Consider the following 57,671-nt stretch of genomic DNA (forward strand, 5'->3'; position numbering starts at 1 on the left):
ACTATTCATTTGTTGAAGAATTAGGGGAAGATGGCAGTGTTAAAGCACAATTGGGTGATCTGTACCAACGCAACGAGGGATTGCAGGTGGATGATGAAAACGAATTTCGCACAATGGTGACAAAAAATCTGCCGCCACAACCGAATGAATATGAAAATATCCGGAAAACCAACATGGGTAAAATAGCCCCAGAAGAGGAAAAACAACGCGAAATGGAAATTGGACCTAACCGTTGTGCGGTCCATGGTTAATCATACTGGGATTACATTCTTATAAAAATCACCCGCGTACAAAATAAAAGGAGGAATGGATGATGGAAGTTGCGAAAGTATTGGATGCAAAAGGAACGGCATGTCCTATGCCGGTAGTAAAGACGAAAAAGGCAATTGAAGAGATTGGCTCAGGAGACATTCTAGAAATACACGCAACGGATAAAGGGTCAAAAAGCGACTTGACAGCATGGGCGAAATCCGGCGGTCATGAACTAGTTGATCAAGCAGAGGAAGATGGCGTATTTAAATTTTGGATTAAAAAAGCCTAGTGGAGGCCCCGATTGCTGGGGCCCCTTCTTTTGGAAGGGAAGATTTTTATGGAATTTAGTCTTGTTTTTATTTTAGTTTTATTTTTGATTGGTTTTGCTGGTTCGTTTATTTCCGGCATGGTGGGAATTGGCGGGTCGATTGTTAAATACCCGATGCTCTTATATATTCCGCCGTTATTAGGGTTATCAGCATTTACAGCGCATGAAGTTTCAGGCATTAGTGCTGTTCAAGTCTTGTTTGCAACAATTGGTGGTGTTTGGGCTTACCGAAAAGGAGGCTACCTAAATAAAACGCTAATTATCTACATGGGTATCAGTATCCTAATCGGAAGTTTTATTGGTGGTTACGGGTCACGCTTCATGACCGATGGTGGTGTCAATTTTGTTTATGGAATGCTGGCAACAATAGCCGCAGTAATGATGTTTGTTCCCAAAAAGCAGATAGATGATATTCCACTTGATCAGGTAACATTTAATAAGTGGCTTGCAGCAAGTTTGGCATTTGCGACAGGGATTGGTGCCGGCATCGTTGGGGCGGCTGGCGCATTTATATTGGTCCCGATTATGCTGCTTGTATTGAAAATACCGACACGTATGACAATCGCGTCGTCCTTAGCCATTACATTTATTTCATCGATTGGTTCAACTGCCGGAAAAATCTTGACCGGACAAATCCTTTTTCTTCCCGCGGCCATCATGATTGTTGCAAGCTTAATTGCTTCCCCATTAGGTGCTAATGCAGGCAAACGAGTTAATACGAAAATTTTACAGGGTATATTGGCTGTTCTTATATTAGGAACAGCAATAAAGATTTGGGCGGATTTCTTTTAAAGTCTAACTGGCAAAGTTAAGGAGGTCCGGTTCCGGCGTTTGGAAGGTACAGTGGCGACGTCGGAACAGGATGTACAGGATTTGAAAGTGCGAACACCTTCACCTCTCACGCCATACTCCTTGTTTCACTTATACTCTTATGATGAAAGTCAACATCCCCCTTTTACATGGTTGAAAATAAAAATGCGATATGCTGTCCTGACTAACAACTAAGGGCAGCGTTTTATTATGTTAATAAACTGTATTGCACGTGTATGGATGCATATATTTCTGTCTAGTTAAAGAAAATAAAATAAAGTACATAAGGAGGATGTGAAGCAATGAAGGTTACAATCGCAGCATTTATATGTGCAATAATTTTATTTGTACCTACTAACGCCACTGCTAGTGTAATTCATGTTGTTGAGCAAGGGGAGAATCTGTCGAAAATAGCAGACGTGTACGGCACTACACCAAGCAGACTTGTCAATATCAATGGCTTACCGGATCGTAATAAGCTGATACCGGGGCAGGCATTGTTGGTACCAGGTCAGGAGTATGTTGTGCAGCCTGGTGAAAGTTTATGGGGAATATCGAAACGGCACGCAATGTCGATAGAAAAACTCAAATCCGAAAATGAACTGGATAGCAATATCATTTATCCTGAACAGAAACTAACTATTCCTGAAAGCTCCAAACGGAAGATATTCACTGGGGCATTTTTTGTACCGTCCGGAGATCAAAAGGCTAATCAATCCGTGCTGGACCACTACCGAGAAATGGCGTCAAGTGTCGCTTATTTTGAATATCATCCAGATACAAAGGGGAACCTTAGCACACTTGCTGGTGATGATTCAGTCGATACGGCCTGGAATAAAGGCTATATACCCTATGCAACGGTAACTAACTTAAGTGGCCAAGGATTCGACCCGGATTTGGTCCACCAAATTGTTAGTAGCCAGGAAAATCGAAATCGACTCATCGAGAATATTTATCAAGTTCTTCATACAAAGGAACTAAAAGGTGTTGTTATTGATTTTGAGGGTATTCACAACAAGGATCGACAGTATTTTAATACGTTTATAAAAGAACTGTCCGACCGGCTTCATAAGGCCGATATGAAGGTTTCTTTATCGTTACCGCCAATGCAGGGGGACCGTAATCCAAGTTATTACGCTGGCTATGATTATCAAACACTTGGTGAATATGCCGATGCGCTTTTTTTGATGACTTATGATTGGCACTGGTCAGGTGGTCCGGCGGGTCCGATTGCACCACTCGGAGAAGTTCGGGATACGATTGAATATGCTGTGTCGGTTGTCCCACGTTCCAAGATTACTCTCGGAATCCCTATGTATGCCTATGATTGGAGCATGGACCATCCCGAAGATACACGAGCGTATGCACAGGAACACGCTATCAATACAGCAATTAAGTACGAATCCGTTATTCATTACAATAAGAAAACCAACCAGCCTTGGTTTCGTTACACGGATGAACATGACAAAAGGCACGAAGTTTGGTTCGAAGATGCGCGATCCATTTTGATGAAGTACCGGCTCGTTAAGGAATATAACCTTCGCGGGATGGGGGGCTGGAAAATGGGGCTGTCCTTTCCACAGGCAGAACAACTACTCATGGAAGAATTTGATTTGTAAAGTGGAGAGTATGGTAGTGATGTTGAACGTCTTCCTGTCCCAGGAGGGCGTTTTTTACTCAGGATATGTGATAAATCAACAAAACTTAGCTACGAGTGAAGAAATTAACCATCATCGACCTCACTTATAGTCGGAAACCATCTGTAAGACGATTAAACGAAGAGAATGATAAAGTGTAAATAACATGTTACTATTTCTGCATAGTTTCTGCATCACTTTAGTTTATTATTGTAAATGGGATAGTTGAAAAGGATCAATTAACAGTAAACGAAGGAAAATTTGATCCGGAGAGATTCCCTAAATGGCGACGATTTGAAACATCGTTGTCTCATATCAAAGAAAAAGAGAAATACGCGAGTTAGACGTGGACGAATTCAGGTTAAGCCAAAAAGAAAGGAATGATTACAAATGATGAACGGTTTTCATGGAATGATGAACGGCTATAATGGAATGATGGGAGGCTTTGGAATTTTTGGGTATATCATTAATTTGATTGTAATTGGCGCCGTTGTTTATATCGCTGTTAAGCTCGCCATGAGAAAATAATAAAAATGGACTGATATTAATGAGATACCATTATACAATCTTATTTAATAGGTGAAAGGTGAAAACAATGAAGAAGAATTTCGGCATTTTAATCGCTGGTTTCATAATTGTCTTAGGAGTATTCAGTCTCTTTTTTATTGGGGGAAGGAATATGCCTGGTCAATTGCCGAACTTATCAATGAAACAGCCATTTGATAACACGAACAATCAAACAATCGAAACAGAGGAGACAAACCTTCCCATACCACCATTATTAAAAGATTATAATGACGATCCGAATAAAGCAGAATTTCATTTAACGGCTCAAAACGCAACAAAAGAGTTTGTGCCAGGGAAAACAACAGAAACGATGGGGTATAATGGCGATTACTTAGGTCCTGCGATCCGGGTTCGAAAAGGTGAAGAGGTGTCCGTGAAGGTGGAAAATGAACTGGATGAAATAACAACTATCCACTGGCACGGACTTGAAGTAGATGGTGATGCAGATGGCGGACCGCATTCAGGGATTAAACCTGGAACATCATGGTCTCCGGAATTCAAAATACAACAACCAGCTGCTACTTTATGGTATCACCCCCATCCTGAACAGGAAACTGGGAAGCAAGTTTATAAAGGATTAGCAGGGTTATTCCTGATTGAGGATGAAGTTTCGGACCGTTTAGATATCCCGAAAGAATATGGAGTGAATGATTTTCCACTTGTCATACAAGATAAAAGATTTAATTCAGACGGAAGCTTTGAATATAATCTGGGTATGCATGATGTTATGAATGGACTACAGGGAGCAACGATGCTTGTGAATGGAGCTGTTAATCCCCTTCTAGAAGTTCCAAGCGGTATGGTGCGACTACGTTTATTGAATGGGTCCAATGCAAGTGTATATGATTTAAACTTCAGTAATAACCAGTCATTTTATCAAATTGCTAGCGATGGTGGTTTCCTCGAGAAGCCGGAGAAAATGGACAACCTCGTTCTCGGTCCGGCGGAGAGAGCAGAAATTCTTGTTAACTTTTCTGATTTGAAAAAGGGGGAAATGGTGCGATTACAAAATAAGGGATCGGAATTTATGAAGTTCACTGCAAAGGGAAAAAGTCAAAAAGATTTCACTATCCCAAATAAATTAACGACCATTGAAAAAATAGAACCTAATCAAGCGGTGAAAACGAGGGATTTTGTTTTTGAAGGTATGGGTCCAACGGTAAATATTAATGGAAAACAGTTTGACATGGATAGGATTGACGAAGAGGTACAACTAAATGACACTGAAATCTGGGAAATTTCCAATGAGAGTGGTATGGGAATGATGGGCGGAACAGTACATCCATTTCATGCACACGGTGTACAATTTCAAGTTTTGAAACGTGATGGAAATCCACCACCTGCAAATGAAACAGGGTGGAAAGATACAGTTATCGTTAATCCTGGAGAAAAAGTCAAAGTCATTGCTACATTTAAGTATCCTGGTGATTTCATGTATCATTGTCACATACTTGAACACGAAGATGCAGGTATGATGGGACAGTTCAGGGTCAAGGAATGAAGATTCACTGAAAAATTAGTAAAGAACAATGACCAATGATAATAGGACCAGTGCTGGTACAGGTAGATATAGGGACATCTTTAAGTAAAAATACCAGGCACTATTGTTCCAGCTTGCGTGGTGTGCCAAAGGGTATACCACGTTTTTGTATACCTGAATATAGTAGTGGTTAAATCCCCCTACAGATTAAGAGTTCTCTTCTGTAGGGGGCAGATCTTTCAAATTAAAAATATTAAATATAGTGAGTAAATTTTATCTTTTCTCATGAATGGCAATGTTTTAAATAGATCCATCTAGGGTATTGAAAAACTAAGGAGGGATTATAATGTCTGAAAAGTCATTGTACGAACGACTCGGTGGTATTTATAGTATTGCAGCTGTCACTGATCATTTCGGCGTTCCTGAACGTGAAAAAAATGAAGTACTCGAAGCATTCGTTGCGCATAAAGAAGAGGTCATTAGCGGAACAATCAAATCATAGAATAACATTTTAATAGAGACTGCTCATGGCAGAGCCCCTGAATGTTCGGATCAGAATCAGGGAGCTCTGCCATTTTCATCTCAAAAATCTTTCATTACTTTTTACGTCCCTGCAGATGAAGTACTGTGGGGGCATGCGATAAAACACTTACTGTTTAGACTAAAAACAGGCGCAAATTCAATTGATGCCTCCTCAAAGCCGGGATAAATGTACATTTTTAGTTCGATTTACATACGCTATGTTGAATAGAAAAGGAAAGGAATGAATTTCATGTACTATATACCGGTTGTCCCATATTATGTTCCAGTTTATCCTTGTCAACAACCATATATGCCTCGCCAAAACGCATACGAAGGTTCGTGGTATTTTCCTTATTGTTCTCAACTGACTAATAGTGGAGGAAACTCTTTCGTCCCTCATATCAATCAAAATGCTATGCAAAACATTGATTACCAAACGACTAATTGGAGATCTGAACATCCAACGGAAAAATCATTGTATGAACGTCTCGGCGGGATTTATCGTATTGCAGCTATCACGGATCATTTCGTTGATTCTTTAGCGGATGATCCCATAGTTGGAACGAATACATCCAATGCCTATCTCAGAGATTGGTATGAAAACAAACGTTGGCGCGCATCAGGATTCAAAGTCCTCAACACATTATGGATCGCTGAAAAAGCCGGCGGTCCGTATGAATATGTTAGCACGGTTCCCAACAATCACAGTTTAGATTTAGAGCCAACTCATTACAAAATGATGTTAACCGCCGAAGAATTTAATGCAGCTGCTAATGTCCTAGCCAATTCACTTGATCATTTCAATGTTCCTGAACGTGAAAAAAATGAAGTTCTCGAAGCATTCATGGCACACAAAAAAGAGGTCATCAGCGGAAGTATCAAACAGTAGAATTGCCTTTGCTTTTTATGCATAGGGACCGGTTATAAGCGTTCTTATCGGTCTCTATTTTTGTTTGGGTACAGGATCGGTCAGTAATTGTATGCTAGGATGTTGGAATGATTAGGACAATTACTGTTACTAAAAAACAAAGCCGTCATCCATTGCCGGTTTAAATGGGTAGAAACTAGAAAAGATGCCGCGAAAAAGGAAATCAAACTTCAGAGAGATTACAAGGATGGAATATAAGATTTTCTTCAATCGGGCGCTAACAATAAATGACTTTGAAGTATATTTTTACTTAATCATTTATGCATTGATAATGCTTTATTCTCACTTATTGTCGCACGAACAAAAAAAGAGGCGGCTGTTTTGTGGCACTAACTGTAATTATCCCCCTTTAATTCCCCCCTGGCTTTAACTACATCCCGAAAGTGACAGGAACCACAGCTTCATCTTTGATACTATGATACACTTCTTTATTGATGTACATATTGCAATAAAGGGGTCTGGAAATGATTGAAATCGTAGCAACCGCAGAGTCTGTTGAACAGGCGAAAGCTCTTGTCGCAACAGACGTGGATACACTTTATATTGGAGAAGATGCGTTTGGATTACGTTTGCCAAAATCTTTTTCTCGAAATGAAATTACTGAAATAATCAAAATAGCGCATGAACAGAATAAACAGGTTTCTGTTGCTGTCAATGCCATCATGCACAATGATCGTATTAAAACGGTTGTACCGTATTTACAATTTTTACAGGAAGTTGGTGCTGATTCGGTTACCATTGGCGATCCTGGTGTCATCCATCTCCTGCAAACCCACGGTATTAATTTGCCTTTTATATATGATGCACAAACATTGGTAACGAGTGCGAAACACATTAATTTTTGGGCGAAACGTGGTGCGGTAGGTGCCGTGCTTGCAAGAGAAATTATGTATGAAGAACTAAAGTCGATTGGAACGAATGTGACAGTACCTGTAGAAGTACAAGTATACGGGGCAACTTGTATCCATCACTCCAAGCGACCACTCGTTGAAAATTACTATAACTATACGAAAGAAGACAAACCAAATACGAATGCATTGTATATTTCTGAACCGAAAAGACCAGAAACCCATTATTCCATATATGAGGATATAAATGGAACTCATGTATTTAATACAAATGATATTAATCTTTTTCCATACTTAGACAAATTAGTAGAAATCGGTTTAACCAGATGGAAGCTTGATGGAATCTTTACACGAGGAAAAGATTATGTTGAGATTGCTCGTCTTTTTGTGAAAGCGAAACAAATGTTATTAGACGATAAATGGACACAGGAACAAATGCAACAGTTAAACGAGCAACTCATGCAACATCATCCAAAAGAACGAACATTAGATGAGGGATTTTTCTTAAAAGATCCTAGTGAAGTGCAATAGGGAGAGATATCATATGAAAACAATGACAAAAAAACCGGAAATACTGGCACCGGCTGGAACACTTGAAAAGTTGAAAGTTGCCATTCGCTATGGTGCGGACGCTGTTTATATTGGTGGAAATCGATTTGGGCTGAGAAGTCGAGCAGGAAATTTCTCTTATGACGAAATGAAAGAAGGCGTTGATTTCGCCAAACATCATCACGCCAAAGTGTATGTTGCAGCAAACATGGTCACACATGAAGGGGATGAGGAAGGAGCAGGTGAGTTTTTCCGAACACTTAGGGATATCGGAATTAATGCTGTTATTGTATCAGATCCAGCGTTAATAGAGATATGTGCAATTGAAGCGGAAGGCTTGCCGATTCATTTATCTACGCAAGCATCTGCGACCAACTATGAAACACTGAACTTCTGGCATCAAGAAGGACTAGAGCGTGTCGTATTAGCAAGAGAAGTTAGTATGGAGGAAATTAAAGAAATTCGCCAAAATACAGATGTAGAAATCGAAGCATTCATCCACGGTGCCATGTGTATTTCCTATTCAGGACGTTGTACATTATCAAATCATATGTCTAATCGTGATGCGAACCGTGGCGGGTGCTCACAATCCTGTCGTTGGAAATATGATTTATTCGAAATACCCCGCCCTGGTGAACAGACATCTGTTCTTGCCGGAGACCCAGTAGAAGACTTTTCCATGAGTGCTGTTGATATGTCTATGATACGTCACATACCTGATATGGTAGAAAATGGAGTAGACAGTTTAAAAATTGAGGGGCGCATGAAATCCATACATTATGTATCCACCGTTTCCAATGTATATCGTAAAGCGATTGACACCTATTGCCGTGACCCTGAAAACTATGTCTTTAAACAGGAATGGGAAAATGAGTTATGGAAGGTGGCCCAGCGTGAATTAGCATCAGGTTTCTATTATGGCACTCCAACAGAAAACGAACAATTATTTGGTAAACGTCGTAAAATCCCTGCTTATGCATTTATTGGCCAAGTCTTAGAATACAATGCGGAAACACAAATTGCTACAATTCAGCAGCGGAACAACTTTGGCGTAGGTGATGTAGTAGAGTTCTATGGCCCTGGGTTCACACATGCGTACCAAACCATTGAACAATTATGGGATGAAACAGATGTACCAATAGAACGCGCGCCAAAAGCGATGATGATTGTAAAAATGAAAGTTAATACACCTGTGAAACCATTCGATATAATGCGAAAAAAGAAATGATAGATTGCCTTACTAGAGGATTCCTAATGGTCGTTGGTGGAAATGCGAAACGAATGAAGCACTCAGTCTATATTGTTATGGGAGACACTCGTTATGTATTGATGATAAATACGTTGATGAATACTGTATGTCAAACCTATTATAATGGCGCTGACTAAACGACAATCGGCTCTGGAACAAAGTTGTGCTGGAATTACGCCATTATATGCAGTATACCAGAAATAGTGGAATTGAAGAAAACACACAAAAGGGACTGGGACAAATGGATTGAGTCTATAAGTGGAGTATCATAGACTTTAACTATGTACCAGCCCTTTTTGTTAGTGACATATGTGATGTTTCACATGTTATTAGTGTTTTTCTCTACCGCAAACTGAGTCTGTTAACGCATTTTTATCATGCGTTTATAATACAGTACCGACAGCGTCCCGAAGATAGAATACAATCCAGTATAAATCAGCATGACGATCGCCATCGGGGTAACCATTTCCGTCCCGAAAAAGAACCAGCCGGATTTAACCGCAAAGTAACTGTGTAACAAACCGACGACAAGCGGAATTCCAAAATTGAATAATTGTTTGCGGCGAATGCCTTTTAACAAGTCGCCCTCTGTAAAGCCCAGCTTCCTGAGAATCGTGTAACTTGGTTCTTCATCTTCACTTTCGTCCATTTGTTTAAAGTATAGAATACACCCGGATGTGATGAGAAATGCCAATCCTAAGAAACCCACGATAAACATCATCATTCCCACGTTCAATTTCTGATTAATGATTTCTTCGTGCCTTGATTCATATGCGGCCCACTCGCTAAGACCTGTCTCACTAAAAATCTCATCCGCTTTTTCCACGTTCCTGTTGCTTGAAATATTGACTCCGGTATATCTGTGAATTCCTGCTCGATTTCAGGATCCTTGTCACTAGCCAATACTTCGTAAACCGATTGATCCACTACAGCAACCGGGAATCCACCGGTCAACCATAAAGGGATTGCAGCGATATCCTTTAATCCTTTAAACGTTAAATCAATTGATGTCTGTTCTCCACTTAACGTAATCTCCCCCTGTTCTTTAAAGGGGATAAGCCTCTCCATTGTTTTTATTAGATTAACAAAAATGACGTCTTTTTTATCAACATCCAAATCGGTCACATCATCATCACCAATGACAGTCATTGTCATATCACGTGCGTCAAATGCGGGTTCATCGCCACCCGCTTCATCCGGCAACTCAATAACATTCCACAAGTCAACACCGCTCTCCAATAAATCAACATGTCTTGTTGTATAGTCAATATTCGCTTCATTCAGTGCTTTGGTGAACTGCTCTGGTGCAGGCGCCTTTGAAGTATTCTCAGAATATGGGATGGAAAAATCATCCGGAATATTGTCCTTTGCCGTCTTCTCAGCAGAATAATAAGAAATATAACTAAGCGATAACAGCCCAATTGCCAGTGCTGACAATGTCGTAATCACCGTTAAAAGAAACGAATTTGATCGCATTCTAAACATAATCGATGACAGTGACAGGACGTCACTTACATTTAAATAACCACCCTTTTGCTTTCGGACCATATTGAAAATAAAGCTGACAGATCCTTTATAAAAAAGGTACGTTCCTAGAATCACTGATGCTAAAATCATCAACATGACAATAAATAATTGATTACCAAAAAAGTCACTGCTGAACAAACGTGATGACAAGTAATAGCCAAACACGATTAAACCAATACCAAAAATTCCCAACAGCATCTGGAATGGCGTCATTTTCTTTACACGTTGCTCTGCAGTGGACGACACATGGAATAACGCCAATATGCTCTGCCGTCTAATAAAAATATAGTTCATCAGCATAATCAGCACATAAATGATTGAGAAAACAACCAACGTCTGGACCAGCGCCTCTGTGGAAAAATTAAGTGTTGCCACATCCTCAACACCTGTAACTTTGAACAAAATGAGCATCAATAGCCGCGAAACCGAAAACCCAAGGAAGGTTCCAATCAAGAGCGATCCGATATACAGCATTAAATTTTCCACACTTAATACCCGGAATATCGTACCCTTTGTCATTCCAACCAATTGAAACAGCCCGATTTCCTTACTTCGTCGTTTGATAAACAGGTTGTTGGCATACAGGAGAAAGACTGAAACAATCACGATCAACATGACAGAACCGGCTTTTAACCCGGCTGAACCCTTGACAGAGCCTGTTGCCTCATCCATTGCCGGGTCATATTGCAAAGTCACAAAGGCAAAATACAATGCCACACTAAAGACCAATGCAAATATATACACATAATAGTTCTTCATGTTTTTCTTCAGATTGCGGTAAATGATCTGATTAATGCTCATACTTAATCCCGCCTAAAACACCCTGGGTCTTGATGACATCTTGGAAAAATTCATCACGTGTCTGCTCACCCTTATTAAGCTGTGTATAAATTTGTCCGTCTTTTATAAACACCACACGCTGACTAAAGCTTGCTGCAAGCGGATCATGTGTCACCATAACAATTGATGTGTTTCTTTTGGCGTTTAAGTCACTTAACTTATTCAACAGACCCGAAGCGGCCTTTGAATCAAGCGCACCTGTTGGTTCATCAGCAAAAATGATGCTCGGTTCATGGATAAACGCCCTTGCTGCAGATGTCCGCTGTTTTTGTCCGCCGGAAATTTCATTTGGATATTTATTGGCAATATCCGCAATCCCGAATTCTGCGGCGACCGTGTCAAATGCCTTGTTGGCTTCCTTTTTGGACACTTTTTTAATGGAAAGCGGTAGCAGAATGTTTTCTTTCACCGTTAAGGTATCGAGCAAATTATATTCCTGAAAAATAAACCCGAGGTGATGCTTTCTGAATTCGGCGAGCTGTTTATCTTTCATTTGGTTGAAATTTTGCCCTTCAATCGTAATCGTCCCCTGACTAACACGATCGATGGACGATAGTACATTCAGAAGCGTCGTCTTCCCGGAGCCGGATGCCCCCATAATGCTCACGAATTCCCCTTCCTGCACCTGTAAATCAAGGGCACGAAGCACCTCTTGTTTATTAAACTTGTTTCCGTACGTTTTATAAATTTTTATTGCTTCAAGTATTGCCATGTCATTCCCTCCTTCTGCCTCTATCTTACCCACATCACAGCCGGTTCTCCTTCACTTTTTCTTACAATAACCAAAAAGCATGTGACAGTTTCGTCACATGCCTGCAATCTCGACAAAATCATTCTCTTTCGGAAACGTCAACGTAAACATTGTCCCCTCCCCCAATCTCGATGACACGTCTATCGTGATGTGAAGCGAATGCGCCACTTGCTTGGCCAGATACAGTCCCATGCCTGTTGCGGTCTGATCGAAATGCGCAACCGTATTGGTAAACCCCCGGTCGAAAATACGTGGCAAGTCTTTCGCGTCAATCCCACGCCCATGATCGGCAATCGTTAGAACACACCGCTCCTCTTCCATAAAGCTATCAATTATGATATCTGACGCTTCGCTGTATTTAACAGCGTTTGTTAAAATTTGCCTGGCTATAAAACCAAACCACTTCGTATCTGTCAGCACCTCTGTCACCTGAAGATTGACATCAAAACCGATGCCTTTTTGCATACACCACAGTTTCAATGCTTTAATTTCCTCAAACATTAATGCTTCCAGATCCGTCTTTTCAATAAAAAGATCATTTTGCATGAAGGGTATGCGCCTTTGATGCAGCTTTTGATCCAGCAACAAATGAACCCTTAACCATTCATACATGAGCTGCCCCTTAAGTGCCTGATCATCAACACGCTCAATGATTAGCTGCAGCGTTGTCAGCGGTGTTTTTACCTCATGGATCCAGCTCAGTATATCATCTTTTTCCTGTTCCACACTTGTATGTAGCTCTTCCAGCTGCGTTTTGTATACCTCATTCTGCTTCTGAATCATGTCAGAAGCCATTTTTTCAAACGGACTTCCTGCCTCAGGTATCGTTGTTAAATCAAATGATTGACCCTGATTCCTCAGCGCTCTGTAAAACCGCGTTTCCTTATGATAGCAACAACCAGGAAAACACCAAAGAAAAGTGACGTTATAAACATCAAGTACAATACTGAATTCATTTGAATTCCGGCATCAAGGTAGCCGATTAACAGGACAAGAAGCTGGAAAAAAATAAAAATCAAAATCCAGCTGAGGCGCTCTCTTAAAAATAACCTAATCATCTTGTTGTCTCTTCCTTTGCGACATAGCCTTGTCCGACTTTGGTTTCAATCGCATCACCCAGCCCCAATTCAGTCAATTTTTTCCGCAGACGATTGATGTTCACAGTAAGCGTGTTGTCACTCACAAATCGGTCGTCATCCCAGAGGCTTGTAATCAGTTCCTCCCGTGTCACAATGTCATTTTTCCTTTCAATCAAAACCTTTAATATATACATCTCATTTTTCGTGAGATCAATTACTTTCTGATCACGGGAAACCGTACCCTTCACAAAATCAATCGTTGCCCCGCACCACGTTTTTAACTCCAGCTTGGTATCCGTATTATAATTATATACCCGCCTCAAAGTCGCCTGGATTTTTGCAATCAACACATCAAAGTGAAACGGCTTCTGGACGAAATCATCCGCACCGAGCTGCATGGACATCACCATATCCGTCGGGTGATCCCGCGATGAAAGGAAGATGATTGGCACGTTTGAATGTGACCGGATCAATCGGCACCAGTGAAAACCATCGAACTTCGGCAATTGAATGTCAATAATGACCAAATCCGGTTTACTCACCGTGAATTCCTCAAGCACATTACCAAAATCCACGACCCCAACCACGTTATAAGACCATTGAGACAACCTTTCTTTCACTTCCTGAGATAATGTCTCATCATCTTCAATCAGCATTATTGTAAACAAAATGTTCACCACACTTTAGAAAAACTATTTAAATCTATATTAATATGCACTTAGATGGAAGTAAAATAAGCTCCCAAGAAAGATTGAGTCAAGTACTTGTGGGAGATTTTTTTTCAAGTCCCTTTTTTGTATTGTTTTAGTCAACTTTTGGTAACGGTTTCATGTTTATATCATTTTAATCAGTTGGTGCTTTTTTACTTTTTCAAATTCCCCGTAATCCTTTTAATGCGTCTGTAATTGGTTTCCCGATAGCCTGCTTGAGATAACCCAGATTGTTGCGTGTTGCTTCTGCAGCACTTTCTTTTAGCTTTTCTACAAAGTGTTTAGGCGGCTTTTCTTCTTTGCTTTCCTGTATTAATTCCTGCGTCTGTTCAAGTATCCCCTGCAGCGTTTTTATCTCCAGATTATCTTTGAGGGCAACCATGATATCGATGAATTTATCAAGCCCTTTATCACTCCAACTACGCCCGTTTTTGAGCCTTCTAGCGAACACACTCATCGTTCCCTCTGCACTCCCCATCGGGCGGAATCCTGTTGTATCTATGCCCCTCTCTTTTAGTTTTTCACGGTAATCTCCCAGTGCCTCTGGATATTGGGAAAGCTGGGCAATTAACTCTTCCAGCCGTTCTTCCTTCTTTTCATTTTCAAGCGTACCCACCGCACTGTTTAATTCCACCATGAAACCTTCCCAGTCATAGCTTGCTAGTTTCTTTCGGATGGAGCGGTATCTTGAATGACCCCGAAACAAACGCTGCACATCCCGGGCAACATGAAAACGGTCGATGACAAAGGTCGCATTATGCTGGAAATGATCCCGGCAGGATGTGATCCACTTCGCTCCATCCCCATTAATAACGAGGTGGTGCCTGGTCGGATCATACTCATAAGTAGCCATTAGATACTGCTCAAATTCTTCCCAGAACGGCAGATTTCCTTCATGAATGAAATGTCGCTTCTCTATCAGCTTTGCTCGTTTACCATTCATTTCCCAGCCCTGATGCACACTGGCAATCTTAATTTCCTTGCCTTTTTTCTTTTTCTCTTGGCTTTTCGTATAAAGCCCGTCCACCTCCACGAATACAACATCCTGTTCGAGTGGCACTGACTCTTCCGGCACAACCTCCGTATTCAAAAGCTGCTGGCGTATACCTTCATGACTAATGACAGGGTAGCCCAAAAGCTTCTCCATTGCCTTCCCAGCCTGTCGATAGGAAACGCCTGTTACAGCCAGTTCAATAGCCAAATCTTGCACCACCGGACTCATTCCCTTTGTGCCGTCAAAAGCTAAATACTGATCCAATAAATAGACATACTTTCCCGTCTCTTTATCTTGATAATAATTTCTTTTCAGTTCCACCTGCCCAAAGACGGACTCAAACTTTAATGTTCTTTTATCCTTCAAATAAAATCGTTGCTTATCCCTTTCTGAAGCAATCGCCTCATCTATTTCCTGTAGCGTCTGTGCCATCACCTGAGAAAAACTTTCCTGCAATGCACGGTATGTAATTTGTTCTAATTCTTTCATTGTAAGCGCAGATATGATATCTTTCATTAGAGGACCTCTTTCTATAGTTGTTGTTGTAGCAGACTTAACTATACAAGAAAAGGTCCTCTTTTTCATGTAAAACACCCTTTAAACTACCGCGCTTCGCTTGCTGGCCTCATCTTTGGTGTAGAAGTCTTCCGACTTCAACACCAAAGATGAGGTATATGTTCTCCCATAAACATTTTACTCTAACCCCAAGAAAAGCTTAAAGATGGCACCTTTATGGCTATTCTCTCTTTAATTATCCTAATCGAATGGATAAGTGTGTTTGGCAAGTAAAAAGTACATAAAATGGCAGTAATTTTTACATAACCTTGCCAGCCCATTCACCTCAATGAAGCTTTCGCTTTTTATTATATTTTCAAGGTTCGAATAGTCCGTCGTGATAGCCGATTATTCAAGTGTTTTACTTTTTGACAAAGCATTTGTTAGTCGATAGCTCTCACCTGCGAAGGTGATGATATGAGCGTGATGTACAAGCCGGTCCATAATAGCCGCTGTGAGACGCTTATCGCCAAATATCGTGTTCCATTGCCCAAATTCCAAGTTGGAGGTAACGATCACGCTTATGTTTTCATAACACTCGGCAATCAAGCTGAAAAGCAATTCAGAACCGTCTTTATGAAAGGGCACAAAACCGAGTTCATCCAAGATGATCAATTCGGCTTTCCGGAATCCCTGCATAAATCGATGCAATGTCCCGTTACGGTGCTTTTCCAGTAGCTTGGAAACAAGGTCGTTTACGCGATAAAATCTCACCTCTTTTCCTCTCCGGCACGCTTCAACCCCTAATGCGGTGGACAGATGCGATTTTCCCGTCCCCACAGAACCCACCATCATGACATTTTGTTGGTTTTCCAGGAAGAATAAGTCCTTCAGGGCATCCATGGTAACCGTTGAAGGAAGTTCCGGTGCCCAGGACTCATCATAATCCTCCAACGTCTTCAGCTGGCTGAAGCCAGCCTTTTTGATTAAACGCTGCACTTTATTATGTTCTTGTGCCTGCACCTCTTTTTCCAAACAATGCAGAAGGAACTCTTCATATGTCTCGGCCTCGATTTGATCATAAATGTCGCCGATACGTCCCAGTTTCAGCTTTTTACAGTAAATCTGAATGCGTTCGTTCATCTCCATTATGACCTACCTCCCATGAGCGCGTTATACGCATCCAGAGCCGGTTCGTAATCCCTTAAATTGGAAGGTGTATAGGATTCCTCCAGATAGTCCGGTGCTTCCGGACGTATTGTACGATACAATTCCTGATAGACAATGCCTTCTTCGCCCCAAAGTCCAGTGGATATATGGTCAAGGGCTATGGTAATCTGATCCACATGGTATCCGTCGCCCAGCCATTGAATGAGGCACCCCATTCGCCTTTTTCGATGGGGAAGATCAGTCACACTCAAGTATCGCTTCAGCGTTTCAGGGAGTGCTGAGTAAACCATCGTGTAAGGAACCGCCTTCGGCTTATGCAACACTTGTTTTAATTCCTGCATCCAGTCGATTTCCTGCTGTTTCAGGCTGAACGGACGCGGGAGAGTAGCCAATGTTTCATACGTTTCATTCAGGACTTCCAAACGGTCCCAATATATTTTGAGTGAAACAAGCTGCTGAGCGCTTCCTCCAGGAACCTGAAGGCGCTCCTGATCCAAGTGAATCTTGCCATATTTATCTAGTTTCGTTGTTTCGAAGCAAACAACCTCAAACGAATCCCGAGGTAACTCCAAAAGCTTCGTTTGTTCTTCTTCCCACAGGGAACGGACAGATTGGTTATGTTTGTAATGCTCCTTTTCCATCGCTTCCTCGGCTTTTTGTCTCATCTCTTGATTAATCTGTTTCCAAGACGTCATGACGGGAATGGGCACAAACCAATTCCGCCTACTTGTTCCGACTTTATTTTCCACATTTCCCTTTTCATAGCCGGCCCTCGGATTACAGAAGACAGCCTCAAACCGGTAATGAAGTTTGAAACGTTGGAACATCTCGGTTAAATCACGTTCGCCATGGCCTTTGATCTTCACGACTGCGGCCGATAGATTGTCAAACCATAATTTACGCGGAACGCCTCCTGCCAGTGTGAAAAGCTGCTTGAGCCCTTCCAGGAAACAAGTGATATTCTCTCTGGGTAACACCACCAAAAAAGCACCGTTACTGTATGGAAAGGACATCACGAGGTATTTGACCTGAAGCCATTTGCCATCGTAAATAACCTCCGTAGTGCCAAAGTCTACCTGGGCCTCACCTCCGGGATGAATCAACTCACTGTAGGTTTTCTTCTCATCTTGGGCCAATGCCTTCTTTCGCTTGGAGACGTAGCCTGTAACGGTGCGAACTCCTCCGGTATAACCGCATTCATCACGAAGACGCTGGTAAATACGAATGTTCGTGTGACGCTGTTTTCGTTTCCGGGACAGGTCCTCCGTCAGCCAAGCTTCGATAATATCCAAATAAGGGCCCAGAATCGGATAACGTTTGATTCGTTTCTTGATTTCCGGACTCCAATCCTCCCGATCCCCGTACTTCTTGGCGGTTCGCCAATTAATGCCGAGCCGATTTGCCAGGGAATTGATGGATAGCCCTTCCTCCTCCCGTAAAAAATTGATATAGTTAACTTGAGCCATTGCTAGCATCCTTTCATTCCTCCCCCATGTTTATTGGACTTTACATGCAGGAGGTTAATAGATTTTGGGATGACTGGCAAGGCTCTTTTTTTATAATGGCAGTTGTGTATTTTTACGCTGCCGAATTATGTAGTTTTATTCTGCCATAAACAGATAAGACAATTAACAAATAAGAGCAAAGATGCTATGCTTCAATTAAAAAATACTTAAGGGGACGTTTAAGATGGTAGCCCTTTTAGGAACGGTTATTTATGGCGTGACAGATTACTTTCATTTTATATAATTCAAATGTGTGCATTTTTACAAACGGAATTATGCAAGGGAGCGATACATTATATTCTTTTCACGATGGACTTTGTTTCAAGGTATTATTATTATGCTACTGGTGGTTCTGGCGTATATAGCGGATATGTTTAAGAAAGATATAGGAGTACCATTCTCTTCAACCGACGTAATAAATATACCAATGTTGATGACGGCTTTGTTTTTAGTAATAGTAATTGGTTTGTTTAGCTTAATGATGTACTTTCAAACTAAGAAAAGCGACACTTTTTTAAGGCACAGTTTATGGGATAAAATGTATATTATAATGCCCGTTATCTTTGGAATATCCGTAATCATAGTTTTTATTTTATTTCTGACAGGACCGTTAAGTGAAGTGACACAAATCAATCGTTGGATAATATATGCGTTAATTTATTATATTTTATTTTTAATTAATGCAACTGTTTTAGCAATTGTACACAACGCAAAAAAGAATACTATCTCTAATGAAAATAAAATTGGTTATTCGTTTGTTTGGACGTCACTAGGTCTGTTAGTCGTTATTTTTATACTGTGATTGTTTTCAACAACTGGGCACAGTTGCGGCATAACGGTATTTCAAAATTGGGCCAGAATCTGGGGAATCACCTACTTTGGCCCAGACATATACAAGAGGCTGAGTAAAGAATAGGTACATACTTACATAATCGTGCGCAACATTAATAAAGATTAGCGACCACTATTGAAGAAAAGGATCAGATTATCATAAAACAATGAAATCACTAATATTTCAAAGCTATCTTACGGAGATAGCTTCATTTTTACGCGGGGGCGTCAATAATTTTGTGTAAATGACCCTATTCCTGTAGAAGGTTAGCCATTGTTTTTCAAAGTTTCAAGATTAGGTGGCTGCTCTAAGCCACAGCGGCAGCTGCTTGTCCTTGACCCTGCGCCTCTTCTTCGTGATTCGCTGTGTTGGGTTCAGGGACCCGGCCAGCGAGAACGTAGAAGAGATCGGTCGTGGTACGCTCGGTGTGCGGATGGAGCCCCTTGAGGGCTTTATTTTGCCCAGCCGCCATGTACACACCACCACGACCGCAAGCAGGGTCAAGGATGGCGGTGTTAAGCCTGATTTTCCAGCGCTTCAAACATCTGCAGTAGTTCGGGCTTCGCCTTTCCAAATCCTTTGTGGCACCGCATACCGAATTTATGGTTGTAATCCAAAAATTGGGTTACCAGAAAACGTTCCAGGGCATCCTCGTTGGGAAATTGTTCTTTGCGTTTGACGTAGCGTTTGATTTCCTTGTTAAATCCTTCGATGAGATTTGTGGTATAAATACTGGAACGGATGGATACCGGGAAATCATAGAACGTTAATAAGCGATCCTGTCTCATCACTGCGTCGACAGCGCGAGGATACGTTTTGTGCCATTTATTTTGAAATTGGTCCAGGGCACTAAGAGCTTGCTGGCGGTCCTCAGCTTCGTAAATAGCCTTGAAATCATCCAGAATAGCCGCACGATCTTTCACACGAACTTTGTTAGCGATATTGCGGGAAACATGGACACAGCACACCTGATGTTTGGCTTTTGGGTAGACACGATGCAAGGCATCTGTCATGCCGTTCAAGCCGTCCGAAATAAAGAGAAGGACATGTTCAACACCGCGTTCAGATAAGTGCTGTACCAACTCCTCCCACACATTGGCGGATTCCGTTGGGGCAATGGTAAAGTCCAGTACTTCTTTGCCGCCATCTTCTGCAATGCCAATGGCAATATAGACCGATTCTTTTTCAACGCTTTGACGACGAATCGGGATCTGGGTGGCATCCAGATAAATGCACACATAACGTCGCTCCAGGGTTCGCTCATGGAATGCCTGAACATCTTCTGACACAAGCTGTGTCAGATTTGAAACGGTCTGTTTGGAATAATGTTGACCATACATTTTTTCGATCAAATCAGCAATTTCATCCGTCGTTATGCCCTTTTCGTACAAATGGATTACAAATTGTTCCAGCGTGTCGTTAGAACGTTTATAAGGCGCCAGCGTTTGTTGCTGAAAGGAACCGTTGCGGTCTCTGGGAATATGCAGCTCAAGGCTGCCGTATTCCGTTTTGAACGTTCGGTCATAGAACCCGTTACGGGAATTACCGGAGTTAACGCCGGCCTGCTCATAAGGCTCATAGTCCAGGAAAGCCGTTAATTCGTGTTTTAAAAGCTGATTGATGGCTGTTTCCAAGTGATGGCGAAAAATTTCTTCAATATCCTGCTTTTGGGCTAGTCCTTCTAGCAAATCTGTAGTAAGATGACTCATAGGGAAGACCTCCTGTGGGTTTTGTGTGCTAACTCTATTCTACAGGAAAAGGTCTTCCTTTTTCTATGACCATCGTTTAGGTATATTCATTTACACAAACTATTTTACGCTCTCTTTTACGCTTAAATGTAATGTATATATTAACTTATGTAATTTATATATTGAATAAGGTAAACTATATGTATAGCTTATTATATCTTTTTTAAAGATCATAAGACCAACATCTAAAACACCAAATTTTCATATACTAATGGTTTAACTGTCTTACGCAATCGGGAGCTTTAATGGTAAACCTCTTGACTAAAATCTGGAATATGTTGTATATTAAAAATAGAAATTAGCACTCGGCTAGTCCGAGTGCTAAAAAGAGGATATCAGAACAAAGGAGTTGATTTGTTATGACTACATTCATTCCTTTTAGTATGATGGGTGACTTCTTAAACAAAAGAAGGCTAAAAGGCAAAGCTCTTTTGGATGAAGATTAGCAAGCACTTCAATTGAAGCAATATCTCTTTTAGGAACGTGAACTTCACTTCTGTCGTATAAAATTGAGTGCTAATGCTATATTCATTTAAAAAGGAGTGATTGGTTATGGCAGGATTAATCCCATTCAACAGGAAGAACCGCAACATCAATAATCTAAGCCTAACACCTAAAAATCCTTTTAATATGATTGACGACTTTTTTGATGAGGCTTTTAGCGATTTACCATTTGCCAGAAGAAATCTAGTTAATGATCCGTTTAAGATTGATGTAAGAGAGCAAGATGACAAATATCTAATTGAAGCAGAATTGCCTGGTGTGGAAAAAGATGATATAGATTTAAATTTAAACGAAGATGGTAGATTATCTATCTCAGTTAACAGGGAAGAAAACGTGGATGAGAAAAATGAGGATGGCAACTATATCCACAGAGAAAGACGCTACGACTCCATGCAACGATCTCTATATTTAGCAGAAGCTAATCCAGATGGAGAGGTAGATGCAAAGCTAAAAGATGGTTTGCTAAAAATCACGGTAGAAAAGAAAGAACAAGAGCAGAATGATAATGTTCGTAAAATCGATATTCAATAAAGCTATATGGCAAAAACCCTGCGGTCAATCCGTTAGGGTTTTCTTTTTAGATTCTTTCGCAATCGGGCGCCTATTAGGAATAAATGCTAGTGCTCAAACTGAATACAAGCGCCGGCTTTCATCACCCGTGCAATGATCTGTTCCGGTGCCGTTTCATGGTTTACACAGCAGCCTTCCATTAAAGAGATAGCAGAATAGGGCCTTGCAAGCAATACCTTTGGATGTTGCAGATGATTTTGGTATGATATGTGCTGTTAATGTTTTTTATCATTGTCATTAAATGTGGAAAAACGCTAGGAAAATACACAATAGACTCAGGAGTGAACAGATATGCTACAACATTTTTCCAATGGTTATGTTGCAAAAACCCTTTTCCAAAGCAGTTTGCCAAAGGTGCAAAATGATGACCAAGCTGCAGCGCAATTTAAAGAAGGCTTTAACTTATCCAGGAATGCAATGAAGTTTACAGGCCTTCTTGAATTGATTGGTTCCGTATTTTTATTTATATCAATCATATCCAAATCAGGGAAAAAATTTGCGAGAATTGGCGTGCTGCTGACCAATATTGTTCTTGGTGGCGCCATTTTTAAACACCTTCAAGCTGGACATGGCGTGGATGGTTCCAAAAAGGCATTGAAATTGTTTGGTTTAAATATCCTTAATTTTATAGAAACCATGCGTAAATAGACTCTTCATAAGGAAGCGGAAATCAATTGCCTTAGCGATTGATGGATGTCAATTCATTATAAATTGCATAAAAGAATGAAAACAAAATCCCTCAACCATAAACGGTTGGGGGATTTTGTTTTGTTGTATAGTGGTTTTTGTATACGCATTTTCTGTCAAAAAGCCAGCCTCTAACTTGAAGACTGGCTATATAATAGATGCAAGATCTACATTACTTCCCACTCACAGCGGCATACTTTTTTTCCGGTCCCGGTGTGTCACTGACGCTTGGTTTAAATAGTTGTTTTGCGATGTTTCGTTGATATGCTTGTTTCTTTGCAGCCTCTGAAAAGAGCTTGCGAACATTTTTGCGGCATAATGTATCAATATCGTCTATAACAGCCTGTGTTTCTGGTTCAATCAGTCCGAAAAGAATGGCGTCATAAAATCGAATTGAACCAAGGTTGGCGATGAAGTCATTAACGATGTCGACTCCTTTTTCCCTTAACATATCATCTCCCTCTTTGGAGACGGGATTATTCGCTGCCTCTACAACTAAATCACCCTTGATTTTATGGGCGTTTTCACCATTTACTGCATTTTCTAATGCTGCCGGAATGACAATATCACAATCGACATCAAGCCATTCGCTATTGGACTGTACAACGTAGTGAGGCTCGAATGATGCTTGATCCATTTCACCGTATTCATTTTTCGATTCGATAAGCTTGTTAACGTCAAGCCCTTCTGGACAGGTTACAAGCAGGTTTGCGTCTGATATTCCTACAATTTTATAGCCGAGCTGCTCCAATTTAAGTGCACAACTTGCCCCGACACTGCCGAATCCTTGAATCACCACACGGGCGTTAGTATTCCCGCCTTTTAAATTCCATGCTTCATCAGCCGAGAAAGCAACACCATAGCCTGTGACAGCATGATCCAGGAAAAGCCCGTCGATTTTTGTTTTCAATAATTCGTTGTAATCGTTTATCCCTTTCTGTACCGTTTCATCCTGTTTCATCGATTTTGTGATGGGAAGGTCAAAGTCAAATTCCTTAAAAACGTTCAGCACATCATGATAGCTTGTACCGAGGTCCTCCCCGAGCGATGCACTTACATCAGTAGTATCGGAATTGATATAAGGCATCATAGCAATCACAAACCTACGTAATACTTCTTTGGCGTCCGAGGCTTTATAGTCATAAGCAATTCCGCCTTTGCATCCACCTGTCGTTGTACTTTCCGAAGCTACATATTTGTAGGCCATCGTTTTGGCCAAATGTTCCACTTCTTGCCTGGTAACTTGCGGGTGCATTCTAATTCCGCCTGATGTGTATCCTTTCACAAAGTTGTGGATGACCAGCCAGCCTGTTGCATCTGTTTCCGTATCATTCCATTCGATTACTAAGTATGGTTTCTCCATTACATACGACCTCCATTTCAATGATTGGTTAGCTCATTCGCTGCAAATAATCACATAGTCAGGGGGCTTACATGAATACCTTCATCTTCTGTTTCTTATGTACAATTTGGGGACACTGGTATGAAATTGCCTAATAACAGACATGCGGCAACCAAACTGTTATATAATAATATCCTAACACTGCTATCTTATTTGTCAACTTTTCAGTCAATTTGTTGGACGTAATGAGGTTTTGTAAATTTGGAACAATTTTACGTGAAGGAAAGAACTCCACAGTATTTTCCGATGATTCTTAGAACGGGATAAAAGGTGATGGCTATACCGAATCTTTTACTCGTCCTTATCCCCTTTATTTTCAACTTTCGCAAACATATAGTCTGCCTTCCCATTTTCTGCTATCATAGACCTAAATATGACTGCTAATGGAGGAAGTAGGACATGGGAAAATTGACGTTGTCTGAATTAGAATCCCACTTATGGGAATCAGCGAATATATAGAAATCTTCCGAGAGCATGGACATGGTATTGCCGAATCCGAAAGCGAAAAACTTTGTTGATGATCTGAAGTGGCTCGGTAAAATTCGCAAACTCGCCAAGTCGCGCTTTCATGTGGAAACAGGCATGGATATATCCGACTGCGGCGCGAAGGTAAAGGAACTGATTGAGGAGCATGTGTATGCGACAACACCGCATGTGCTCGTCGAACCGATCGATAGAGGAAAACGTGAAAGAATTGACACATATTATCACGGAAATTTTCCAGGACAACGCAGTGATTGATTGGACGTTTAAAGACGATGTGAAACGGGAGATGCGTAAACGAATCAAGCGACAGCTCCGTGCCAGCAACTGTCCGTCGAAGCAGGTGGAACATTTGGCACGACAACTCATGGAATTGGCTGAAGTGCACTATAAGCATATTGCTGGGTAACGAAAGGGCTGTTTGACCATGACAAACGAACGCTATGTCATGTAGCGTTTCGTAGTGTTGGTGCATATTGCAAGGACCAAAGAGCCTAGACCACTCCATGTTGTTGGTGCAATGGCGGCGATTATTAGCCAATTTTTTAACCACACCAAAATAATCCCGGTTGAACCAGAAGGCATTTGTTGTTATTGGTTTATGTTTTGTTTTATTTTTGTTTATGTATTGTTTAACTAATGGGTCCGCATTGTGGTCCGCAAAGTGGTCCGCATTGTGGTTCACCTTGTGGTCCGTATTGTGGTTCATGTTGTCCTCCATAAAGTGGGCCGTATTGTCTTTCATATTGATATTCACGTTCTTGTGGACTGTGTTGTCCTCCGTATAGTGGACCGCGTTGTCTTTCACATTGTCCTCCATCTTGTGGATTGCATTGACTTCCGGTGTTAGGTCAACCATTGCGTCATTTGCAGATTGTTCAGATCTTTCTGTCGCTTGTGGTTCTGATTGCGCCATCTCGTCATTTGCTACATGTTGCGTGTGCGGTTGTTCATCATAAGCTGGGATATGCTGCCCCTCTTCTGTCACCGATAAGCTGTTTATCCGGTGCAATGGCTTAATCAGGGAAATCATTTGATACGTGGCGGTCTCGTTGCTTTCACACGTTGTCACATGAATATACCCTTGTTCCCGCAGCTCATTGCGTGCACACTGGAAGGATGCACCTTTAATGCCGGATGTTATTTCAATGATGGAATCGGGGGCAGAGAACGACTGTTGCCATCCGTTCTGATTATTAAAGTGCATCAATGTGTTCCATAACGCAATAGCCGCCCCTGATAGTGGATGGAAGTCCATTAGTTGATAAAAAGCGTTTAGTTCTTTTATATAATTCATGTTCATTCTCCTCATTCTATGTTTTTTTCAAAAGATAAGCGTTATGTCATGAAGATAAACCTTCCTATTATTATAATCGAATGATGAAAGAGTGAAGTGTCATTTTGGATGAAAATTTTTCTCCACTGATTATAAGGTGTCAACGAAAACCTAAAAGAATGTGCGCTGGTTAGACATCTGTGGTATGGTCAAGTAAACTGCATCTCATGAGGGAACATACAAAAAGGAGGGTATCTATGGGGAAAAACGAAAAATACTCAGCTGAATCAAAAATTAACCGTGCTGAGGAGGAAGTCGTGAATGCGATTGCCGAAACGATGGATTTGTACGGGGTAACACCGTCAGTTGGCCGACTTTATGCCACCATGTACTTTAAACAGCAACCGATGACCCTTGATGAAATGAAAGATGAGCTCGGTATGACCAAACCTAGTATGAGTACAGCGGTCCGTAATTTACAGGAAATCAACATTGTCCGGAAAATATGGCAAAAAGGCTCAAGGAAGGACCACTTCATGGCTGAGAAAAATTTCTTCAATTATTTTGGCCAATTTTTCGGAAACAAATGGAGAAGGGAAGCTGAGTTAAACCTTGCCGCCATTGAACACGCGGAAACCCAACTTAAGGAGGTCATAGCCGATGAAGCAGTCGAAGGATACTTAAAAGATAAAGCTAGCCAAGACCTTGAACAGTTAAAGGATTACAAGAAATATTGCCACTGGTTACGTAAACTAGCAGATTCCATTGAGTCGGGTGAAATTTTTGAGTTGTTACCTGTGGAAGATACGGAGACATAATTGCTAATAGAGTGAATATAGCGTTGAAAAGAATCCATGTTGATTGATTATTTCAAAATGGATTCTATGTTTGTACGATTCAAACGAAAAAGTGTACATAAAGCCCGTCAATCAGCTGCTCGTACAACGCGGTTCGGCAAGCGAGCCCGAACGCTTATATGCAGTGTAGTTTCATCCCGTTAATGCGCAACCATTCTTTTTGGTTTTCATAGTTGGGGAGGATAGACTTGACGACTTTCCAGAATGCTTGAGAGTGATCCTGAATAATCAGGTGGGCTAGTTCGTGTACAATCACATAATCGAACACGGCTGCAGGTGCCATAATTAGCCGCCAATTAATATAGATGTCCCCATCGGGTGTGCATGTTCCCCAGCGCTTATGCTGCGTCCGAGTCTGCATGGAATTGGGGGTGACATTCATGAGTGATTGAAAATAGGCTGCTCGTTTATGCAGCCGTTTGGTCGCCTGTCTGCGATACCATTGCGTTAGCTGTCGTTTTAGCGTCTGACTGATTTCATCTTGGGACATGTTAATCGGGACTTCAGCTACAAATCGCCCCTGGAAAAAACGTAACCGGCACGCAGGCATATGATCGCGGTGAACTTTGTGCTGGTAGTAACGATCGAGATAGGGTAATTTTTCGCCACTGATCAATTCATACGGTGTGATTTTTGTTTCTACTTGTCTAAGACTATGAATTTTATGCTGGATCCATGATGCTTTTTTTTGCAGATGACGGTTAATAGCGGATTCATCCAAGGATTCTGGTGCGTAAACTTCTACACCGCCCACAAGTGTAACGGAAATTTTCAAATCAGCGCGTGCTTGCCGGTGAAGAATATAATCAATAGCAGTTGTTCCATAATTAAGCGTTGGCATGAGGAATCACGGACCTTTACATGGTATTACTACAAACGTTAGAAGATGTGAATTTTGGAAGACCTTACAAGAAAAACCTCGCACTCGCTATATGGCGAGGCTAAACTAGAGTTTTTCTAACGTTATTATAGCACTGCTGACGGGAAAATAGTAAGTAGTTGTATTATTAATTGTCATATAATATTTAAAAAAATTACAGCCAGTCAGTCTATTTACTGGTATACTTGAAATAGGAGGAGAATAGTTCTTCCTGAATCTGCAATAGGAGGAGTGCCAAATGAAACGAAAAATACTAGTTGCATATGATGGATCTGAATTGAGTCGAGAAGCACTGAATGAGGCGAAATTGCAGGCGAGGGGAGTTCCGGAAACAGAGGTATATATCCTATCGGTTGTGACACAAGCAGGTCCGAGCGCCAATGTGGCAGTTGCACGAAGCATGGAATGGGAGTTAGCGGATAATCTGAGACCTGAACTGAAAGAAATAGAAGAAGAATTCCAAGCTGATGATATAACGGTTTATACGGATGTGGTAATTGACGTTGCCCAACGTAACGCAGGGGAAAAAGTTTGCTCGTATGCTGAAGAGCACGATATTAACTTAATTATTATCGGCAGTCGTGGTCTTGGTGGGGTGAAGAGATTACTGTTAGGCAGTGTCAGTACACGAGTCGTTCAGCATGCACACTGCCCCGTTTTGGTTATTAAATAAGTAGGCCGGTGCTCACTGTTAAATCACACGACAAATAGAATAAAGCTTTCGAAAAAATACTTGGGTACGTATCCAAGTATTTTTATTTTGGAGGTGTTATGAGCGCCCATTTTGCGAGATAGCTGCTTGGAATGGTCGCTCATCGGGTAAATGAGCGCCCTTTTGCCGAGCGGGCGGCGTAGATTGGTCGCTCAACAGGTGAATGAGCGCCCTTTTGCCGAGCGAGCGGCGTTGATTGGTCGCTCATCGGGTGAATGAGCGCCCTTTTGCCGGGCGGGCGGCGTAGATTGGTCGCTCATCGGGTAAATGAGCGCCCTTTTGCCGAGCGAGCGGCGTTGATTGGTCGCTCATCGGGTGAATGAGCGCCCTTTTGCCGAGCGAGCGGCGTAGATTGGTCGCTCATCGGGTAAATGAGCGCCCTTTTGCGGAGCGGTGGGCGTAGATTGGTCGCTCATCGGGTGAATGAGTGATCAACGCCGCCGAGGAAGGTCCCGTGATGATTGAGCAAACAAAAAAATGCAGTGCACGTACACTGCATTTCATGATAACGCTGGATTAGCGCTGTTCTTCCCGGTATGTTTCCTGTGGTGCTTCGCTGATGAACGGAGCTGGGTCGCCGGCACTGACCATAACCAGCTCATGCATGGCCCTGGTGCAGGCTGTGTAAAACAGTGTTCGATCTGTTTCATTGTCATATTTATCAGCGGATGCGTCTGGGATGATAACAGCATCCATTTCGATGCCTTTAGCTAGGTAAACGGGCAGTATGAGCAGTCCCTTAGAAAAATTGCCGGTCGACTCGTCAATTTGTGTGAATGCAATCTTGTCTTTCAGCAGGTTAGCAACTTGATTGCTTTCTTCTTGGGTTTTGCAAATGATGCCGATTGTTTCACTGCCATTTTCATAAAGCCTGTTCGTCTCTGCCGCTAATGTTTCGGCTAAGTGTTCCTTATTTTCCCGAATCAGCAATGGTTTGTTTCCTTCCCGATTGAACGGCTCGATTCGTTCGCTGCCCGGTGCAAACGGTATAGTGAACTCGGCGATTTGTCTTGTCGACCGGTAGCTTTTGGTTAATGTGATTTTTTCATAGGATGCCTCGCCCGGCCCTGTTGAAACAAGTGGATTTTCATCCGCCATATAACTGTATATCGCCTGATTGATATCACCCAACAGCGTCATTCTAGCATTTGGGAAAATATGTTTAATCAAGGTGAACTGGAATGCTGCATAGTCCTGTGCTTCATCAACGACAAGATAACGGACAGACCGGTCAAGAGGCGTACCAAGTAAACGGTATTGAAAATAAAGATAGGCTGCTGCATCTTCCCATGGCAAAAAGTTCTCCGCTAAATGGCCGGCTGTATAGGTGCGAATCGCCTCCCAGTTTACCGGCGGGTCGTCCGGTGTCCAATTCGTAAATAGCTGTTGATAGGTGGCGGCTGCATGAACGAATTGATGCGCTTTTATCTTCTTTTTAATTGGTGCGAAAACCCGTTTGACAACTTCCTTTCTTAATATACTTTCCTCGTGGACGGTTTCGTTTGTTTCGTGTTTGGCTTGCTCTTGTGACTGGTGAAATGCGTCTTGATAGTCTTCTTTATCCAATAGTTCCGTTTTTTCAAGCACCCAGTCTTTATCCAGTTCATTGCGCTGCTTTTCTCGTATTTCTTGCAGCAGCCACTTGGCCACTAGTTCTAGTTTGTTCGGGATGGTAATCGTCTCGTCCAGCGAATAAAAGTAATCGCGGATTTGTTCTTTGGAAATGAGCACCTCCCCGCGGAATGTGATGTTTCGAAACTGGATGTCCTGTTTGTTTAAATGGTCGATAAATGCATCGATTAACCGCATGAACGTCAGATCTGATTTGCAGTCGATGTTCTGCATCCGAATGGCATTGTCCTGCTTTTCAGTCATGACGTACTCCATTTGTTCAAATGGCGACTCAATGGTGAAAGGATGTCTGATCTGGTCTTCCAAATAGTCCAGAAATGTCGTTTGTCGTACATTCGTTTCACCGAGTTCCGGAAGCACATTGGCAATATAGCTGGAAAATAGCGGATTCGGTGATAATAGCACGATATTGTCAGGGCCAAGGATGTCACGGTGCGCATACATGAGATAAGCAATTCGCTGCAGGGCGGCGGATGTTTTTCCGCTACCGGCTGCACCCTGAACAACCAGATATTGATTCCCTTTATTCCGAATGATTCGGTTTTGTTCCTTTTGAATCGTGGCGACAATGCTTTTCATTTTGGTACTGGCGTTGTTGCCGAGCACTTCCTGCAGCAACCGATCGCCAATGGTTACCCCAGTGTCAAACATCCCTTTGATCAAGCCTTGCCGAATAATGAATTGTCGCTTCAGGGTAATTTCTCCGTTAATGGTTTCTTCCATCGTTTCGTATTGCGCCTCTCCCGGTGAATAATCGTAATAAAGGCTAGATATTGGTGCGCGCCAGTCGTATATAAGGAAATCTTGATTGTTACCATCCATCAGGGAGGCGATACCGATATAGATTGGTTCCGCGGTTTGTTCCGTATCTTCGTGGAAGTCGATGCGGCCGAAATAAGGTGATTCACGCAGCCGCTTTAAAGTTTTAAGTTCATCGTCCAACTTACCGTGGGACTGTTCTTTTTGGGTAAGTAATTCCGCCTGTTGTTTAATGCTAGCTTGTGTTTCAATCACATCGTCCGGTTCATCGATGTTGACGGTTACATCCTCCCAGAAATTCTTGCGCAGTTCGATAACACTTTCTTTAATGCTTGTGGATCTGTCAATTGTTTTTTCAGCCTTTTCATCAATGGTTTTAATAACATGATTAACTCGCTGCTGTTCTTCGTCATATGTGCTGTTATTGGAAGTCATATAATCAGCCCCGTTCTTCTTGTAAATAGTTTAGGTCCATATACCGTATGTAATGATGAGTTGATATGATTGTAACGGTGAACCATACATGAATGCAAAATTTTCCCTTTGAAACGGTGGGGGACAGGGTCATAGCCCGGACCCACCTCTTGGAAATAAATAGTGGACCAAAGAGCCTGTCCCCATATGTGTAAAATAATTCTCGGGGCCACCTGAGGCAATTTTCTAGTCAAAAAAGAGAAGGCACTCTATCATAAATGTATGCTTTGACGGGCAAATACATTTCGAAAGAGGCCTTCTCATGGAAACTATTATATCAAGATTATACGCATTAATAAAGGAAACAAACAACTTAGTTGATTTGGAAGAAAGCATTCGACTCTATATGTATGAGGTGTTTGCTTCCCAGATGGGGGAAGTGTTCACACAGATTAATAAGGTGATTAAAGCTGAGAAACAGAAGTTGGGCTGGACTGTCGAGCGTGAAGATTGGAAAACGGTTCAATTCACGTTTGGGGCAGTTCGTTTTCGGCATACATTAATGCATGACCTGAAAGGTGATTCTCACTATCCCTTTGATGAGTGGGCTGGTCTTCGGAAAAGTCAACGATACAGTCCCCTGACGGAGGTAAAAGTGGCTGAATTGGCTAGTGAGAGCACGTATCGTGCATCAGTCCAAACTTTGAAGGAATGGACCCCCGTAACGATGAGTCATCAAACAGTCGGGAGTATCGTGAAGCGTGTTGGAGATGCGCAGTCCCAGGCTGATGTGGAACTGGCGGCTGAACTGGAGGAAGCAGCGTCCCTTCCGGAGGGAAAAGAAGTTGACTATTTATATACAGAGGCAGATGGCGTTTTTGTCCGTTCTACAAAGAAAAAGAAAAGCCATGAGGTCCGGCATGCGATTATGCATGAAGGCTGGGTCAAAAATGGCAAACGGGTCTCACTCAGCAATCAACACGTAATCATGACAACGAAGCCGACTGATGACTTTTGGAAAGAGGTGCAGTCATATGCGGCCCATGGTTATTCGCTGGAGAATACGCAGGTTGTGACAAATAGTGATGGCGGGCAGGGCTACACAGCTGAACGGTTCCAGGAAGCCTTTTCCCAGTCCCGTTATCCCGTGTTGAATCAACTTGACGCTTACCATGTAGCTCAGGCGTTAAATCGGGCATTAGGCGGTGAAAAGAGTGAATTTAAGGACGGGATAAGAAAAGCGTTAAAACAACACGATTGGCAACAGTTCATACTTTGGCTGGATACATACGAAAGTACCCTGGAAAACGCAAAACAGGTAGAAAAGGTAAACGGTTTTCGAACTTACATTCAGCACAATTGGGATCGTATTTTTGACTGGCGTGAGAAAGTGGAAGACCCGCCAGAAGACGCACGAGGCTTAGGGGCTATGGAATCCAATCAGCGTCGCGTTTCTTTCCGGATGAAAAGACGGGGGATGCATTGGAGCGTAGAAGGCAGTGAAGCTATGGTGAAAGTAAAACAGGGTATCCTCAATAACACGTTGCGGGATGTTTATCTCACATCCCAAAAACGAAGCGCACGCAAGCAGCGAGACGTTGAAAAGACCGTTCGCATGACGGAGTATTTGAATCAGCCAACACGCCCATCGATTGGCGCAAAAGAAGGTTCCATCAGTTTATATACAGCCCATTCATCAGCGATAGGAAACTTGATGAAGAGTTTTAGGTAATACCCTGCATGTTTTTGTCAGGTTCCGGGTTTTGGAACGTGACGAAAACATGCAGGCCACCAAGCGACAGCGCGGTAGCCGGAAAACGTGTACAAAAATAGAGTGCCAAATATATTGGTGTGACAACCACATCGAGAAAAGATTGACACATACCCTGTCCCCACGGTTCTTGCTTTTCGTTAAATGGAATGATATAATGAAAGCGAATAAATGAATAGTGATCACATGTTACTGATGAGATTAGGCATGGTGGTATATGGAAGGGGATTGTCTCCTTCATTTACTGCCATGCCTTTTTATATTGCCACATTTAGCACATACTAATAACCGCCGAAACAATTATTGAAAAGGAGTTTGATCATATGTTTAAAAATCTATTCAAAAAGGGAAATTCGGAGACGAAGATATACGCACCACTTAATGGGAAAATCATCGCCTTGGAAGAGGTGCCTGACCCTGTATTCAGCCAGAAAATGATGGGGGATGGTATTGCCATTAAACCGTCTGACGGGAAAGTTTGTGCACCGGTTGATGGTGAGGTTGTGCAAGTTCCGGATACGTTGCATGCGGTCGGGATTCGGGCCGAAGATGGTTCTGAAATTCTCATTCATATTGGTTTAGAGACGGTTAGCTTGAACGGGCAAGGTTTTACTGCAGAAGTGAAGATGGGTGATAAAGTTTCTACTGGAGATGCGCTACTGACATTTGACCTGGATTATATCCGGGACAATGCGGAGAATGATATTACCCCAGTTGTTGTGACGAATAATCAGCAAACAGGAAAGCAATACACGATGACAGACGAAACGGAAGCAAAAACCGGTGAAACGGTTATTATTACCGCTTCAGAAAAATAACTCCCGGGGAAAGGGGGGCAGCTCGATGAAAATCCGTAAGATACTTAATAACAATGCCGTGATTGTTGCAGATGAAGGGGAAGAAAAGATTGCTGTTGGCTCAGGTCTTGGTTTTGAAAAAAGAAAAAACGATGTGATCAATGCAAATAAAATTGAGAAGTTATTCGTTTTAAAAGAAAATGAGAAAATGCATCAGCTGCTGCTCCGGATTCCTGAAACGCATTTCTCCGTGGCAAAGGATATTATGGAATATGCAGAAAATCATCTGAATACACAACTGAACGATCATATTCGTGTCCAGTTGGCCGATCATATATCATTTGCCATCGAACGGGAACAGAATGGTATCCAGCTTAAAAATGCGCTCCTTCATGAAATTAAGGTGTTGTATAAACAGGAGTTTGACATTGGTTTATGGGCAATCCGGCATATTAATGAAACGTGTGGTATTCATATGCCTCGCGATGAAGCAGCCTTTATAGCCCTCTATCTCCACACGATGAAAGTGAAAGGAGGTGATATCCACGAAACGGTCCGGCAAACGTCGATGGTGCGTGATATGGTACAGGTGATCAAAAACGTCCTGAATATTACCATTGATGAGGCGGATATTGCGTATGAACGGCTTGTGACTCATTTACAATTTGCTTTAATGCGAGCAAAGCAATTTGACAGCCATGTGATGGATCAAGAGATGTTTACGATGATTAAACAGAAGTATCATGTTTCTTATCAATGTGCACAACAGGCAGCACAGAAATTATCCGCTTCACACGGAATCGAATTGCCGGAAGAGGAACTGGGCTACATCACGCTGCATATTGAACGACTGCGGTCATTCTAGGTTCTGACAGAAGACATTTATAATGGAATCATACTTTGTAACGTCCGAAAGCATAAATTTTGGAAGACCTTATAAGAAAAGCTTTGGCACTCGCTATAAGGCGAGGCGAATGCCAAGTTTTTCTAATAACCGAATTCAGATGTAAAGATGCAGCCATCCGGAGCTAAGGCGTGATGTGGTTATAGGTTTTAATCTTAAATAATGTTAGGAGGAAACGAAAATGATGAAATACTTGCAGAATCTCGGTCGCTCGCTAATGCTACCGGTAGCGGTATTACCGGCTGCGGCGATTTTGATAGGTATCGGGAACTGGATTTTGCAGGCTGCAGAGGGAAATCCAATTGCGACATTCCTAAAAAATGGTGGCCTGTCCATAATTGATCATTTACCGATTCTGTTTGCCGTCGGTGTTGCCATCGGGATGTCCAAGAAGCAAGATGGTGCCGCAGGATTAAGTGGACTTGTTGCATTTTTGGTTGTTACTAATTTATTGGATGTAGGCGGAGTTGCTGGTTTAAAAGGTATTGAGGAAGGCGCTGTCGATGCTGCGTTTGAAAATACCGAGAACGTGTTTATCGGTATTTTATCCGGTATTATAGCCTCGATTATGTATAACCGATTTAGTCATGTCAGGTTGCCGGACGCACTTGCCTTCTTTAGCGGTAAACGACTCGTGCCAATTATGAGTGCAGCCGTGATGATGGTTGTTTCCCTGGCTTTACTTTTTATATGGCCAATTGTGTATAACGCTTTAGTTACATTTGGTACGACGATTAGTGACTTGGGAGCATTAGGTGCAGGATTATACGGATTCTTTAACCGTTTGCTTATCCCGACAGGATTGCATCACGCATTGAACTCGGTTTTCTGGTTTGATGTTGCAGGAATCAGTGACATCTCGAATTTCTGGGCAAGTGAAGGTGTAAAAGGTATTACTGGACGCTACTTAGCAGGTTTCTTCCCAATTATGATGTTTGGTTTGCCTGCAGCAGCTCTGGCAATGTATCATACGGCTAAAACGAATCGGAAAAAACAAGCTGCATCCTTAATGATGGCAGCAGCTGTTGCATCATTCCTGACTGGTGTAACAGAGCCACTTGAATTCTCATTCATGTTCTTGGCTCCAGCACTGTATGTCGTACACGCGGCGCTGACAGGACTTTCCTTAGCCATTGCAGCATTCTTTCAGTGGACAGCAGGATTTAGTTTTAGTGCCGGCTTGGTTGACTACACGCTAAGTCTCGGTGTTCCTATTGCCAACCAGCCACTCATGTTGGTTGTGCAAGGTTTGGTGTTTGCGGTTATTTACTATGTCTTGTTCCGGTTCCTTATTGCTAAATTCAATCTAAAGACCCCGGGACGTGAAAGTGATGATGACGTGCAGGCAGATGAGGCTTCAGATAGTGAAGAACAGGCTGAGGCAGGCGGTAACGCGGTTGCATCGGTTGGTGCAGACAAAGACGAGACAACCGTTATGGCGGAAACGATTTACGAAGGTCTTGGCGGTGACGAAAACGTCCGGACCGTTGATAACTGTGTATCCCGCCTGAGAGTTGAAGTGAAGGATATGGATAAAGTTGATCAGGGCAAAATCAAATCTGCAGGCGTACCCGGCATTAATGTCGTCGGCAAGCATAATATTCAGGTTGTCGTTGGAACGCAGGTACAATTTGTTGCAGATGCTATTCGGGATATGCAGAAGTAAAAGGAGTTAGAGAATAAAGGATAAGGGGCGAACAGTGCTACAGTGCTGTTCGCCCCTTTTGAATACAGCATTAGGTCGGTCTGGCACTCGAGCGAAGCGGGCCTCAACTCGAGCGACAGCGCACCCGAACTCGAGTCGTCATCGTACGAGCGAAAATTGGCAAGCATGCGGCGGCAGTCAGTTGATTTGGAACGTGAACCGGCGCTCGTTTGCAAATATACCTTGGTTGTATGTGCGCTCTACGAATGTAACATGGTTCTCCTTGTCAACAAGTAAAACAGTTGACGAACGGGTCCCGTATTTTGGTGTTTGGATAAATAAAGGTGATAATTTGCGTTCCAGCTCCAGGCCCACGCCAGTATCAGGAAGCTGCTCATCGCCAGCCTCTTCCGCATCGGACAACATGGAGAACAGTGTGTCAGGTGATAAGGAAGGGGTGTTGTTAATATAATGCTCCAGTTCTGATTTACCTTTGATTGTTTTCGGCCAGGGTGTATTAAGAAATGCGTTGCTTAACGCGTGTGTACCGGCTGTCACTGGATAAAAGTCATGGCGAATATTATTATAGTAAAATAATTGGTCGGGAGTACCGGCGAGCAAGTTAAAACCTGCATATGATTTGTTTTCCCACCGCAGTTGTTCGAGAAAATCCGGTGTCGGTGTGCTGCTTGCTAGAAAGTTCCGCACGATATGACCGCGGGACTTTTTATTTTGCTGTTTTTCATTAGGATCACGGTAATTGGTTAATGCTGCGATGCGACCATTTTTCGTCACACCGAGCCAGGTGCCCATACCTTCCAGGTCGCGTCCGGCGAGAATTTGCGGATGATCTTCCCAAAATCCGGCCGGAGCGGTGGGGCGCTTATAAAATTCATCCCGATTGGCGGCTATGATGAGCTTATAATCTGGATGACTTCCTAAATGAAAATTGATAAGACACATGCTATTAACACCCTTTTTTTCTTTCATTATATTTCTCCGGGTGGACTGATACCAGTTAAATGTTTGGGAGGTTGGGGATTGAATGGTGCGGTATGGGTGATAACGACCATATCAATCCCCATTAACAAAATCTAAATGAAGTCTTTGTTCATCAAGATAGACTCCTTCCGATATGCAGATTTGTGCCCGCACGACCTAAATCTACCCATGACTGGTCCGCTGCATCCTTTGTTTGCATACTAACAAATAAATGCCTTATCCGTTAAGACTAACTACAATGTTTGATAATAATGCTGTCGCTCTTGATTATACTTTTTTGTTTTACGATTAAATTCTTTTTCTTGTTTTTTCATTGTTTTATAGTGTTGATTAATGCTATTAATTCGCTTGTCAACGATTGAAGCATCTAGTTCATTGTTTTGGATTTTTTCATAAAGCTGATCGTTAGAGCGAAGTGCTTTTGCATATTGTTCGTAGTAGGACGCAACAAGTTCTTTACGTTCTTCCATCAAGTTTATGATCGCTGTAATTTTCTTTTTTTCACTAGGATCATCCATCTTTTTGACAACCTGCTTAATTTGTGTAAAAGTTTGGTAAGCCTTGTTAAATCTTTTTTTAGCTTCTTGAATAAGCTTCTTTTGTTTTTTATTCAATTTTTTAGCTTCGTTAATAAGCTGGTTCATTTCGTCTTTTTGTTCAAATTTTAGTGAAATAATTTTATTATACATTGCCTGTTCTTCTTGTCCAACGTCCACTGAGGTTTGTTGTTTTTCAGCAAAGCCATTTTCAATAGATGCTGTCTTTTCTAACGTTTGATATATGGTTACAGTCCGTTTCTCCTCATTGTTACATCCAGCAACAAAAAGCATCAATACAATGAGCGTACCTGTCATCGCGAATCGTTTCACCAACGTCATTACCTCCAATTAACTAACGGGACGACAGCGCCCTGCACATGGAAACGTTAAGGACACAAGCTCATTAGTTATTTTTTTGGTTTTATAGCCTTTTTGATCCAAATACGACAGCAGCTCTGGTAAATATTTGATTGTTGCTGGTTTATCATGCAAGAGCACGACTGGTATTTTGTTGGACCTTTCCATCTCTTCAATTTTATTTATTGTATGGGTTACATACCGTTTATTCTTAAGTTCCCAATCTTTGCTGTCCACGTTCCAATCCCATAATTTAAAGCCGTTCTGATGAAGAGAGTCTCGCATTTCTTCCGTCAAATAAGGAACACTTCCATAAGGGGTACGGACAAGGTTAGTTACGATATCAGCTACTTCTTGTAAAATACGTTGGTTTTCAACCATTTCATTGACCGGTGCCGCCTGTGAGGCATACACTTCCCGGACACGATGGGTCATACCGTGCAAACCAACACTGTACCCCTCATCTACCATGCGTTTAACCGCTTCGGGGTACTTTTTGATATTTGGTCCCAGCGTAAAGAATGTTGCTTTGGCATTGTATTGATTTAAAATGTTCAACAGCTGATCGGATGCAGGCGATGGGCCATCATCGAATGTTAAATAAATAGCTTTTTCTTGCTGATCCTCATGGTGTTGTTTCTCTCTTTTTTTCGCTAGAGCCTCTTTGCGCTCCTGTTCTTTTTTTTGCAAGATTGTTTCATGGAGCACGGAATCGGAATATTTCTCTTTTTGGGCAGAAGAGACAGCTAACTGGGATACACGAGTTGCGGATACTTCGGATTCTTCTTGCCCGGCCGCTTTATTTTTCATAAGCCCTATAATTCCCATTACCACTACAATAGCTAATGTTACCAAGGAAAGAATGGTTATCTTTCCTAATCTATTTAAACGTTTACGTCCGTTCATTTATGAGTCCTCCTTATCTTCCAATCTAGATGCGTTAGAGTCTTAAAATGATTTTTCTTCATAAGTTGACAAATTTCGCCGTATTCGCGGAATAAAACATCAGCCATACCGAGAAGGCTGATGGTTTCACATAACAATCACAATATAATTCTCGCATTCAGCATTTTACGCGGTACCGCCTATTCACTTAATATAAGCGTCCCCTTCCAATTCATTGGCGATTTTCTCAGTTGGTATAACAAATTCTGCTGTCCCCATATAACCGGGCGCCACCTCATAATCATCAAAAGCAATCACTAACTTATGGTTTTCATTAATGTAAAAACTTTGATTTGCATCAATTTGATCAAATACCCCTTCAGGAGGCAAGTTTATCCCGGCGCCACGTACCCAATATACTTTGTTTTCATCGTTTCGGATTTGCTCACGCATCTGGTCTTTAATCACATTACTAATAGTGCTAATATAGCTATCATCCTTAAATAAAATCGGAAGTGTAAGCAACATCTCTTTCTGTTTATCGATTGTATCGAATTTAATCGTTTCATAAGATGAGGCCTGTGTTTTTTGAACGGTCCGTTTAATAGAGAGGATCTTCTCGTTATCCGTTATCACATCATAACTTGCATCCACATTGTAATGCCCTTCTCCATTTTTCTTCAGATTTCCCACTTCATTTTTAAATTCGTCATATAGTTGTTTGCTTTCTTGAATATACTTTTGATTAAGGCTATTTTCCGTTTGTTTATTGTCGAAATTGTGCACATTCGGTGTAGTAATATCCGCATCATAGTTTTCTTCGTGTACGTGTATCTCACTAATTGTTAAAACTTGTATAACCGATCCTACAACAGGTATTTTTGCGAGGTTACCTGCAATTACCGGGCTTGTATTAATGGTCAATACAAAAAGCATTACAGCTGCCGCCAAACCAATGAACCAATTCGGATTAGGGCGTTTCGGCTTTTTTTGTTTAGACCTCAATGTATCGTGGACAACATCATCCAACTCTTTTGGAATAGGGGTATTCATATATTCCTTCTTTAACCGTTTTAATTTTTCATCCATCATCGTAGCCTCCAACATTTATCATTCTTGCACGTCATCCATCTTAAGTCGTAATAATTTCAGCGTTTTATATAGGCGTGTTTTAATTGTACTTTTATTTTCCTCGAGAATGTCTGCTATCTCTTTGATTTTCAAATCCTCGAAATACCTTAGGACAATGATGCTTTTTAAACTCACGGGTAATTCATCAATCGACCGCTCCAGATCAATGTCAGGACAGTTATCATTCCTAGCTGGATAGAACGTATCGAAGGTATCATTATCAATAAAGGATAACTTTTTATTTTTGCGTAAATGATCCAGCGAACTGTGGACCACGATTTTATAAAACCAACTCTTAATAGATTGCTTGTCTTTTATCGAATGCTTGTTTAAAAGCGCCTTTTCAATTGAATCTTGAACAATATCCAAGGCATCTTCCGTATTTTTAACATAGCTAAAGGCTAACCGATAAAAGCTATTCTTGTTATCTAAAATAAATGAAATGACTTGATCATCTAGCTTGTTTTTCTTCATGAAGATAGAGCTCCTTTAATTTCGATACGCATCTCTTAAGCTACACAATATAGACGTATAAGCTGCAAAAAAAGTTTTAATGACGTAGAAAAAATTTTTCTTTCGTGTTCAAAAAGTGGGGATGATAAAAGCTGAATCCATGGAGTAGAGATGAGAAATGAAAAAGGAAAATAAGATAAATTAAAAACAAGGAGACAGTTCCAACGTTTTTAAAACGCGAAATCCGTCCCCTTGTGGGTTTGTTTAGCATTCTAATTAATGCTGCCTATATATCAGTAATTTTTTCGGTATATAGCTGCTTATGCCGATTACCCTTCCAGGAATGCCGCTATTGATAAAGATGATCAACCTTTTCTTTCATTTTTATTGTGCCATCGGTTGGGTCATTTCCCATTTTCCAATCGGTCTCTACCGTGATGATGATTTTCCCGGATTGGACTTGGTTGCTGTAGTCCTTTGCCTGACCTTCTGAAAGTCCTCTGTCTAACAGGTGTCCGTACAAGTCATGCGTTCCATGAATGTCATTGAAGAACGTTTTTTTAATTTTGTTGAGGAATGCTTCGTCCTGAGTTGGATCAGATTCAAAGCTGGTTACGCTTACATCTGTTTGGTTGTTAAGTTTCTCAGCGTATTTTTCATGCGCGAAGATTGTAATGTTTGTGTTGCTATAACCTTCTAGTTCCAGTATGTTGACTGTTTTGACTGTATCTTCCACTGAATCAAACGGTCCGAAAATTTCCTCTGCCAATAACAACACCACCTTCTAGGGATAATTTGTTACGCTTTTTCCCTGATGGGGGTTTGATTAAACTTAGCGGAGGCAGGACTATAAAAAAACATCTTACATGTTTCACCTGGGAACTTCAAAGAATATAACAATCGTACAATGGCGGCGTTGTTCTGGTGATACCGGTCCTGGCTTTTCATTTTATGCATATTACTTTATGGACGCCATAACATTTGGTATTTTACATAGTTGTGTTTTTATATGTTTATAACGTCAGAATGAAAAAACTAGAAATCGCCAGAGGCATTGGTATATGTTTCATTGTGCCGGTGGGGGTTCAGCAGACTTCATCCGGCAGTAGCAACCAGTGCGGTGTTGGCAGTCTATTGTGGAGGAAAAAATTACACGCTTCCTTCCACCATTGATTTCTGGTACAATTAAACGATGTGTTTTAAAAATACCCCTTACTGGAGGAATCGCGCAAAATTTTTATTTATTAAAGAAAGAAGGATTGTTTATGACAGCACAAGGGAAGACACAGCAGTCACCTCAGCAAACCAAGAGAAATACAATTATGTTGGTTCTTATTTCTGGTGCGTTTGCAGCGATACTGAACCAGACATTGCTAGCGACTGCGCTTCCAAAAATTATGGATGATTTAAATCTTTTAGAAAGTACTGCCCAGTGGCTCACTTCCATTTTCATGCTTGTAAATGGAATCATGATACCAGTAACAGCGCTGTTAATTAACCGTTTTACGACAAGGGCGCTATTTCTTACGGCGATGGGGTTATTCGGTGTTGGTACGCTTATTTGCGCCGTTGCACCTAATTTTGGATTGCTCATGGTTGGTCGAATTATTCAGGCGTCTGGTGCCGGAATTATCATGCCGTTGATGCAGACCATCCTCATGCTTATTTTCCCGGTTGAAAAACGCGGTTCGGCGATGGGAATGTTCGGCTTGGTCATTGCCTTCGCACCGGCCATTGGACCTACACTATCCGGTTACTTGGTGGAACACTTTCCATGGCGGAGTTTGTTCTACGTTGTCTTCCCGATTATCGTCATTGATATAATTATCGCGTACTTTTTATTAAGAAACGTTACCGAACGTACCAACCCAAGAGTCGATGTGTTGTCCATCCTGCTGTCATCTCTTGGCTTTGGTGGTTTACTGTATGGATTCAGTATGGCCGGTTCGGATCCATCAGGCTGGGGGAGCCCACAAGTGCTTGGTGCGATGGTTATAGGTGCTGTTGCGCTGACATGGTTCATTTTTAGACAGCTTAAACTCACGGAGCCAATCCTTGAATTCAGGATTTTCAAATATGGGATGTTTACGTTGAATACCGCACTTGGCATGGTTGTGTTCATGGCTATGATTGGTGCTGCGACTGTTTTGCCGATTTTGATGCAGAACATGCTTGGTTTCACAGCGCTTGAATCAGGGCTGGCACTCTTGCCGGGAGCTGCGCTTATGGGGCTGATGAACCCAATAACCGGAAAATTGTTTGATAAATTCGGGGCGAAATGGCTTGCGATTATTGGCCTGGCTATTGTTCAGCAACAACGTTCATGTTTACGATCATGACAACAGAAACAACTTTTGCATTTATCGCTACTGTGAATGCTGTCCGCATGTTTGGTGTGGCGATGGTCATGATGCCGGTTACGACGGCTGGCTTGAACACGCTGCCTGATAAAATGATGCCACACGGAACGGCAATGAACAATACGATGCGGCAAGTTTCAGGAGCGGTGGGAACGGCGTTGATGGTTACCGTCATGTCGAACGCAGCGAATCCGGATCAAGGACTAGAGGGTGCTGTCCACGGTGTCAACATCTCCTTTCTCGTTGTCGGATTTATAGCTGTCGTCGGGCTTGTGATGGCGTTCTTTATCAAAAACCCTCGGAGAAAATATTAATTTGAAATAGTGATTTCCAATAGGCTTTTGTCCATTTGTATGGCAATAGCCTATTTTCTATAATAGGGAGAAGAGACTACTTGAAAAGGGGGGAGGGCATCATGCAGTTTGTATCCATTGATTTTGAAACGGCCAATGAAAAAAGAAACAGTCCATGTGCCATCGGTGTTGTCGTTGCGAATGCGGACGGAATTGTCGACGAATTTTACAGCCTGATTAATCCTATGACGCACTTTAAAGCTTTTCATACACGTATTCATGGTATTAAAGCGGACGATGTAATCAACGCACCGACTTTCGCTGAGCTCTGGCCGACATTGCACGGTTATCTGGCCGGTAATATGGTTATTGCACATAATGCCAGTTTTGATATGAGTGTGATGCGACATACGCTGGATTATTTTAACCTTACTTATCCGGAACTGGACTATCTTTGTACTGCGAATATAGCAAGACGCGTATGGCCGGAACTTACGAACCATAAACTAAATACAGTTGCCGCTCATCACGGTATTCGTTTTGACCATCACCATGCGTTGGAAGATGCAAGCGTTGCGGCAAAAATTTTAATCAAAGCTTTCGAGACATATGGGACAAGGGATTTGGATATATTTCTAGAGAAGTGTCATATGTCAAAGGGAAGAATCTATGAACAAGGCTACTTCCCACCGAAAGCAAAACGTACGAAAAAAAGCGCAACGTTGTACGTTCAATAACTCAAAAGGAGCCGTGTTAATCATGCGCATACTTATTGTTGGTGCGAGTGGTACAATTGGGCAGAAAGTAGTGGAACAACTGGAGCCAAAGCATGAAATCGTTCGTGCAGGAAGAAATGGGGCGGATGTCTCGGTTGATATCACCAGTCCGGATAGTATTGCAGAAATGTATAAACAGGTTGGTCGTGTAGATGCGGTTGTCAATGCGTCAGGAGGAGCGACGTTCAAGGCTGTTCCTGAATTAACACCGGAGCTAAATGAAAAAGGGATTGAAAGCAAGTTGAAAGGCCAGGTGAATCTGGTGCTGCTCGGGCAGGAATATGTAAATGATGGCGGCAGTTTCACATTAACGACCGGTGTCATGATGGATGATCCGATTCCAATGGGGACGTCGGCTGCCATGGCAAATGGCGGTGTGAAGGCTTTTGTGAAGTCAGCTTCCATTGAAATGCCAAGAGGGATCCGGATTAACAGTGTAAGTCCCAATATCGTACAGGAAACATGGGATAGACTTGGTGATTTCTTTTCCGGTTTCATCCCGGTACCGGCCGCACAAGTAGCAAGAGGGTATGTAAAAAGTGTGGAAGGTAAGCAAACCGGGCAAAATTATGAAATGTATTGAGCGTCGTTTGATATTGAGCGTCGTTTGAAAGGTTATTAAACGAGCGGGTGGCAGGAGGGGGAACAGGATGAAATATTCCCTCTCTTCTTTTGGATGATGAATTTCTGGTAATAACTATAGTAACATTAATGTATACATAGCATGCACATATAGAATGGAGGATATCAGAATTGAATAAAAAACGTTGGATTGCACTAGGAATTGCGGCAGTTTTATTCTTCGTTTCGCTGGGATTTCGGTTGATGTCCAGTGTGTTTACAGCTGATGTGGAGTCAGTCATGGATATGCCGAGACAGAAATTCCAGGAAGAGGTGATTGAAAAGGGGACCGGGAATAAAATAGCTATACTTGAACTGGATGGTGTCATTCAGGACATTTCCACATCATCGCTTTTGAATTCCGGTGGTTATAACCATGAACGCTTTCTTGAAAAACTTGAACATGTCGGGCAAGATACTAGTGTTGACGGTGTTATTTTACGCGTCAATACACCGGGTGGCGGCGTCGTGGAAAGTGATGAGATCCATGATAAAGTCGTCGAGTTACAAAAAGAATATGACAAACCTGTCTACGTATCGATGGGGAATACAGCCGCTTCCGGTGGTTATTATATCTCCGCTGCGGCCGATAAAATTGTGGCGCATCCCGCGACGCTGACCGGTTCTATCGGTGTGATTATGGAGAACTTTAATTTTGCGGAATTGGCCGATGAATACGGTGTTGAATTTAACACGATTAAGAGCGGGAAATTTAAGGATATCATGTCCCAATCTCGAAAAATGACCGAAGAAGAACACAATATTCTTCAGCGCATGGTTGACGATATGTACGCAGACTTTGTCCAAGTAATCGTTGAAGGCCGTGACATGTCCGAATCTAAAGTTCGTGAACTCGGGGATGGTCGCGTGTATACAGGTAAGCAGGCCGCCGACAACGGACTAGTCGATGCACTTGGTTCAAAGGAAGATACCATCGCTATGATGAAGAAAGATTTTGATTGGGCGAATGCAAAAGTCGTTAAATATAAAGGCGGATTTGAACTAAACCAATTTCTCGGCGGTACAGTGAAAAGCATGTTCGGCAAGGAAGCTGATCTAGCTGCACTTCAGGAACTCTTGCGTCAATCTGCAGGGCCACGTGCAATGTACTTATATTCGAAGTAGGGAGGTGCCGTAATGAGTGAAAATCAAGAAACAACAGAAGCCGTAACGATAACCAATCATCATGACTACGCCGGGTTCTGGATGCGCTTTTGGGCTTATCTGGCGGATTTAGTAATCGTGTTCAGCATTAACGGCATCCTGCTCAGTCCATTTAAATTCATCGACGGTGGGGAGATGGATGTCGGGTTCTGGACCGTAACCGGCATAGCCAGCACGATTGTCCTTTATTTGTACTTTGTGCTGATGACTAAGTTTTACGGAAAAACATTAGGGAAAATGATTTTTGGCCTGCGTGTCATTCGAGAAGACCAGGAACCGTTAAAATGGAGTGATTTGCTTTTTCGCGAGGTTATCGGGCGCTTCATTTACCGCGTGTTCTGGTTTATGAACCTGTTTTATTTATCTGTTGCATTCACTGAAGAAAAACAGGGAATCCACGATATGTTCGCCGATACGCGTGTAGTGTTGGATCGGTAGAGAAATGCCAGACTCGGGGGCGAAACGCCAAATTCGGGAGCGGAAACGCCAGATTTTGGAGCAAAAACGCCAGATTTCAGCATAAAAACGCCAAATTTTGGAGCAAAGACGCCAGATTTCAGCATAAAAACACCAGATTTTGGAGCGGAAACTCGGCGATGATAAATCGTGCTTCATCATACTTCAGCATAAAACACCTCCTACCAACAAACAATAAATTACTGGAGGTGTTATTATGGCTGATAAAAAAGATAATTGGAAAAGCCGTCAAGTGAAAACGAGCGTTAATAAGCAAGGTTTAAGCGAAGATGCAGCAGATCAGCAGCCTGACAGCCAACTTGAGCAACGAGCGAAAAAGAAGAATACGAAAATATAATCGCAAATTGGCTGAAAAGAGGGTGATAATGATCGATAATACACTGCATTTTTTACGTGAATCATTGGCAAACACAAGTGAGAACGCAATGACGAAACAAATTATTGCTAGGCTTGAGGCAAATGACTTTACTAATGAGGAGGAATTTGTTAAAAGCCTAAGTGAAGAGGAAATGGCATACCTTGATAGCGTAGTCGGGAAAGAATTAAACTATGCCCAGAATGCTGAAGATGATGTACGTGCTAAACAATTAAATGAAGTGTATGAATTGCTTTTCTGAAAGGCTAAAATTCCCATTGATTTTAAAAGCTACATCCGTTATTATATAAATATAAGCTACATTGTTCGTATTTAATTAAGTTTTAACCTCTAACAGATGAATAGGGAGTTTTATATCGGGATTCTAATGTCGTGCCTCCATCGCGTGGAAGACAGGAAGATCTCTGCAAACACCCACTTAGCGAAGTGGTGGTTTTAAAACTTTTTATTTCAAAATACGGCAAATGTGGCTGTTGATTACGTCAATGATGAACCAGTTTCCTTTGGGGAGCTGGTTTTTTGTGTTATGTGATCGGATGTTTTTCAGAAAGCACAATACATATTTCACTGGCAAAGTTAAGCCACATCCAACTTTGACGCACAGGACAAGGAAAGCTTCGGCAGCGGACATCAACGGATTAGCAGCGCACATCAACGCTTTAGCAGCAAACATCAACGGATCAGCAGCGGACATCAACGCTTTAGCAGCAAACATCAACGGAATGGCAGCGAACATCAACGGATCAGCAGCAAACATCAACGCTTTAGCGACGAACATCAACGGATTAGCAGCGGACATCAACGCTTTAGCAGCAAACATCAACGGAATGGCAGCGAACATCAACGGATCAGCAGCAAACATCAACGCTTTAGCAGCGCACATCAACGGATCAGCAGCGGACATCAACGCTTTAGCGGCGCACATCAACGGATCAGCAGCGGACATCAACGGATTGGCGGCGGATATCAACGCTTTAGCAACGCACATCAACGGATTGGCAGCGGACATCAACGCTTTAGCAACGCACATCAACCAATGAATGGTGAAGGAAAACTTCTCTTTATCAATGATGGAATTTCTTCTCAATATCATCTATAATTTGATTAACGAGGGGGATGGATGATGAAAACAAGCCGATTTATGAAATTTATTGGCGGTCGTGATTTGTTTTACGGGCTGATCCTGTTAATTTTGATTGGTATTGCAATCTTCATTTATTCGAATGTTTCATTTATTTTTGACCCAATCATTACAATATTTTCCACGGTTATACCGCCAATGATTATAGCCTTTATTGCCTATTACTTATTAAATCCGATTGTCAATCTGTTGGAACAGCTACACATTCACCGCATATGGGGTATTATCATCCTTATCTTAGGTATTAGTGGGCTTCTTACCGGAATTATTCTGTTGACAGCACCAGCGATTGAGTCACAGGTGAAGGATTTGGCGGCAAACTTTCCTACCTACATCAGTCAGATGGGTGCAGGTATTGAAGGCTGGATTCAGCATTCCTTCTTGGCACCCTATTATGAGCAGGGGTATGAATGGGTCACTTCCAATTTAAGCAATTTGACAAGCCGGGTGATGGAATCCCTTGGCGGTGCTGTTGAAGGCGTGCAAAATATTGCCAATGTCATTACTCGTGTCGTGGTGGCCATTGTTACGTTTCCGTTCATTCTTTTTTTCTTGTTGAAAGACGGGGAACAGTTTAAGGCATTCTGTCTGAAGCTACTGCCGCCAAGGTACCGGGATGATGCTGACGAACTTCTGTATAACATGGATGTACAGGTCGGTTCCTATATACAGGGGCAGATTATCGTCGCTTCATGCATTGGACTTTTGTTATATATTGGTTATTTGATTATCGGTCTGAATTATGCGATTACCCTTGCGATTATAGCCGCTATAACAAGTGTCGTCCCATATCTCGGGCCAATTATCGCTATTTCTCCGGCCATTATTATCGCGCTGGTCGACTCCCCCATTATGCTGCTGAAATTAGGTATTGTCTGGGCGGCAGTTCAGTTTTTGGAAGGTAATTTTGTTTCGCCGAATGTGATGGGCAAAACCATGCATATCCATCCGCTAACCATTATTATTGTTTTATTGGTTGCGGGAAATTTATTTGGTATTATTGGTGTGATTCTTGGGATTCCGGGTTTCGCCATCATCAAAGTGCTAACCGTTCATTTGTTTAAACGATTCAAACTGCGCTACAACCGGTATTACGGTGATGAATACGAACCTTATGAGGAAACGTAAAGTGTCCCGGTCTTGTGCCGGGATTTTTCAAAATAAGGCTGAACGCTGTAAAAAGGTTCACTTGCAACATCAAGCCACGTCCGGCTCCGATGTACAGCCTTTCGTTATCATGTTCATAAATAATAATGCATGAATGGATGGACAAGGTTCATATACATGATAAAAAAGCGAAGGGAGCGGGGCTGTTATCGATATTCGTTTACTTGGACTTGATAACGCAGCGGCATATCGCGATCTTTGTCTGGAAGCAATGCTGAACAGTCCTGAAACATATACTGCCAGCTATTGCGAGATAAAAAGAAATTCTGTTTACGTGTACAAAGTGAGACTGCAGTCGGTAAACGCGTTTACGTTTGGGGCGTTTGTAGAAGATGAACTGGTAGGTGTGGTGACACTCGTCAGGGGGAAGAAAAAGAAAACAGATCACCGTGCAACTTTAAGGTTTTTGTATGTCACCCCGTTTGAACGCGAGAAGGGAATCGGGAAACAATTGATGCAGACAGCTATTAATCATGCGAAGTCGTTGGACGGTGTGGAACAGATTTGTCTGTCGATTGTCGTCAACGATAAAAACAAAAAGATGGCGGAACGTTTTTGTTATGCGTTGGGGTTTGTCCCGTTTGGCGTACATAAGGGTGCTGTTAAAGCAGGTGACCATTATTATGATGAGGAACATATGGTGATGTTTCTGCATTAGAGGTTATACGAAAATCCGGTAAAAATGAAGCTTTGATTGCTTTGGAGGAATTATATATTGCAAATTAACGTAAAACACGCACTAATTGACACAGAAACGATCAAACAACTAGTTACCGGTCATAGCTTTGAGGGTAGTGTGACATGTGACTTTTTAGCACGGGGATTAAATGACACCTATCGTATAACGGACGAAAAACAAAACAACTATATTTTCCGACTTTATCGGTCCGGGTGGCGGGATAAGCAGGCGATTCTTTTTGAATTGGATGCGCTTAACCAGCTTTACGAGCAAGGATTTCGTGCATCGTATCCAATCAAAAAGCATGACGATGATTACATCTATGAAGTGGAGGCGCCTGAAGGATTACGTTATGGCGTACTGTTCACCTATTCAGAAGGGGAGCGCCCACTGATCAATGTGGAAAACGCGGAGCTAATCGGTGCGACACTTGGCCGACTGCATCGATTAACGTCTGGTTTCGAATCTGTGTACGAACGAGGCTTTGAGCTGGATATGCAGCATTTATTGGATGAACCGGCTGAAATCATTTCCCCGGTACTTGAACGTTACCTTGGGCAAAGTGCGGTCAATCTATTGCATGCGGTTGTGGAGAATACAAAGGCTGATTTGGCAGCGCTTGATTTGGAAAAAGACTTTTGCCATGGCGATTTTCATAACCACAATATGCACCTTTCCAGCAACGGTATCGAGGTATTTGACTTCGACTGCTGTGCCACCGGATTCAGAGGATATGATATCGCTGTATCGTGGTGGAATTTGCTAAACAACTATAAAAATATGGAAAAAGACTGCTGGGATGCGTTTTTAGAAGGATATACGGCCGAGCGGAACTTGGCATCAGATGATTTCAAAAGTATTCCGCTGCTCATTACTGCCAGACGCATTTGGCTGATGGGCACCATGATGGCTAATGATGATGTCTGGGGGACGAATTGGATGAATGAACGGACCTTGAAGCTGTTTATTGGGCAACTGCGGACAGACAGGCCTGGAGACAGGGATTTACAGGAATTTGATAACGATGAGGTGTTGCATTAATACATGGCGCGGTTGCTTTTGAGAAGGATCATCCGGATGTTCTAATCACTTGATGGGATGGGGAGGAAAATGGCCAGGTATTGGACCGAAATCATACTGATCATGATACCGCTCGTATACGGCAGCCTGTCGGTTAGCATTCACCGGCCATTCCCGAATGGTTCTCTATTCCTTGTTTTGGTGTGTTTTGGTTTTGCACGGGGGTGCACTTCTCTTCTCATCACATGAACCGGCTGAAAGGATTCTTGTTTGGCAACAGTTTGTGGGCTGTGTCTTTTTTTTAACGTCAGAAAGTGTAAATATGGATGACCTTATAAGAAAAACTTCGGCATTCTCTATAAGACGAGGCTAGGCCTGAGTTTTTCTAATTGTTTTTCTGGCAATATATACTGGTTGAGGAGCCGTATCGGAATTTGTTAATCATGCGTTTTGCCGAGTATTACATGTTTCCATTTTTATGGTTTGGCATGGCATTCAGTGGAGTATTTTGTTTTCCGATGTTTACGATGGTACGAGAATTATATTCAAATGCTTTTGAAACCCCGTACGCTCAACGGCATCACGCACGTGTGCTTTTTTCATTTCCAGCAAATCTTCAAAGATATTTTGTCCACTAATTCCCATCACCTGTCAGCTCGAAAGGAATCTTGATCTGTCAACGAGCGAGCTATGTCTTTTTAGGATGGCTATTGATCCAGTTGATATAAGACTTCTCCTTTTGCAAAGTGGACATACTTCGGACTTATGCAAATAACGTTGTCCTCAGCATCTCCTCAAAAACGGAAATCGGTGTAACGCTTAGCGTGTTGGTTTCAACTGATGTGTCCGGCAGCGGTCCCTTTGCCGGTGATTTATATTAAATAAACCTTTCGTTCAAAGAGACCGCGGCCTTCCGCATCAATAGAATGTTGCAGCTTAGCAAATTAAAATTAAGGTTTTACGCTGACTTCTAATAAGTACCATTAAATGAATGCCGAAAACCTCTGCATTTTTTTGTATAATAGCGTTAGAATGAAAGTGTTAGAGAGGAGGCGTCACGTGAAACGGAAAAAGTGGCTGAAAATAGGCATAGGATTATTCGTTATCCTATTAATCATAGATATCGTTGCAAGTTTTTATTTTTATCAGTTGGCTATCGACCGCAATAAAAAAGATTTTCTGCAAGGGAATGAGGACCTTGAAGTATCCGCAGAAACGATGGAAGTGCTGCTGGAAGGGGACTGGCGAACCTGGGTTGATCAGCAGGACTTTTCGGAGTGGACGATGACATCAAATGATGGACTGGAATTGAAAGGCTACTACCTTGAACCTGAAAAACCTTCCAATAAAGTGGTTGTCATGGCGCATGGTTATCTTGGCAATGCGATGGATATGGGGTTGTTTGGGCAGTATTATTCTGAACAGAAGGGCTACAATATCTTCACTGCTGATGCAAGAGGGCACGGTGCCAGTGAAGGAGATTATATTGGTTTTGGCTGGCATGATCGGCTTGATTATCTGGATTGGATTGATCAGATTATTGCCAAATACGGTAAAGACACGGAAATTATCTTACACGGTGTGTCGATGGGAGCGGCGACCGTTTTAATGACTTCCGGTGAGGAACTTCCGGATAATGTAAAAGCTGTTATTGCAGACAGTCCGTACACGAGCGTTTACGATTTGTTTGCCTACCAGATGGACCGGATGTTCCATTTGCCATCTGTTCCATTCCTGCCGTCGACAAGTGTTGTTGCGAAGATGCGGGCAGGCTATTCACTGCAAGAGGCCTCAGCATTGGATCAGGTGAAAAAAGCGGACGTTCCGATTCTATATATTCATGGTGAGTCTGATACATTTGTTCCGACAAATATGTCAGAAAAACTTTATGAAAATACGAAAAGTGACGCCGAACTGATGACAGTCGAGAATGCCAATCACGGAGAGCCGTTTGTCGTCGCTAAGGAGAAATATATTAATAAATTGAATGCATTTTTATCGGAATATACGGATTGGCAGTAGTGGGAAAACATACAGGTTTTTAAACTTTTCGCGCTAGAATAAGGGGACGCCTTCTAAGAATAGAGGGCGTCCCTTGTTCACTTTACAGGTATTGTTCGAACCAGCGTGTGATGTGCTGCAGCCGTTCGATTCGCATGTCTGGTTTGCCGCTGCGGCTTAATTCATGATTAGCATCAGGGAAGCGGACAAACTCTACTTCTTTGCGCAGTTGTTTTAGAGTTATGAACAGCTGCTCGCCTTGCTCGATTGGGCAGCGGTAATCCTTTTCCCCGTGTACAATCAGTAAGGGTGTTTCCATATTTTCGGCATATTTTAATGGAGAGAAATTCCACAATGCTTGCGGGTCTTCCAGCAGGCTTTTACCTAGTTCCCATTTAGCAAAGAAATAGCCAATGTCGCTTACACCGTAAAAACTTAGCCAGTTACTAATGCAACGCTGGGTGACAGCTGCTTTAAACCGGTTGGTATGGCCGACGATCCAGTTCGTCATGAATCCGCCATAACTGCCTCCGGTAACGCCGAGCCGGTCATGATCGATAAAATCATAGTTTTCTAATGCGTAGTCAACCGCGGCCATCAAGTCAGTATAATCGCTTCCACCGTAATCTGCACGGCACGCATTAACGAATTCTTGCCCGTATCCATGACTTCCCCGTGGGTTGGTGTACAATACTACATACCCTTTGGCGGCCAAAAGCTGCATTTCATGGAAAAATGTTTGCCCGTACATGGCGTGTGGTCCGCCATGCACTTCCAGAATAAACGGGTACTTCTTACCTTGTTCAAAGCCATACGGACGCAAGAGCCAGCCTTGGATTTGCCAGCCGTCATTAGCTTGAAAAGTTAATGTTTCCGGTTCACTTAACGCCACGTCATTCAGAAATTTTCTGTTGACATCTGTTAGTTGTGTGACTTGTCCGTCACGGTTCAACTGGTAGAAGTTACCGGGTTCTGTCGGATTGCTGATGCCAAGGACGAGCGCATCATTGTTGTTGGCGAACCCAAATACATGGTTATTATTTTCGTACACCATGCTCCATTCGCCTGACAGGTCTACCTGGTATAAGCTGGTTGCGCCGGAATCCGTCCCAAGGAATAAGAGATGTGTACCGTTAGCATTCCAGACAGGGCCGGCTTCAGATTGGCCCATACGTGTGTCACCAATCATTGCATCGCCTAACTGGAAGTCCCATTTGTCGCTGAGGCACGTGCGCTCACCGGACGCAATGTCAAAGATGTATAAATCATTCAGCGTGGCCCCTTTATATGCAAACTCGTGACCAAAGCAGGCAACTTTTTCTCCATTTGGCGAGAAGCGCGCATTTCCGTATTGGCCGTTTCCATTGGTTAGCATCGTTGTTTCTTTTGTTGACAGGTTTAACAGATAGAGGTCGTTCGTTAGCTCGTAATCTTCATCCTCATCCAGATTGGCACTGAACAAAATGTGCTTCCCGTCTGGAGCGATATCTTCCAAATGATGATGGGTAGGTGCAGTTGTCAGCTGTTCAAATGTTTCAGTTTCCAGATCATACTGGACTAGTTGGGTGCGCTTGTCATCATGAAATCCTTTTACATCTGATTTGTATTTGAGCCGGTTAACAACAAGCGGCTGTTTACTTTTTTCTTCTTTTTCCTTCTTGCGTTCGTCTTCAGATAGCTCTCGTTGCTTGGATACATCATCTTGTTCTTCTAGTGGCGCATTGAAAATGATCCGTTTTCCATCCGGGGACCATTCCGGATCAACGGCACCATTTTTGAAAGTTGTCAGTTGTTTTGCTTCCCCACCATCTGTATGTACGAGCCATAGCTGCGGAACACCACTCCGGTCCGATTGAAAGACCATCATATTACCATCGGGGGAGAAGCGTGGGTGAATGTTTTTAGCATCACCGAATGTCCACTGTCTTGGCTGTGCGTCTTCAAGCGATTGTAAAAAAAGCTGTGACGTATAGTCATTATCGTCATTAGCAACTGTAGAAACGAAGGCAAAAGCACTTCCGTCAGGCTTGAGCTGTGGGTCACTGACTACATTAATCCGTTTTAGGTCGTCTGCTGTCAGTGCACGTTTTGAATGATTACTCATATTTTTTCCTCCTTGTAGTGTTGCGAATTTTCCTTCTTTAAATACTAAAAAAATTATCTAGTTTACTGTGAAAATCCAGTTAATTTAATGGTAAACTATTTCACATTTCGAATCAATTTAATTTTCTATAAAATAAAAAAGCCCTTTGCAAAGGCAAAAGGCTCACATGACCGTTTGACTGACGGCTGCATCCTGCTCATATGTTGCTTGGAGTTGTCTGGTGATGCTTCCTGGTTTTCCATCGTTAATCTGGTTTTCGTCGACCATGATGACTGGCATGATTTCAGAGGTACTGCTTGATAGAAATAACTCATCGGCGTCCAGGATGTCATCGGTTGTGAATGCTTTTTCGACAAACGGAATGGCTAAATAACTTGCGAATTCTTCCACCCGCATGCGGACACAGCCGTGTAGAATGGCTCTTGTTGCTGGGTGGGTGTAGATAGTACCGTCTTTTACAAGATACACATTTGATGAACTGCCCTCTGTCACTATGCCATCTTTTTGGAAAAGTGCCTCATAGCAGCCATTTTCCTGCGCTGCCTGCTTAGCCAGGACATTTGGCAAAAGATTCAAACTTTTAATATAGCAGTTTTCCCAGCGAGTATCACGTTGTGTAATGACGGAAACGCCGTTGGTTAGCTGTTCTGTTTTACGCGGCATATCCTGCACATAAGCATAAACATTTGCAGGAACGTCCCCGGGAAATGCATGTGTGCGTGGCGCTGAACCACGAGTTGCTTGCAGATAAATAATACCATCTGAGGTCATTTTATTCTGGCTGAGCAATTCTATTAATAGGTTCATAACTTTCTGTTTGGAAAATGGCAAGTTTAGCCTGATGGCCTCGGCAGATCGGAATAAACGGTCGACATGTTCTGTAAGTAAATAACTGGTTCCTGCGTAGATACGGATCACTTCATAGATTCCATCACCAAATTGCAGTCCACGCTCCTCAAATGGATATGTCAGCTTATCGCGGTGAATAAAACTGGTTTGTGATAGTGTAATAGGGTAGACAGACAACGCATTCGCCTCCTTCAAATGTAACGTTATTTTATACGCTTCATAAGAATCTGTAAAGCAGTAAATTTTTGTGATAAATATCACGCTATAACGTTTTACTTTCCTGTATAATGGATATAGGATACTGAAGGAGCGTGCAAATATGGAACCTATTTTACAACGGCTTAAGCAAGAAGAACGTGATTTGCTTATGAGATATTCTGAACCGGTGACTTTCCGGAAACATGCTAACATCTTTGAGGAAAAAAACCCTGCCAATTATTTATATTTTATAGCAAAAGGAATTATTCAGGTATTTAAAACCGTTGGACCTAACAGACATCTAACCGTTTTTACACGTGGCGAGAATGATGGAATTGGTGAAATAGGCGTCTTTGGAGGAGGCAGTTATTCGCATACAGCCCAGGCAATGGAAGGAAGTGAGCTGTATGCCCTTGAACGGGGAACTGCAGAAAAGCTTTTATCTGAAAATGGTGGGCTGAGCCTCCACTTTTTGCGTTGGCTTGCAGAATCACTGGATGCAAGCAAGGCTAAACTCCGTGATTATATAGCATTTGGGTCGGAAGGGGCAGTTGCATCGTTTTTTGTACGATATGCAAATATGTATGGAGTCGTTACGCCTGATGGCATTCGGATGACGGAGCCACTTGTTATACAGGATATCAGCAAACACATTGCCATATCCAGGGAAACTGTCAGTCGAATCGTAAACAAATGGAAAAAACAAGGCGTTATTGGAAATGATGGCAAGTATTTTCTGTTAAAGGATATGACTTATTTTAAACGACTACTTGCCTGTGATCAATGTGGTGTAGAGAACTGTGTGCTGTGAATGGAAGTCGTTGAAACGGCCGACAGTCTTCCGAGAGCGCCTCTCAAGACCATTCTGGCGCCTAAATTGGTGGAAAAAGGTTTCGAGAGCGCTTCTCAAGGCCATTTCACCGCCTAAATTGGTGGAAAAAGGTTTCGAGAGCGCTTCTCAAGGCCATTTCGCCGCCTAAATTGGTGGAAAAAGGTTTCGAGAGCGCTTCTCAAGGCCATTTCACCGCCTAAATTGGTGGAAAAAGGTTTCGAGAGCGCTTCTCTCAAGGCCATTTCACCGCCTAAATTGGTGGAAAAAGGTTTCGAGAGCGCTTCTCTCAAGGCCGTTTTGCCCTTCATACAAAAAAATTAAAATAGTTATTGATACCTTTTCTTTAAAGTGGTATACTATATTCTGTTCCGACAAAAAAAGACAAAGTTACATATTTTATGCGGGTGTAGTTTAGTGGTAAAACCTCAGCCTTCCAAGCTGATGTCGTGGGTTCGATTCCCATCACCCGCTCCATACATAGAAGTCCTAACGCAGTGTTTCGCAGTATCCGAAGCATTGCGTTTTTTCATTGGATTTCCTATGTTGGCTTATCCGCTACACTTGAAACTGTCATTGCTACCATGTATTCTGAATTTGACACTATCAGTAATTGAGGGGTTTTTATGAAGAAGTTAATGCAGACATTGCAGCAAATTGATGGAAAAGGTTATAAAGCGTATAAAAGTATTCAAGGACACTATAAATTTTCCGATTTCGATTTATATATTGATTATGTTCAGGGAGATCCGTTTGCAGCGCCATCCAAAATTCGGGTGGTCATACCTAATAGAAAACGACCACTAAAGGAAAGCTGGTTTGCTTCGTATGTGCGGGAGATTGCAACTGAGGATATTCTTGCCCGTAAAGTAGGAGCGGCCATTGCGAAAGGGAATTTTTCTATTAAAGGATCCGGGAAAAGCGGCAATATTCAGTTTGACCGTCCGGGCCAGGAAGTGTTGGAGCGGAGTGCAGTCCAGGCTGATTCCAAGTCGATTACTGTATGCATTTCGGTTGGCTTGCCGGCAAACGGGCGGAAGATTAATGGCAGAGAAGCCGAGAAACTGTTTACAAAAGCTATTCCTGCCATCTTGCAATCTTCTATTTTTTCCATAACAGATGATGAAATAGAAGC

At 42.2% G+C, this 57,671-nt stretch carries 50 protein-coding genes, 1 tRNA gene and 4 pseudogenes (2 of these 55 only partly in view); 34 read left to right on the top strand and 21 right to left on the bottom strand.

Going from position 1 to position 57,671, the window contains the following annotated elements:
* The 10 genes from FFL34_RS13285 to FFL34_RS13320 form a co-directional block, all read left to right on the top strand.
* Positions 1-251 carry the 3' portion of an MBL fold metallo-hydrolase gene (locus FFL34_RS13285; RefSeq protein ID WP_138603842.1) on the top strand. Its footprint begins 880 nt before the window's first position, so only the last 251 of its 1,131 coding nucleotides appear in the window; its start codon lies off the left edge, out of view; it ends in the stop codon at positions 249-251.
* A gap of 62 nt (positions 252-313) precedes the next feature.
* Complete coding sequence (locus FFL34_RS13290) at positions 314-541, top strand: sulfurtransferase TusA family protein (RefSeq protein WP_138603843.1); 228 nt, start codon at positions 314-316, stop codon at positions 539-541.
* A gap of 48 nt (positions 542-589) precedes the next feature.
* Positions 590-1,372: a sulfite exporter TauE/SafE family protein gene (locus FFL34_RS13295; RefSeq protein ID WP_138603844.1), complete on the top strand. Its 783-nt coding sequence runs from the start codon at positions 590-592 to the stop codon at positions 1,370-1,372.
* Between the two features lie 320 nt (positions 1,373-1,692).
* Positions 1,693-3,009, top strand: coding sequence for a glycosyl hydrolase family 18 protein (locus tag FFL34_RS13300; RefSeq protein WP_138603845.1), 1,317 nt, complete (start codon positions 1,693-1,695; stop codon positions 3,007-3,009).
* 408 nt (positions 3,010-3,417) lie between these two features.
* On the top strand, positions 3,418-3,555 hold the full coding sequence (locus tag FFL34_RS18300; RefSeq protein ID WP_171046373.1) for a hypothetical protein: 138 nt from the start codon (positions 3,418-3,420) through the stop codon (positions 3,553-3,555).
* Between the two features lie 151 nt (positions 3,556-3,706).
* On the top strand, positions 3,707-5,095 hold the full coding sequence (locus FFL34_RS13305) for a multicopper oxidase family protein (RefSeq protein WP_234031504.1): 1,389 nt from the start codon (positions 3,707-3,709) through the stop codon (positions 5,093-5,095).
* 325 nt (positions 5,096-5,420) lie between these two features.
* Positions 5,421-5,576: a hypothetical protein gene (locus FFL34_RS18305; protein ID WP_171046374.1), complete on the top strand. Its 156-nt coding sequence runs from the start codon at positions 5,421-5,423 to the stop codon at positions 5,574-5,576.
* A gap of 270 nt (positions 5,577-5,846) precedes the next feature.
* Positions 5,847-6,485, top strand: coding sequence for a group I truncated hemoglobin (locus FFL34_RS13310; protein WP_171046375.1), 639 nt, complete (start codon positions 5,847-5,849; stop codon positions 6,483-6,485).
* A 503-nt stretch (positions 6,486-6,988) separates the two neighbouring features.
* Positions 6,989-7,903 carry a peptidase U32 family protein gene (locus FFL34_RS13315; protein ID WP_138603848.1) on the top strand — a complete coding sequence of 305 codons (915 nt, stop codon included), beginning with the start codon at positions 6,989-6,991 and terminating at the stop codon, positions 7,901-7,903.
* A 13-nt stretch (positions 7,904-7,916) separates the two neighbouring features.
* Positions 7,917-9,149, top strand: coding sequence for a peptidase U32 family protein (locus FFL34_RS13320; RefSeq protein WP_138603849.1), 1,233 nt, complete (start codon positions 7,917-7,919; stop codon positions 9,147-9,149).
* A gap of 382 nt (positions 9,150-9,531) precedes the next feature.
* Here the strand turns inward: FFL34_RS13320 and FFL34_RS13325 are convergent.
* The 7 genes and pseudogenes from FFL34_RS13325 to istA form a co-directional block, all read right to left on the bottom strand.
* Positions 9,532-11,498, bottom strand: a pseudogene (locus FFL34_RS13325) (ABC transporter permease).
* Positions 11,488-12,249, bottom strand: coding sequence for an ABC transporter ATP-binding protein (locus FFL34_RS13330; RefSeq protein ID WP_138603850.1), 762 nt, complete (start codon positions 12,247-12,249; stop codon positions 11,488-11,490). The pseudogene FFL34_RS13325 and the gene FFL34_RS13330 overlap by 11 nt, the downstream one beginning before the upstream one ends.
* A 93-nt stretch (positions 12,250-12,342) precedes the next feature.
* A pseudogene (locus tag FFL34_RS13335) lies at positions 12,343-13,346 on the bottom strand (sensor histidine kinase).
* Entirely contained in the window at positions 13,343-14,035 is a 693-nt protein-coding gene (locus FFL34_RS13340; RefSeq protein ID WP_138603851.1) for a response regulator transcription factor, read from the bottom strand. The pseudogene FFL34_RS13335 and the gene FFL34_RS13340 overlap by 4 nt, the downstream one beginning before the upstream one ends.
* 202 nt (positions 14,036-14,237) lie before the next feature.
* On the bottom strand, positions 14,238-15,587 hold the full coding sequence (locus FFL34_RS13345; RefSeq protein ID WP_234031423.1) for an ISLre2 family transposase: 1,350 nt from the start codon (positions 15,585-15,587) through the stop codon (positions 14,238-14,240).
* A gap of 387 nt (positions 15,588-15,974) precedes the next feature.
* On the bottom strand, positions 15,975-16,709 hold the full coding sequence (istB, locus tag FFL34_RS13350) for an IS21-like element helper ATPase IstB (RefSeq protein WP_138604630.1): 735 nt from the start codon (positions 16,707-16,709) through the stop codon (positions 15,975-15,977).
* A gap of 5 nt (positions 16,710-16,714) precedes the next feature.
* Entirely contained in the window at positions 16,715-18,211 is a 1,497-nt protein-coding gene (gene istA / locus FFL34_RS13355) for an IS21 family transposase (RefSeq protein WP_138600592.1), read from the bottom strand.
* Between the two features lie 367 nt (positions 18,212-18,578).
* Between istA and FFL34_RS13360 the strand changes: the two genes are divergently transcribed.
* Complete coding sequence (locus tag FFL34_RS13360) at positions 18,579-19,043, top strand: hypothetical protein (protein WP_138603852.1); 465 nt, start codon at positions 18,579-18,581, stop codon at positions 19,041-19,043.
* Between the two features lie 545 nt (positions 19,044-19,588).
* Here the strand turns inward: FFL34_RS13360 and FFL34_RS13365 are convergent.
* Entirely contained in the window at positions 19,589-20,782 is a 1,194-nt protein-coding gene (locus FFL34_RS13365; protein WP_138602395.1) for an IS256 family transposase, read from the bottom strand.
* Between the two features lie 591 nt (positions 20,783-21,373).
* Between FFL34_RS13365 and FFL34_RS13370 the strand changes: the two genes are divergently transcribed.
* Together FFL34_RS13370 and FFL34_RS13375 are read left to right on the top strand one after the other, a co-directional pair.
* Positions 21,374-21,856, top strand: coding sequence for an Hsp20/alpha crystallin family protein (locus FFL34_RS13370; protein ID WP_138603853.1), 483 nt, complete (start codon positions 21,374-21,376; stop codon positions 21,854-21,856).
* Between the two features lie 330 nt (positions 21,857-22,186).
* Positions 22,187-22,543: a DoxX family protein gene (locus FFL34_RS13375; protein ID WP_138603854.1), complete on the top strand. Its 357-nt coding sequence runs from the start codon at positions 22,187-22,189 to the stop codon at positions 22,541-22,543.
* A gap of 211 nt (positions 22,544-22,754) precedes the next feature.
* Here the strand turns inward: FFL34_RS13375 and FFL34_RS13380 are convergent, their stop codons facing one another.
* Positions 22,755-23,945 carry a Glu/Leu/Phe/Val family dehydrogenase gene (locus FFL34_RS13380; RefSeq protein ID WP_138603855.1) on the bottom strand — a complete coding sequence of 397 codons (1,191 nt, stop codon included), beginning with the start codon at positions 23,943-23,945 and terminating at the stop codon, positions 22,755-22,757.
* A gap of 676 nt (positions 23,946-24,621) precedes the next feature.
* Here FFL34_RS13380 and FFL34_RS18690 point away from each other — a divergent pair.
* Positions 24,622-24,876 carry a type I restriction enzyme endonuclease domain-containing protein gene (locus FFL34_RS18690; RefSeq protein WP_234031505.1) on the top strand — a complete coding sequence of 85 codons (255 nt, stop codon included), beginning with the start codon at positions 24,622-24,624 and terminating at the stop codon, positions 24,874-24,876.
* Positions 24,877-26,000: 1,124 nt separating this feature from the next.
* Complete coding sequence (gene cudC, locus FFL34_RS13390) at positions 26,001-26,561, top strand: choline uptake/conversion transcriptional regulator CudC (RefSeq protein WP_138603856.1); 561 nt, start codon at positions 26,001-26,003, stop codon at positions 26,559-26,561.
* Positions 26,562-26,715: 154 nt separating this feature from the next.
* Here cudC and FFL34_RS13395 read toward each other — a convergent pair whose 3' ends face one another.
* Entirely contained in the window at positions 26,716-27,441 is a 726-nt protein-coding gene (locus FFL34_RS13395) for a M48 family metallopeptidase (protein ID WP_138603857.1), read from the bottom strand.
* Between the two features lie 277 nt (positions 27,442-27,718).
* Between FFL34_RS13395 and FFL34_RS13400 the strand changes: the two genes are divergently transcribed.
* Complete coding sequence (locus FFL34_RS13400; RefSeq protein ID WP_138603858.1) at positions 27,719-28,153, top strand: universal stress protein; 435 nt, start codon at positions 27,719-27,721, stop codon at positions 28,151-28,153.
* A gap of 555 nt (positions 28,154-28,708) precedes the next feature.
* Here FFL34_RS13400 and helD read toward each other — a convergent pair.
* Positions 28,709-31,018, bottom strand: coding sequence for an RNA polymerase recycling motor HelD (helD, locus tag FFL34_RS13405; protein ID WP_138603859.1), 2,310 nt, complete (start codon positions 31,016-31,018; stop codon positions 28,709-28,711).
* A 301-nt stretch (positions 31,019-31,319) separates the two neighbouring features.
* Here helD and FFL34_RS13410 point away from each other — a divergent pair, with 301 nt between their 5' ends.
* On the top strand, positions 31,320-32,729 hold the full coding sequence (locus FFL34_RS13410) for an ISLre2 family transposase (RefSeq protein ID WP_138601467.1): 1,410 nt from the start codon (positions 31,320-31,322) through the stop codon (positions 32,727-32,729).
* On the opposite strand, the gene FFL34_RS18310 is transcribed toward FFL34_RS13410, so the two are convergent.
* Positions 32,722-32,880 carry a hypothetical protein gene (locus FFL34_RS18310; RefSeq protein WP_171046348.1) on the bottom strand — a complete coding sequence of 53 codons (159 nt, stop codon included), beginning with the start codon at positions 32,878-32,880 and terminating at the stop codon, positions 32,722-32,724. The genes FFL34_RS13410 and FFL34_RS18310 overlap by 8 nt on opposite strands.
* A 211-nt stretch (positions 32,881-33,091) precedes the next feature.
* Here FFL34_RS18310 and FFL34_RS13415 point away from each other — a divergent pair, with 211 nt between their 5' ends.
* The 3 genes from FFL34_RS13415 to nagE all read left to right on the top strand — a co-directional run bounded on the left by FFL34_RS13415 (position 33,092) and on the right by nagE (position 36,135).
* A complete protein-coding gene (locus FFL34_RS13415; protein ID WP_138603860.1) occupies positions 33,092-33,586 on the top strand; it encodes a PTS sugar transporter subunit IIA in 495 nt (164 codons plus the stop codon).
* A 25-nt stretch (positions 33,587-33,611) separates the two neighbouring features.
* On the top strand, positions 33,612-34,430 hold the full coding sequence (locus tag FFL34_RS13420) for a PRD domain-containing protein (protein WP_138603861.1): 819 nt from the start codon (positions 33,612-33,614) through the stop codon (positions 34,428-34,430).
* Positions 34,431-34,650: 220 nt separating this feature from the next.
* A complete protein-coding gene (nagE, locus tag FFL34_RS13425; protein ID WP_138603862.1) occupies positions 34,651-36,135 on the top strand; it encodes an N-acetylglucosamine-specific PTS transporter subunit IIBC in 1,485 nt (494 codons plus the stop codon).
* Between the two features lie 177 nt (positions 36,136-36,312).
* On the opposite strand, the gene FFL34_RS13430 is transcribed toward nagE, so the two are convergent.
* From FFL34_RS13430 to FFL34_RS13455, 6 genes are all read right to left on the bottom strand, one after another.
* A complete protein-coding gene (locus FFL34_RS13430) occupies positions 36,313-37,104 on the bottom strand; it encodes an NRDE family protein (protein ID WP_318279635.1) in 792 nt (263 codons plus the stop codon).
* A 245-nt stretch (positions 37,105-37,349) separates the two neighbouring features.
* Positions 37,350-37,985: a YkyA family protein gene (locus FFL34_RS13435; protein WP_234031570.1), complete on the bottom strand. Its 636-nt coding sequence runs from the start codon at positions 37,983-37,985 to the stop codon at positions 37,350-37,352.
* An 18-nt stretch (positions 37,986-38,003) separates the two neighbouring features.
* The gene (locus tag FFL34_RS13440; protein ID WP_138603864.1) at positions 38,004-38,918 is read right to left on the bottom strand and encodes a polysaccharide deacetylase family protein; all 915 of its coding nucleotides are present in this window, start codon (positions 38,916-38,918) and stop codon (positions 38,004-38,006) included.
* Positions 38,919-39,101: 183 nt separating this feature from the next.
* Positions 39,102-39,989 (bottom strand): DUF3298 and DUF4163 domain-containing protein, encoded by an 888-nt coding sequence (locus FFL34_RS13445; protein ID WP_234031506.1) that lies wholly within the window; start codon positions 39,987-39,989, stop codon positions 39,102-39,104.
* A gap of 18 nt (positions 39,990-40,007) precedes the next feature.
* The gene (locus FFL34_RS13450; protein ID WP_138603866.1) at positions 40,008-40,502 is read right to left on the bottom strand and encodes an RNA polymerase sigma factor; all 495 of its coding nucleotides are present in this window, start codon (positions 40,500-40,502) and stop codon (positions 40,008-40,010) included.
* Positions 40,503-40,830: 328 nt separating this feature from the next.
* Positions 40,831-41,250: a general stress protein gene (locus FFL34_RS13455; protein WP_171046377.1), complete on the bottom strand. Its 420-nt coding sequence runs from the start codon at positions 41,248-41,250 to the stop codon at positions 40,831-40,833.
* A gap of 496 nt (positions 41,251-41,746) precedes the next feature.
* Here FFL34_RS13455 and FFL34_RS13460 point away from each other — a divergent pair.
* From FFL34_RS13460 to FFL34_RS13490, 7 genes and pseudogenes are all read left to right on the top strand, one after another.
* Positions 41,747-43,155, top strand: a pseudogene (locus FFL34_RS13460) (MDR family MFS transporter).
* 101 nt (positions 43,156-43,256) lie between these two features.
* A complete protein-coding gene (locus FFL34_RS13465; protein WP_138603868.1) occupies positions 43,257-43,871 on the top strand; it encodes a 3'-5' exonuclease in 615 nt (204 codons plus the stop codon).
* Positions 43,872-43,893: 22 nt separating this feature from the next.
* The gene (locus FFL34_RS13470) at positions 43,894-44,493 is read left to right on the top strand and encodes a short chain dehydrogenase (protein ID WP_138603869.1); all 600 of its coding nucleotides are present in this window, start codon (positions 43,894-43,896) and stop codon (positions 44,491-44,493) included.
* A gap of 170 nt (positions 44,494-44,663) precedes the next feature.
* Positions 44,664-45,656, top strand: coding sequence for a signal peptide peptidase SppA (gene sppA / locus FFL34_RS13475; RefSeq protein WP_138603870.1), 993 nt, complete (start codon positions 44,664-44,666; stop codon positions 45,654-45,656).
* A gap of 12 nt (positions 45,657-45,668) precedes the next feature.
* Positions 45,669-46,133, top strand: a complete 465-nt coding sequence (locus tag FFL34_RS13480; protein ID WP_138603871.1) for an RDD family protein — start codon at positions 45,669-45,671, stop codon at positions 46,131-46,133.
* Positions 46,134-46,368: 235 nt separating this feature from the next.
* Positions 46,369-46,509 (top strand): small, acid-soluble spore protein L, encoded by a 141-nt coding sequence (locus tag FFL34_RS13485; RefSeq protein ID WP_138603872.1) that lies wholly within the window; start codon positions 46,369-46,371, stop codon positions 46,507-46,509.
* Between the two features lie 31 nt (positions 46,510-46,540).
* On the top strand, positions 46,541-46,789 hold the full coding sequence (locus FFL34_RS13490) for a sporulation protein (protein WP_138604755.1): 249 nt from the start codon (positions 46,541-46,543) through the stop codon (positions 46,787-46,789).
* Positions 46,790-46,993: 204 nt separating this feature from the next.
* Here FFL34_RS13490 and FFL34_RS19110 read toward each other — a convergent pair whose 3' ends face one another.
* Positions 46,994-47,635, bottom strand: coding sequence for a ribosomal eL19 family protein (locus tag FFL34_RS19110; RefSeq protein ID WP_459178543.1), 642 nt, complete (start codon positions 47,633-47,635; stop codon positions 46,994-46,996).
* 33 nt (positions 47,636-47,668) lie between these two features.
* On the opposite strand from FFL34_RS19110, the gene FFL34_RS13505 reads away from it, so the two are divergent.
* The 4 genes from FFL34_RS13505 (at position 47,669) to FFL34_RS13520 (ending at position 52,577) form a co-directional block, all read left to right on the top strand.
* Positions 47,669-48,817, top strand: coding sequence for an AI-2E family transporter (locus tag FFL34_RS13505; RefSeq protein ID WP_171046378.1), 1,149 nt, complete (start codon positions 47,669-47,671; stop codon positions 48,815-48,817).
* A gap of 250 nt (positions 48,818-49,067) precedes the next feature.
* Positions 49,068-49,514 (top strand): GNAT family N-acetyltransferase, encoded by a 447-nt coding sequence (locus FFL34_RS13510; RefSeq protein WP_234031507.1) that lies wholly within the window; start codon positions 49,068-49,070, stop codon positions 49,512-49,514.
* Between the two features lie 57 nt (positions 49,515-49,571).
* Complete coding sequence (locus tag FFL34_RS13515) at positions 49,572-50,576, top strand: phosphotransferase enzyme family protein (RefSeq protein WP_171046379.1); 1,005 nt, start codon at positions 49,572-49,574, stop codon at positions 50,574-50,576.
* 1,038 nt (positions 50,577-51,614) lie between these two features.
* Complete coding sequence (locus FFL34_RS13520; RefSeq protein ID WP_138603877.1) at positions 51,615-52,577, top strand: alpha/beta hydrolase; 963 nt, start codon at positions 51,615-51,617, stop codon at positions 52,575-52,577.
* A gap of 82 nt (positions 52,578-52,659) precedes the next feature.
* On the opposite strand, the gene FFL34_RS13525 is transcribed toward FFL34_RS13520, so the two are convergent.
* Complete coding sequence (locus FFL34_RS13525; RefSeq protein ID WP_138603878.1) at positions 52,660-54,660, bottom strand: S9 family peptidase; 2,001 nt, start codon at positions 54,658-54,660, stop codon at positions 52,660-52,662.
* A gap of 162 nt (positions 54,661-54,822) precedes the next feature.
* Positions 54,823-55,686 (bottom strand): D-amino-acid transaminase, encoded by an 864-nt coding sequence (dat, locus tag FFL34_RS13530; RefSeq protein ID WP_138603879.1) that lies wholly within the window; start codon positions 55,684-55,686, stop codon positions 54,823-54,825.
* A 142-nt stretch (positions 55,687-55,828) separates the two neighbouring features.
* Between dat and FFL34_RS13535 the strand changes: the two genes are divergently transcribed.
* From FFL34_RS13535 to FFL34_RS13545, 3 genes and pseudogenes are all read left to right on the top strand, one after another.
* A complete protein-coding gene (locus FFL34_RS13535; protein ID WP_138603880.1) occupies positions 55,829-56,518 on the top strand; it encodes a Crp/Fnr family transcriptional regulator in 690 nt (229 codons plus the stop codon).
* 421 nt (positions 56,519-56,939) lie between these two features.
* Positions 56,940-57,013 (top strand) — tRNA-Gly (locus FFL34_RS13540).
* Positions 57,014-57,162: 149 nt separating this feature from the next.
* Positions 57,163-57,671: pseudogene (locus FFL34_RS13545) on the top strand (ABC-ATPase domain-containing protein) (it continues 1,197 nt past the right edge of the window).

The sequence above is a fragment of the Lentibacillus cibarius genome (assembly GCF_005887555.1).
Classification (GTDB): domain Bacteria; phylum Bacillota; class Bacilli; order Bacillales; family Amphibacillaceae; genus Lentibacillus; species Lentibacillus cibarius.

Excerpts from the sequence above, each read along its gene's own strand:
- FFL34_RS18310 (WP_171046348.1), bottom strand. The coding sequence starts at position 32,880 with ATGTGTCAATCTTTTCTCGATGTGGTTGTCACACCAATATATTTGGCA.
- FFL34_RS13380 (WP_138603855.1), bottom strand. The coding sequence starts at position 23,945 with ATGGAGAAACCATACTTAGTAATCGAATGGAATGATACGGAAACAGAT.
- FFL34_RS13445 (WP_234031506.1), bottom strand. The coding sequence starts at position 39,989 with ATGATGGATGAAAAATTAAAACGGTTAAAGAAGGAATATATGAATACC.
- FFL34_RS13375 (WP_138603854.1), top strand. The coding sequence starts at position 22,187 with ATGCTACAACATTTTTCCAATGGTTATGTTGCAAAAACCCTTTTCCAA.
- FFL34_RS13510 (WP_234031507.1), top strand. The coding sequence starts at position 49,068 with ATGCTGAACAGTCCTGAAACATATACTGCCAGCTATTGCGAGATAAAA.
- cudC (WP_138603856.1), top strand. The coding sequence starts at position 26,001 with ATGGGGAAAAACGAAAAATACTCAGCTGAATCAAAAATTAACCGTGCT.
- FFL34_RS18300 (WP_171046373.1), top strand. The coding sequence starts at position 3,418 with ATGATGAACGGTTTTCATGGAATGATGAACGGCTATAATGGAATGATG.
- FFL34_RS13440 (WP_138603864.1), bottom strand. The coding sequence starts at position 38,918 with ATGAACGGACGTAAACGTTTAAATAGATTAGGAAAGATAACCATTCTT.
- FFL34_RS13345 (WP_234031423.1), bottom strand. The coding sequence starts at position 15,587 with ATGAAAGATATCATATCTGCGCTTACAATGAAAGAATTAGAACAAATT.
- FFL34_RS13400 (WP_138603858.1), top strand. The coding sequence starts at position 27,719 with ATGAAACGAAAAATACTAGTTGCATATGATGGATCTGAATTGAGTCGA.
- FFL34_RS13360 (WP_138603852.1), top strand. The coding sequence starts at position 18,579 with ATGCTACTGGTGGTTCTGGCGTATATAGCGGATATGTTTAAGAAAGAT.
- FFL34_RS13370 (WP_138603853.1), top strand. The coding sequence starts at position 21,374 with ATGGCAGGATTAATCCCATTCAACAGGAAGAACCGCAACATCAATAAT.
- FFL34_RS13480 (WP_138603871.1), top strand. The coding sequence starts at position 45,669 with ATGAGTGAAAATCAAGAAACAACAGAAGCCGTAACGATAACCAATCAT.
- FFL34_RS13485 (WP_138603872.1), top strand. The coding sequence starts at position 46,369 with ATGGCTGATAAAAAAGATAATTGGAAAAGCCGTCAAGTGAAAACGAGC.
- FFL34_RS13330 (WP_138603850.1), bottom strand. The coding sequence starts at position 12,249 with ATGGCAATACTTGAAGCAATAAAAATTTATAAAACGTACGGAAACAAG.
- FFL34_RS18690 (WP_234031505.1), top strand. The coding sequence starts at position 24,622 with ATGCGACAACACCGCATGTGCTCGTCGAACCGATCGATAGAGGAAAAC.
- FFL34_RS13415 (WP_138603860.1), top strand. The coding sequence starts at position 33,092 with ATGTTTAAAAATCTATTCAAAAAGGGAAATTCGGAGACGAAGATATAC.
- FFL34_RS13410 (WP_138601467.1), top strand. The coding sequence starts at position 31,320 with ATGGAAACTATTATATCAAGATTATACGCATTAATAAAGGAAACAAAC.
- FFL34_RS13430 (WP_318279635.1), bottom strand. The coding sequence starts at position 37,104 with ATGAAAGAAAAAAAGGGTGTTAATAGCATGTGTCTTATCAATTTTCAT.
- FFL34_RS18305 (WP_171046374.1), top strand. The coding sequence starts at position 5,421 with ATGTCTGAAAAGTCATTGTACGAACGACTCGGTGGTATTTATAGTATT.
- FFL34_RS13420 (WP_138603861.1), top strand. The coding sequence starts at position 33,612 with ATGAAAATCCGTAAGATACTTAATAACAATGCCGTGATTGTTGCAGAT.
- nagE (WP_138603862.1), top strand. The coding sequence starts at position 34,651 with ATGATGAAATACTTGCAGAATCTCGGTCGCTCGCTAATGCTACCGGTA.
- istB (WP_138604630.1), bottom strand. The coding sequence starts at position 16,709 with ATGAACGAACGCATTCAGATTTACTGTAAAAAGCTGAAACTGGGACGT.
- FFL34_RS13450 (WP_138603866.1), bottom strand. The coding sequence starts at position 40,502 with ATGAAGAAAAACAAGCTAGATGATCAAGTCATTTCATTTATTTTAGAT.
- FFL34_RS13315 (WP_138603848.1), top strand. The coding sequence starts at position 6,989 with ATGATTGAAATCGTAGCAACCGCAGAGTCTGTTGAACAGGCGAAAGCT.
- FFL34_RS13365 (WP_138602395.1), bottom strand. The coding sequence starts at position 20,782 with ATGAGTCATCTTACTACAGATTTGCTAGAAGGACTAGCCCAAAAGCAG.
- FFL34_RS13505 (WP_171046378.1), top strand. The coding sequence starts at position 47,669 with ATGATGAAAACAAGCCGATTTATGAAATTTATTGGCGGTCGTGATTTG.
- FFL34_RS13305 (WP_234031504.1), top strand. The coding sequence starts at position 3,707 with ATGCCTGGTCAATTGCCGAACTTATCAATGAAACAGCCATTTGATAAC.
- FFL34_RS13290 (WP_138603843.1), top strand. The coding sequence starts at position 314 with ATGGAAGTTGCGAAAGTATTGGATGCAAAAGGAACGGCATGTCCTATG.
- FFL34_RS13395 (WP_138603857.1), bottom strand. The coding sequence starts at position 27,441 with ATGCCAACGCTTAATTATGGAACAACTGCTATTGATTATATTCTTCAC.
- FFL34_RS13525 (WP_138603878.1), bottom strand. The coding sequence starts at position 54,660 with ATGAGTAATCATTCAAAACGTGCACTGACAGCAGACGACCTAAAACGG.
- FFL34_RS13465 (WP_138603868.1), top strand. The coding sequence starts at position 43,257 with ATGCAGTTTGTATCCATTGATTTTGAAACGGCCAATGAAAAAAGAAAC.
- FFL34_RS13300 (WP_138603845.1), top strand. The coding sequence starts at position 1,693 with ATGAAGGTTACAATCGCAGCATTTATATGTGCAATAATTTTATTTGTA.
- FFL34_RS13535 (WP_138603880.1), top strand. The coding sequence starts at position 55,829 with ATGGAACCTATTTTACAACGGCTTAAGCAAGAAGAACGTGATTTGCTT.
- FFL34_RS13295 (WP_138603844.1), top strand. The coding sequence starts at position 590 with ATGGAATTTAGTCTTGTTTTTATTTTAGTTTTATTTTTGATTGGTTTT.
- FFL34_RS13320 (WP_138603849.1), top strand. The coding sequence starts at position 7,917 with ATGAAAACAATGACAAAAAAACCGGAAATACTGGCACCGGCTGGAACA.
- helD (WP_138603859.1), bottom strand. The coding sequence starts at position 31,018 with ATGACTTCCAATAACAGCACATATGACGAAGAACAGCAGCGAGTTAAT.
- FFL34_RS13310 (WP_171046375.1), top strand. The coding sequence starts at position 5,847 with ATGTACTATATACCGGTTGTCCCATATTATGTTCCAGTTTATCCTTGT.
- FFL34_RS13470 (WP_138603869.1), top strand. The coding sequence starts at position 43,894 with ATGCGCATACTTATTGTTGGTGCGAGTGGTACAATTGGGCAGAAAGTA.
- istA (WP_138600592.1), bottom strand. The coding sequence starts at position 18,211 with ATGCTAGCAATGGCTCAAGTTAACTATATCAATTTTTTACGGGAGGAG.